The sequence below is a fragment of the Streptomyces sp. SN-593 genome, from assembly GCF_016756395.1.
GTDB lineage: Bacteria > Actinomycetota > Actinomycetes > Streptomycetales > Streptomycetaceae > Actinacidiphila > Actinacidiphila reveromycinica.
Genome location: NZ_AP018365.1, coordinates 4220832 through 4278117 on the forward strand (window position 1 = coordinate 4220832; position 57286 = coordinate 4278117).

49 protein-coding genes and 1 pseudogene (1 of these 50 running past the window's edge) are annotated in these 57286 nt (G+C 71.5%); 29 read left to right on the forward strand and 21 right to left on the reverse strand.

The window, feature by feature from the left end:
- Nucleotides 1–62: 62 nt before the first annotated feature.
- From RVR_RS17665 to RVR_RS17680, 4 genes are all read left to right on the forward strand, one after another.
- Nucleotides 63–1169: a LacI family DNA-binding transcriptional regulator gene (locus RVR_RS17665; protein WP_202234777.1), complete on the forward strand. Its 1107-nt coding sequence runs from the start codon at nt 63–65 to the stop codon at nt 1167–1169.
- A 246-nt stretch (nt 1170–1415) separates the two neighbouring features.
- A complete protein-coding gene (locus RVR_RS17670) occupies nt 1416–2522 on the forward strand; it encodes a metallophosphoesterase (protein ID WP_202234778.1) in 1107 nt (368 codons plus the stop codon).
- Nucleotides 2523–2680: 158 nt separating this feature from the next.
- Entirely contained in the window at nt 2681–3460 is a 780-nt protein-coding gene (locus RVR_RS17675; protein WP_202234779.1) for a hypothetical protein, read from the forward strand.
- A 192-nt stretch (nt 3461–3652) separates the two neighbouring features.
- A complete protein-coding gene (locus RVR_RS17680) occupies nt 3653–4039 on the forward strand; it encodes a hypothetical protein (protein WP_202234780.1) in 387 nt (128 codons plus the stop codon).
- 152 nt (nt 4040–4191) lie between these two features.
- Here RVR_RS17680 and thiC read toward each other — a convergent pair whose 3' ends face one another.
- Nucleotides 4192–5997 carry a phosphomethylpyrimidine synthase ThiC gene (gene thiC, locus RVR_RS17685; RefSeq protein WP_202234781.1) on the reverse strand — a complete coding sequence of 602 codons (1806 nt, stop codon included), beginning with the start codon at nt 5995–5997 and terminating at the stop codon, nt 4192–4194.
- Between the two features lie 182 nt (nt 5998–6179).
- Here thiC and RVR_RS17690 point away from each other — a divergent pair, with 182 nt between their 5' ends.
- On the forward strand, nt 6180–7682 hold the full coding sequence (locus tag RVR_RS17690) for a YibE/F family protein (protein WP_202234782.1): 1503 nt from the start codon (nt 6180–6182) through the stop codon (nt 7680–7682).
- Between the two features lie 77 nt (nt 7683–7759).
- On the opposite strand, the gene RVR_RS17695 is transcribed toward RVR_RS17690, so the two are convergent.
- Both RVR_RS17695 and RVR_RS17700 read right to left on the reverse strand, forming a co-directional pair.
- Entirely contained in the window at nt 7760–7975 is a 216-nt protein-coding gene (locus tag RVR_RS17695; RefSeq protein WP_202234783.1) for a DUF5326 family protein, read from the reverse strand.
- Nucleotides 7976–8116: 141 nt separating this feature from the next.
- On the reverse strand, nt 8117–8434 hold the full coding sequence (locus tag RVR_RS17700; RefSeq protein ID WP_202238736.1) for a cupin domain-containing protein: 318 nt from the start codon (nt 8432–8434) through the stop codon (nt 8117–8119).
- An 80-nt stretch (nt 8435–8514) separates the two neighbouring features.
- On the opposite strand from RVR_RS17700, the gene RVR_RS17705 reads away from it, so the two are divergent.
- The 4 genes from RVR_RS17705 to RVR_RS17720 all read left to right on the forward strand — a co-directional run bounded on the left by RVR_RS17705 (nt 8515) and on the right by RVR_RS17720 (nt 11951).
- On the forward strand, nt 8515–8895 hold the full coding sequence (locus RVR_RS17705) for a phage holin family protein (RefSeq protein ID WP_202234784.1): 381 nt from the start codon (nt 8515–8517) through the stop codon (nt 8893–8895).
- Nucleotides 8896–8992: 97 nt separating this feature from the next.
- Entirely contained in the window at nt 8993–10168 is a 1176-nt protein-coding gene (locus RVR_RS17710; RefSeq protein WP_202234785.1) for a cystathionine gamma-lyase, read from the forward strand.
- Between the two features lie 30 nt (nt 10169–10198).
- Nucleotides 10199–11380 carry a serine hydrolase domain-containing protein gene (locus RVR_RS17715; protein WP_202234786.1) on the forward strand — a complete coding sequence of 394 codons (1182 nt, stop codon included), beginning with the start codon at nt 10199–10201 and terminating at the stop codon, nt 11378–11380.
- Between the two features lie 67 nt (nt 11381–11447).
- A complete protein-coding gene (locus RVR_RS17720; RefSeq protein ID WP_202234787.1) occupies nt 11448–11951 on the forward strand; it encodes an NUDIX domain-containing protein in 504 nt (167 codons plus the stop codon).
- A 67-nt stretch (nt 11952–12018) separates the two neighbouring features.
- Here the strand turns inward: RVR_RS17720 and RVR_RS17725 are convergent.
- Nucleotides 12019–12655: pseudogene (locus RVR_RS17725) on the reverse strand (HAD family hydrolase).
- Between the two features lie 122 nt (nt 12656–12777).
- Between RVR_RS17725 and RVR_RS17730 the strand changes: the two are divergent.
- Entirely contained in the window at nt 12778–13281 is a 504-nt protein-coding gene (locus RVR_RS17730) for a MarR family winged helix-turn-helix transcriptional regulator (RefSeq protein WP_202234788.1), read from the forward strand.
- Between the two features lie 39 nt (nt 13282–13320).
- On the opposite strand, the gene RVR_RS17735 is transcribed toward RVR_RS17730, so the two are convergent.
- Nucleotides 13321–14637, reverse strand: coding sequence for a serine hydrolase domain-containing protein (locus RVR_RS17735; RefSeq protein WP_202238737.1), 1317 nt, complete (start codon nt 14635–14637; stop codon nt 13321–13323).
- Nucleotides 14638–14742: 105 nt separating this feature from the next.
- The gene (locus RVR_RS17740; protein WP_202234789.1) at nt 14743–15780 is read right to left on the reverse strand and encodes a class I SAM-dependent methyltransferase; all 1038 of its coding nucleotides are present in this window, start codon (nt 15778–15780) and stop codon (nt 14743–14745) included.
- A gap of 218 nt (nt 15781–15998) precedes the next feature.
- On the opposite strand from RVR_RS17740, the gene RVR_RS17745 reads away from it, so the two are divergent.
- The gene (locus RVR_RS17745) at nt 15999–19304 is read left to right on the forward strand and encodes a discoidin domain-containing protein (RefSeq protein ID WP_202234790.1); all 3306 of its coding nucleotides are present in this window, start codon (nt 15999–16001) and stop codon (nt 19302–19304) included.
- Nucleotides 19305–19542: 238 nt separating this feature from the next.
- On the opposite strand, the gene RVR_RS17750 is transcribed toward RVR_RS17745, so the two are convergent.
- Nucleotides 19543–20205, reverse strand: a complete 663-nt coding sequence (locus RVR_RS17750; RefSeq protein ID WP_202234791.1) for a MarR family winged helix-turn-helix transcriptional regulator — start codon at nt 20203–20205, stop codon at nt 19543–19545.
- A gap of 113 nt (nt 20206–20318) precedes the next feature.
- On the opposite strand from RVR_RS17750, the gene RVR_RS17755 reads away from it, so the two are divergent.
- Nucleotides 20319–21035 (forward strand): SDR family NAD(P)-dependent oxidoreductase, encoded by a 717-nt coding sequence (locus RVR_RS17755; RefSeq protein ID WP_202234792.1) that lies wholly within the window; start codon nt 20319–20321, stop codon nt 21033–21035.
- Nucleotides 21036–21642: 607 nt separating this feature from the next.
- On the opposite strand, the gene RVR_RS17760 is transcribed toward RVR_RS17755, so the two are convergent.
- Complete coding sequence (locus tag RVR_RS17760) at nt 21643–21987, reverse strand: hypothetical protein (RefSeq protein ID WP_202234793.1); 345 nt, start codon at nt 21985–21987, stop codon at nt 21643–21645.
- A gap of 130 nt (nt 21988–22117) precedes the next feature.
- On the opposite strand from RVR_RS17760, the gene RVR_RS17765 reads away from it, so the two are divergent.
- The 3 genes from RVR_RS17765 to RVR_RS17775 all read left to right on the forward strand — a co-directional run bounded on the left by RVR_RS17765 (nt 22118) and on the right by RVR_RS17775 (nt 24026).
- A complete protein-coding gene (locus RVR_RS17765) occupies nt 22118–23176 on the forward strand; it encodes an acyl-CoA thioester hydrolase/BAAT C-terminal domain-containing protein (RefSeq protein WP_237404809.1) in 1059 nt (352 codons plus the stop codon).
- A 353-nt stretch (nt 23177–23529) separates the two neighbouring features.
- A complete protein-coding gene (locus tag RVR_RS17770; RefSeq protein WP_202234794.1) occupies nt 23530–23784 on the forward strand; it encodes a hypothetical protein in 255 nt (84 codons plus the stop codon).
- Nucleotides 23781–24026 carry a hypothetical protein gene (locus RVR_RS17775; protein ID WP_202234795.1) on the forward strand — a complete coding sequence of 82 codons (246 nt, stop codon included), beginning with the start codon at nt 23781–23783 and terminating at the stop codon, nt 24024–24026. The genes RVR_RS17770 and RVR_RS17775 overlap by 4 nt, the downstream gene beginning before the upstream one ends.
- A gap of 515 nt (nt 24027–24541) precedes the next feature.
- Here RVR_RS17775 and dnaB read toward each other — a convergent pair.
- Nucleotides 24542–25996, reverse strand: a complete 1455-nt coding sequence (dnaB, locus tag RVR_RS17780) for a replicative DNA helicase (RefSeq protein ID WP_202234796.1) — start codon at nt 25994–25996, stop codon at nt 24542–24544.
- Nucleotides 25997–26460: 464 nt separating this feature from the next.
- On the opposite strand from dnaB, the gene RVR_RS17785 reads away from it, so the two are divergent.
- Complete coding sequence (locus RVR_RS17785; protein WP_430393237.1) at nt 26461–27840, forward strand: MATE family efflux transporter; 1380 nt, start codon at nt 26461–26463, stop codon at nt 27838–27840.
- A 317-nt stretch (nt 27841–28157) separates the two neighbouring features.
- On the opposite strand, the gene rplI is transcribed toward RVR_RS17785, so the two are convergent.
- The 4 genes from rplI to rpsF form a co-directional block, all read right to left on the reverse strand.
- Complete coding sequence (rplI, locus tag RVR_RS17790; protein WP_202234797.1) at nt 28158–28607, reverse strand: 50S ribosomal protein L9; 450 nt, start codon at nt 28605–28607, stop codon at nt 28158–28160.
- A gap of 16 nt (nt 28608–28623) precedes the next feature.
- Nucleotides 28624–28860, reverse strand: a complete 237-nt coding sequence (gene rpsR / locus RVR_RS17795) for a 30S ribosomal protein S18 (protein ID WP_031512678.1) — start codon at nt 28858–28860, stop codon at nt 28624–28626.
- Between the two features lie 44 nt (nt 28861–28904).
- Entirely contained in the window at nt 28905–29498 is a 594-nt protein-coding gene (locus RVR_RS17800) for a single-stranded DNA-binding protein (RefSeq protein ID WP_202234798.1), read from the reverse strand.
- 225 nt (nt 29499–29723) lie between these two features.
- Complete coding sequence (gene rpsF / locus RVR_RS17805) at nt 29724–30014, reverse strand: 30S ribosomal protein S6 (RefSeq protein WP_202234799.1); 291 nt, start codon at nt 30012–30014, stop codon at nt 29724–29726.
- 256 nt (nt 30015–30270) lie between these two features.
- Between rpsF and RVR_RS17810 the strand changes: the two genes are divergently transcribed.
- The 3 genes from RVR_RS17810 to RVR_RS17820 all read left to right on the forward strand — a co-directional run bounded on the left by RVR_RS17810 (nt 30271) and on the right by RVR_RS17820 (nt 32892).
- Nucleotides 30271–30585 carry a hypothetical protein gene (locus tag RVR_RS17810; RefSeq protein ID WP_202234800.1) on the forward strand — a complete coding sequence of 105 codons (315 nt, stop codon included), beginning with the start codon at nt 30271–30273 and terminating at the stop codon, nt 30583–30585.
- A gap of 81 nt (nt 30586–30666) precedes the next feature.
- Nucleotides 30667–31788 carry a lipid II:glycine glycyltransferase FemX gene (locus RVR_RS17815; RefSeq protein ID WP_202234801.1) on the forward strand — a complete coding sequence of 374 codons (1122 nt, stop codon included), beginning with the start codon at nt 30667–30669 and terminating at the stop codon, nt 31786–31788.
- Nucleotides 31789–31851: 63 nt separating this feature from the next.
- Nucleotides 31852–32892, forward strand: a complete 1041-nt coding sequence (locus RVR_RS17820; protein WP_202234802.1) for an alanine racemase — start codon at nt 31852–31854, stop codon at nt 32890–32892.
- Nucleotides 32893–33009: 117 nt separating this feature from the next.
- Here the strand turns inward: RVR_RS17820 and RVR_RS17825 are convergent, their stop codons facing one another.
- Nucleotides 33010–34536: a glycosyltransferase family 87 protein gene (locus RVR_RS17825; protein ID WP_202234803.1), complete on the reverse strand. Its 1527-nt coding sequence runs from the start codon at nt 34534–34536 to the stop codon at nt 33010–33012.
- A 143-nt stretch (nt 34537–34679) separates the two neighbouring features.
- On the reverse strand, nt 34680–37418 hold the full coding sequence (locus RVR_RS17830; protein WP_202234804.1) for a transglycosylase domain-containing protein: 2739 nt from the start codon (nt 37416–37418) through the stop codon (nt 34680–34682).
- Nucleotides 37419–37777: 359 nt separating this feature from the next.
- Between RVR_RS17830 and RVR_RS17835 the strand changes: the two genes are divergently transcribed.
- The 3 genes from RVR_RS17835 to RVR_RS17845 all read left to right on the forward strand — a co-directional run bounded on the left by RVR_RS17835 (nt 37778) and on the right by RVR_RS17845 (nt 41005).
- Nucleotides 37778–38368: a PadR family transcriptional regulator gene (locus tag RVR_RS17835; protein ID WP_202234805.1), complete on the forward strand. Its 591-nt coding sequence runs from the start codon at nt 37778–37780 to the stop codon at nt 38366–38368.
- Nucleotides 38369–38440: 72 nt separating this feature from the next.
- Complete coding sequence (locus tag RVR_RS17840) at nt 38441–39523, forward strand: inositol-3-phosphate synthase (protein WP_202234806.1); 1083 nt, start codon at nt 38441–38443, stop codon at nt 39521–39523.
- Between the two features lie 168 nt (nt 39524–39691).
- Nucleotides 39692–41005 carry an MFS transporter gene (locus tag RVR_RS17845; protein WP_237404810.1) on the forward strand — a complete coding sequence of 438 codons (1314 nt, stop codon included), beginning with the start codon at nt 39692–39694 and terminating at the stop codon, nt 41003–41005.
- A 63-nt stretch (nt 41006–41068) separates the two neighbouring features.
- Here RVR_RS17845 and RVR_RS17850 read toward each other — a convergent pair whose 3' ends face one another.
- On the reverse strand, nt 41069–42514 hold the full coding sequence (locus RVR_RS17850; protein ID WP_237404811.1) for a CCA tRNA nucleotidyltransferase: 1446 nt from the start codon (nt 42512–42514) through the stop codon (nt 41069–41071).
- Nucleotides 42515–42717: 203 nt separating this feature from the next.
- Between RVR_RS17850 and RVR_RS17855 the strand changes: the two genes are divergently transcribed.
- The 7 genes from RVR_RS17855 to trxA all read left to right on the forward strand — a co-directional run bounded on the left by RVR_RS17855 (nt 42718) and on the right by trxA (nt 53031).
- Nucleotides 42718–45075 (forward strand): DUF6049 family protein, encoded by a 2358-nt coding sequence (locus RVR_RS17855; RefSeq protein ID WP_237404812.1) that lies wholly within the window; start codon nt 42718–42720, stop codon nt 45073–45075.
- Between the two features lie 26 nt (nt 45076–45101).
- Entirely contained in the window at nt 45102–47627 is a 2526-nt protein-coding gene (gene murJ, locus RVR_RS17860; protein ID WP_202234808.1) for a murein biosynthesis integral membrane protein MurJ, read from the forward strand.
- Between the two features lie 139 nt (nt 47628–47766).
- The gene (locus tag RVR_RS17865) at nt 47767–49794 is read left to right on the forward strand and encodes a protein kinase family protein (RefSeq protein ID WP_202234809.1); all 2028 of its coding nucleotides are present in this window, start codon (nt 47767–47769) and stop codon (nt 49792–49794) included.
- A gap of 34 nt (nt 49795–49828) precedes the next feature.
- A complete protein-coding gene (gene sigM / locus RVR_RS17870; protein WP_202234810.1) occupies nt 49829–50596 on the forward strand; it encodes an RNA polymerase sigma factor SigM in 768 nt (255 codons plus the stop codon).
- Nucleotides 50593–51546: an anti-sigma factor family protein gene (locus tag RVR_RS17875; RefSeq protein ID WP_202234811.1), complete on the forward strand. Its 954-nt coding sequence runs from the start codon at nt 50593–50595 to the stop codon at nt 51544–51546. The genes sigM and RVR_RS17875 overlap by 4 nt, the downstream gene beginning before the upstream one ends.
- A 136-nt stretch (nt 51547–51682) precedes the next feature.
- Entirely contained in the window at nt 51683–52633 is a 951-nt protein-coding gene (gene trxB, locus RVR_RS17880) for a thioredoxin-disulfide reductase (protein WP_202234812.1), read from the forward strand.
- 50 nt (nt 52634–52683) lie between these two features.
- Nucleotides 52684–53031, forward strand: a complete 348-nt coding sequence (gene trxA / locus RVR_RS17885) for a thioredoxin (RefSeq protein ID WP_430393145.1) — start codon at nt 52684–52686, stop codon at nt 53029–53031.
- Between the two features lie 106 nt (nt 53032–53137).
- On the opposite strand, the gene RVR_RS17890 is transcribed toward trxA, so the two are convergent.
- The 5 genes from RVR_RS17890 to RVR_RS17910 form a co-directional block, all read right to left on the reverse strand.
- Nucleotides 53138–53755 carry a GNAT family N-acetyltransferase gene (locus RVR_RS17890; protein WP_202234813.1) on the reverse strand — a complete coding sequence of 206 codons (618 nt, stop codon included), beginning with the start codon at nt 53753–53755 and terminating at the stop codon, nt 53138–53140.
- 77 nt (nt 53756–53832) lie between these two features.
- Complete coding sequence (locus tag RVR_RS17895; protein ID WP_202234814.1) at nt 53833–54975, reverse strand: ParB/RepB/Spo0J family partition protein; 1143 nt, start codon at nt 54973–54975, stop codon at nt 53833–53835.
- Nucleotides 54972–56093, reverse strand: coding sequence for a ParA family protein (locus RVR_RS17900; protein ID WP_202234815.1), 1122 nt, complete (start codon nt 56091–56093; stop codon nt 54972–54974). Before RVR_RS17900 ends, RVR_RS17895 begins: the two co-directional genes overlap by 4 nt.
- Nucleotides 56094–56353: 260 nt before the next feature.
- On the reverse strand, nt 56354–57094 hold the full coding sequence (gene rsmG, locus RVR_RS17905) for a 16S rRNA (guanine(527)-N(7))-methyltransferase RsmG (protein WP_202234816.1): 741 nt from the start codon (nt 57092–57094) through the stop codon (nt 56354–56356).
- A gap of 156 nt (nt 57095–57250) precedes the next feature.
- Nucleotides 57251–57286, reverse strand: the end of a protein-coding gene (locus RVR_RS17910; protein WP_202234817.1) for a Jag family protein. 483 nt of this gene lie beyond the right edge of the window; 36 of the gene's 519 nt are visible here — the last part of the coding sequence; the start codon falls outside the window, past its right edge; it ends in the stop codon at nt 57251–57253.

Below are 57286 nucleotides of genomic sequence, written 5' to 3' on the forward strand. Positions count from 1 at the left end.
TTCAGTAGGGGCGCATCGCTGGCAGCCGGACGGACCAGTGCCGCCCTACTATCGGGCTCGCCATGACAGCAGCAGGGAACCACCAGGCGAGCCGACCCGTCGGACGCCGGCTGGAGCGCGCGGGGATCCGAGACGTCGCCGCCGCCGCCGGCGTCTCGATCACGACTGTCTCCGACGCGCTCAACGGCAAGGGCCGACTGCCCGACTCCACCAGACGCCACGTCCGCGAGGTCGCGGACCGGCTGGGCTACCGCCCGTCGGCCGCCGCGCGCACGCTGCGCACCGGGAGATCGGGCCTGATCGGCCTGACGGTGACGACTTACGGCGAAGAACCGTTCACCTTCACCGAGTTCGCGTACTTCGCCGAGATGGCCAGAGCCGCCACCTCCGCGGCGCTGGCCCGCGGCTACGCCCTGGTCATCCTGCCCGCCTCCTCCCGGCACGACGTCTGGGGCAACGTGGCGCTGGACGGCACCGTGGTCATCGACCCGTCCGACCAGGACCCGCTGGTCGGCGAACTCGTCCGGCAGGGCGTGCCGGTGGTCAGCGACGGCCGGCCGGCCGGCAGCCTGCCGGTCCACGCCTGGGTCGACAACGACCACGAGGAGGCGGTGCTCGGCATCCTCGACCACCTCTCCGCGGCCGGCGCCCGCAGGATCGGCCTGCTCACCGGCACCAGCACCGACACCTACACCCGGCTGTCCACCACCGCCTACCTGGAGTGGTGCGAGCGCGTCGGCCAGGAGCCGGTGTACGAGGCGTACCCCGCGCACGACCCGTGCGCGGGAGCCGTCGCCGCGGACCGGTTACTCGCCCGTCCGGACCGCCCGGACGCCGTGCACGGGCTCTTCGATCCGAACGGCACCGACCTGCTCGCCGCCGCCCGCCGCTACGGCCTGCGCGTCCCCGACGACCTGCTGCTGGTCTGCTGCAGCGAGAGCGGCGGCTACGCGGGCACCGACCCGCCGATCACCACGTTGTCGCTGCAACCGCGGCGGATCGGCACCGCCGTCGTCCAGTTGCTGATCGACGCGATCGAGGGGATCGGGCCCAGCCACCCCGTGCAGCAGGTGATGCCGACCGAGTTGATCGTGCGGGCGTCCTCGCAACGGCGGGCGCACCGCACCACCGTCAGTCCGCCGCGCGGTCCGGCCCGCGGGGAGGCGTGAACCGCGGGCCCGACGCGCGCGGTCCGCGGGCGTCGGACGCCGACCGCGCCGCCGTGCACCGCCGCTTCCCCCACGCCACGGGAGTGCGCGGCGACACCGACCCGCCGGACGCCGAAGGACCGGCCCGACCGGGTGACTACGTGGCGGTTTGTCCAGGGCCCGTGAAAACGAGGTGCCTGGGTATGTCACAACGCGCCAGCCGCATTCCTATGATGGGCGGATGGCGGCGCGAGCGTGGAGGGGTCGATGACTCAGGGGGCAGGTCAGGGGCACGAGCCCGACACCGGGTACGAAGCCGCGCCCGGCTACGGGACGGCACCCGACTTCCAGCCGGCCGCCGGGTACGAACAGGGCTACCCGCCACCGGCCGTCTCCGGCTACGAGGGCGCCCCGCCACCGGCGGCCGCCCCGGCCGCCGTACCGCCCGGCTACGAGCCGACCCGCCCCGACACGCCGCTGGTTCCGCCGGGTTACACCCCCACCGCCCACGACCTGCCGGTGATCACCGACGCGTCCCTGCCGGGCGAGCGCCCCGGTCCGCTCTACGTGGTCGGTGACGTGCACGGCTACCTCCACGAACTCCTCGCCGCGCTGCACGAGTCGGGGCTGGTCGACGAGGACGGCCACTGGTCGGCGGGCAGCGCCCGGCTGTGGTTCCTCGGGGACTTCACCGACCGCGGTCCGGACGGCATCGGCGTGATCGAGCTGGTGATGCAGTTGTCCGCCGAGGCAGCCGCCGCCGGCGGCTACTGCCGCGCGCTGATGGGCAACCACGAACTGCTGCTGCTGGGCGCCCACCGCTTCGGCGACACCCCCGTCAACTCCACCGGCGGCACCGCCTCGTTCCTCGCCGCCTGGCGGCTCAACGGCGGGCAGCCGTCCGACATGGAGCGGCTGGAGGACCGGCACCTGACCTGGATCTCCCGGCTGGACGCCGCCCACCTCACCGACGGCCACCTGCTGGTGCACTCCGACACCACCGCCTACCTCGACTACGGCAGCAGCATCGAGGAGATGAACGACGCCGTCACCGGAGTGTTGCAGCGCGCCGACGCCGACGAGTGCTGGGACCTGTTCCGCAAGTTCACCAAGCGGTTCGCCTTCCGCGGCGACGGCGGTCCCGACGCCGCCCGCGAGATGCTGGGCACCTTCGGCGGCGAGCGGGTCGTGCACGGCCACAGCCCGATCCCGTACCTGCTCGGCGAGGGCGGTGAACCGCAGGTGGACGGCGAGGCGGCCGCGCCCGTGATCCACGGCCCGATGGTCTACGCGGACAACCTCGCGGTGGCGATGGACGGCGGCGTCACGATGGAAGGGCGCCTCTTGGTTGCCCAACTCCCGCTGGTGGGATAGCTTCCACATTTCCTGGTCGCGACCTGTCAAGGCCCCCCGTACAGCCCTACCATCGGCTGTATCCGTAGTCCCACCGCTCTCCGGGCATCCGGCAGGCAGCGACTGTTCCACGTGGAACACCGGCCGCACGCGGAGAGTCGGAGCATCGGGGGATGCACATGACCAGCGCTCCACATCTGCTCACCGAGGACCGCCCGGACTTCGAGCACGTCCTCGACGAGGCGCTGCACATCGCGTTGGGCGGCACCGGCGACGGCGCGGCCGGTTCCCCGCTGAACGCCGAGCAGTTGCGCACGATGGCGCTGGCCGCCGCCGAGTCGATCGGGGCACGGGCCGCCGAGGAGTACGAGGTGTACCGCCGGGTCCGCGCCGACAGCCGGGAGGCGGTACGCGAGTCCGCCCGGGTCCGTGACAGCCGGGCGTTCAGCTATGCCGCGATGGGCGTCGCGGACCGCGCCGGGTCCGGCCCCGGCCTCCTTGCGGTGATGGCCGTGCTGACGCCGCTGCTCGCCGGCGCCGCGGCACTGATCTTCCTGCTGATCGGCTACGCGCTCGAGGCGGTGTCCCCGGAGCCGGGGATCGCCTCGCCGCTGCGCACGGCCGGCTGGTTCTTCGCCGCCGTGACCGCCGCCGCGATCGTGCTCGGCGGAATCGGCCTGCTGCTCACCGCGCTGCGCGACGGCTCCTCCGCGATCCGGGACACGCCCGACGCCCTGCCGTCGGAGGTCGCCCAGGCGCGGGAGGCGTGGCGGCGCGCGCTGCTCGACCGGGGGCTGCTGCCCTTCCTCGACGACGCGCTGGCCGGACGGGCAGGGGTGCCGCCACCCGCCGCGCCCGCCTCCGTGCCGCGCATGCCGCGCCTGGGCTACACCCGGCCGGACTTCTCCTCCCCGCAGGACCCGCACCACGGGACGGTCAACCGCCGGCCCTACCAGTGAGCACGGCCGGCGTCCCCGCGACACGGACGGTCCGGCCGAGGCCCCCGGCAGCGCGGAACCGCAGCAGCAGCAGCCGCTGCGACTGCCACCGCCACTGCCACTGGCTCTGCCGCACGGATGGACTCCCCGGGTCGCGGCGGCCGTCCACCGTTGCTTGACTGCTCCCGTACCTGGTCAGAACGGGAGAGGCCCATGCGCGTCCGCCACCGTACGCTCGCTGCTCTGCTCACGACCGTCCCGCTCGCCTTCGCGATGACGGCCTGCTCCGACTCCTCGGCCGGCCAGGTGACGGGCACCCGCGGCCTCGGCTTCAGCCAGACCATCGCCAACCCCACCCAGGGTGACGGCGCCTGTCACCGCTTCGCCCCGCGTGGTGTCGACCACGTCACCAACAACACCGGGGTCGACATCTGGCTGCACAAGGGCCTGGACTGCAAGGACCCGGCCGGACGCCCCAGCACCTACCTGCCCACCACGTTCAGCGCGGGCGTCGCCGAGACCCCGGGGCTGTGGCACAGCTTCTCCACCGTCGGCTGGCCGCCACCGGTCCCGCCCAACGTCGGCCGGAACCTCGACTAGGGAATCACTCAATCGCGGTGGGAGGGCCCGGCGGCACACCAGTGCCTCCGGGCCCTCCGTGGAAGCGGTCCTCCCGGGAAGCGCGGCCCCTCCCGGGGGGGCGAGGCTCCTTCGGGGTCCTCCAGGGGTACTTCCGCTGATCCCCTCCGGACTCAGTCCGCGATCGGCAGGTACACGCGGTTGCCGGCGGCGGCGAACTCCGCCGACTTGGCGGCCATTCCGGCCCGGATCTCCTCCTCACTGCCTTCCGCGGCACCGGGCGCGCCGTCCTGGTCCACGCCGTCCTGGTCCGCGCCGCCGTGGGCGCGCCGGATGTCGTGCGAGATCCGCATCGAGCAGAACTTCGGGCCGCACATGGAGCAGAAGTGCGCGGTCTTGGCCGGTTCGGCGGGAAGCGTCTCGTCGTGGAAGGCACGGGCGGTGTCGGGGTCGAGGGCCAGGTTGAACTGGTCCTCCCAGCGGAACTCGAAGCGCGCGTCGGACAGCGCGTCGTCCCATTCCTGGGCACCGGGGTGCCCCTTGGCGAGGTCGGCGGCGTGCGCGGCGATCTTGTAGGTGATCACCCCGGTCTTGACGTCGTCGCGGTCCGGCAGTCCGAGGTGCTCCTTCGGGGTGACGTAGCAGAGCATCGCGGTGCCCCACCAGGCGATCATCGCGGCGCCGATGCCCGAGGTGATGTGGTCGTAGGCGGGGGCGATGTCGGTGGTGAGCGGGCCGAGCGTGTAGAACGGGGCCTCCTCGCAGATCTCCTGCTGGAGGTCGATGTTCTCCTTGATCTTGTGCATGGGCACGTGACCCGGGCCCTCGATCATGGTCTGCACGTGGTGCCGCTTCGCCACGGTGTTGAGCTCGCCGAGCGTACGCAGCTCCGCGAACTGCGCCTCGTCGTTGGCGTCGGCGATCGAGCCGGGCCGCAGCCCGTCGCCGAGCGAGAACGTGACGTCGTAGGCGGCGAGGATGTCGCACAGCTCCTCGAAGTTCTCGTAGAGGAAGCTCTCGCGGTGGTGGGCCAGGCACCAGGCGGCCATGATCGAGCCGCCGCGCGAGACGATGCCGGTCTTGCGGCGGGCGGTCAGCGGGACGTGGCGCAGCAGCACCCCGGCGTGCACCGTCATGTAGTCCACGCCCTGCTCGGCCTGCTCGACGACGGTGTCCCGGTAGACGTCCCAGCTCAGTTCCTCGGCCCGGCCGTCGACCTTCTCCAGCGCCTGGTAGAGCGGCACCGTGCCGATGGGGACGGGGGAGTTGCGCAGCACCCACTCGCGGGTGGTGTGGATGTTCCGCCCGGTGGACAGGTCCATCACGGTGTCGGCGCCCCAGCGGGTCGCCCAGGTCATCTTCTCGACCTCCTCCTCGATGGAGGAGGCGACTGCGGAGTTGCCGATGTTGGCGTTGACCTTCACCAGGAACCGCTTGCCGATGATCATCGGCTCGATCTCGGGATGGTTGACGTTGGCCGGCAGGACGGCCCGGCCCGCGGCGATCTCCTCGCGCACGGTCTCGACCGGGACGTTCTCGCGCAGCGCGACGAACTCCATCTCCGGGGTGGTCTCGCCCCTCCTGGCGTAGGCGAGTTGGGTGACCGGACGACCGGGCCGGCCGCGCCGGGGGAGCCGGGGCCGGCCGGGGAAGACCGCGTCGAGGTTGCGCAGGCCGCCGCGCGGCGCGGTGTGCCTGAGCCCGTCGTCCTCCGGCCGGACCGGTCGACCCGGGTACTCCTCGGTGTCGCCGCGGGCGATGATCCAGTTCTCCCGGAGGGGCGCCAGGCCCCGCCGGACGTCGGTGTCGACCGACGGGTCGGTGTACGGGCCGGACGTGTCGTACAGCGTCACGTCACGGCCGTCGGTGAGATGCACCTGGCGGACCGGCACCCGCAGGTCCGGCCGGGATCCGGTGGGACCGGTGACGTACGACTTGTGCCAACCGGTTCCACGCGTGTGCGCATCCTGCATGGTCATGTGAGACCCACTCCCTACGCCGGCATTACCCGGTAACAGGTTCAGCGGTCGGCGCAGCGCTCGCCCTCGGCGATGTCAGCGCCCTCTCAGCCCGGTGCTCCGAGCTCCCGCGTTTGCAAAGGTGCTGCCAACCGTAGCGTCTGGGTACGGACATTCACCAGGGGCCTTGCGATGATCGGGCCGTGGACTCCCCCCAGGCCGGCGAGCACGGCCCGCACCCCGCCGCGTCGCCCGAGCCAGGCCACGACGCCGGCCACGCCCCCGGCCACGGCCACGCGAACGGGCACGCGCACGCGCACGCGCACGGGCACAGCCATGGACACGCGCACGGGCCGGTGCCGCCGGCCTCCCGGCACCTGCGGAAGGTAATCGCGGCCGTCCTCGTGCCGTTCGCGGCCGCGGTGGTCGCCGGCATGGTGCTGCTGTGGCCGGGGGGCGCGCCGGCGCACGCGCGCAGCGGGGTCGGGTTCGACCAGCAGACCCGGCCGGGAAAGGTGGTCCAGCTCGTGCACGTGTCCTGCAAGCAGGTCGGCGCGCTGCCCAACACCGACGGGACCGGGGACGGTTCGGGCAGCACGGGCGGGACGTCGGGCACGGCGTCGGGCTCGGCGTCGGGCGGCTCGTCCACCGCGGGGACCGCCACCGGCGACGACTGCCAGAAGGCGACGATCGAGGTGGAGTCCGGGCCGGACAAGGGCACGAAGTTCACCGAGATCGTGCAGCCCGACCAGACCCGCCGTTACACGAAGGGCGAGGGCGTGGTCCTCGCGTACGCCCCTGACGCGCCCAAGAGCCTGCGCTACTCGGTCACCGACGTGGACCGGGGGCTGCCGATCGCGCTCCTCGCGTTGGCGTTCGCGCTGGTCGTGGTCCTGGTCGGGCGGCTGCGCGGGATCATGGCGCTGGTCGCGCTGGCGATCTCGTTCGCGATCCTGACCCTCTTCATCCTCCCGGCGATCCTGCGGGGCGACGATCCGCTGCTGGTCGCGGTGGTCGGCGGCAGCGCGATCATGCTCATGGCGCTGTACCTGTGCCACGGCGTCAGCGCCCGGACGTCCGTGGCGGTGCTCGGCACGCTCTGCTCGCTGTTCCTGATCGGGGCGCTCGGCTCGGTCTTCATCGCGTGGGCCCGGCTGACCGGCAACACCTCCGACGAGACCGGGCTGATCCACACCCTCTACCCGGACATCGAGATCAAGGGGGTGCTGCTGGCCGGGGTGATCATCGGCTCGCTGGGGGTGCTCGACGACGTGACCGTCACCCAGGTCGCGGCTGTCTGGGAGCTGAAGGACGCCGACCCGACCGCGAACTGGCGCAAGCTCTACGGGGCCGGCATGCGGATCGGCCGCGACCACATCGCCTCGGTCGTCAACACCCTGGTGATGGCCTACGCGGGCGCCGCCCTCCCGCTGCTGCTGCTCTTCTCGATCGCCCGCAGCGGGGTGTTCCAGGTGGCGAGCAGCGAACTGGTGGCCGAGGAGATCGTCCGGACGCTGGTCGGCAGCATCGGCCTGGTGGCGTCGGTGCCGCTGACGACGGCGCTGGCCGCGCTGGTGGTCAGCGCGGACCGCGGCGGCCGGGGCGCCGCGGAAGGACCTGGGCACGGTCCGGACGGCGGTGCCCCGTCGGCGGCGCTTCCCGGGCCGTCCCGCCCGGCCGGGCGCAGCCACCGCCGGGTGAAATGAGACGGACCGGCGGACGGCCCGAGCCGTTCACCGGTCCGCGCGACGCCGCCCCGGCCTCGACCGCCGGGACGCCCGCGTCACCAGTCGCGCTTCTTGCCGGACCCTCCCGAGGTGACGCGCTTCACCACGAAGACCAGCGCTGCGACCAGGACCACGAAGACGAACACCTTGAAGAGCAGGCCGATCACGAAGCTCACCAGGCTCGCGATCAGCGTGCCGAACACGACCAGCGCGATGACCGGGATGCCGATCCACTTGACCCACCAGGGCAGGCTCTTCAGCAGATTCTCCATAACGCTCTTTCGCTCCTAGGTCGCTGTGCGGGGCGCACTCGGGACTCTGCGGTACCGCGGCTCCGTGCCGTACTTCGACTGTAGGTCCACCCGGGGGCCGGACGAAGGCCGGGCAGGCCCCATCCGACCCTGATCCTCCCCTTAGGGTTCCGGCGGCGAGAAGACCACCATGACCCTGAGGTCCTCGGTGACGTGGTGGAAGCGGTGCGGGGTGCCGGCCGGCACGTAGACCACGCTGCCGCGCGCGACGGTGGTCGTCTCGTCCCCGACGGTGATCGCGGCCCGCCCGCTGACCACGAGGTAGATCTCGTCCTGCGCGTGCGGCTGCTGCGGGTCGCTCTCGCCGGCCCCGACCGCGTACAAGCCGGCCGACATGGTGCGCTCCCGCAGGAAACGGAGGTACGCGCCCTGGTTCGCGGCACGCTCCGCGTCCAGGTCGTCCAGCCGGAACACCTTCATCATTTCGCTCCTCCGCTGCGGTACGGCCACGGTTCTGTCGCGTCTCTTGTCCCGATGATCGGACCTGCGACGATCTCACCATGAAGAATTTCGTCGTCAAGACCCTGGCGAACGCCGCCGCCCTGGGCGTCGCCGTCTGGCTGCTCAAGGGCATCACGCTCACCGGGAACTCGGTGTGGCGCGAAGCACTGACGCTCATACTCGTCGCCCTCGTCTTCGGCGTGGTGAACTGGCTGGTGAAACCGGTCGTCAAGGTGCTGTCGTTTCCGCTGTTCATCCTCACCCTGGGCCTGATCACCCTCGTGGTGAACGCGCTGATGCTGCTGCTGACGTCGTGGCTGGCCGGTCACCTCAGTCTGAAGTTCCACGTGCACGGCTTCTGGACGGCGGTGCTCGGCGGGCTGATCGTCAGCATCGTGGCGTGGGCGATGCACGTCGTCCTCCCGGACGAGGACGACTGAGGGCGACTGAGGGCGACTGAGGACAGCCCGGGGACGGCCGGGAACGGCCGAGGACGCCGGGATCACCGCCGGGGACCGCTGGGAGGATGAGGGCCGGATGACGCAGGACCGCAGGGCGCAGGACACGGCGGGGGACCCGGCCGGCGACGTCGGCGACAGCACGCGGAGCGTGCACGCCGGCCGTCCCGAGGCTAGGCCGTACGAGCCCTCGCTGCCCGGCCCGGTGTTCGTCTCGCACTACCACCTGCCCGGCGAGCCGACCGGCCCCTACGCCTACGGCCGGGACGACAACCCCACCTGGGATCTGCTGGAGCGGGCGATCGCGGAACTGGAGGCGCCCGGCGACCCGGACGCGACCACACTCTCCTTCGCCTCCGGCATGGGCGCGGTCTCCGCGGTGCTGCTGTCCCAGGTGCGCTCCGGCGACGCGGTCGTCCTCCCGTCGGACTGCTACCAGACCACGCGCGCGCTGGTCGAACGCCTGGAGTCGTACGGTGTCGAGGTGCGGATGGCGCCGACCGCCGGCGACGCGCAGCTCCCATTGCTCGACGGCGCCCGGCTGGTCTGGCTGGAGACCCCCTCCAACCCGCAGTTGGACGTGTGCGACGTCCGGCGGCTTGCGGCCGCCGCCCACGCGGCGGGCGCGCTGGTCGCGGTGGACAACACGCTGGCCACACCGCTGGGGCAGCGGCCGCTCGACCTGGGCGCGGACTTCTCCGTGTCCAGCGGCACCAAGGCGCTGGCCGGGCACGGCGACCTGCTGATGGGATACGTCACCACACGCGACGCCGCACTGGCCGGCTCGGTGCGGACGTGGCGCAAGACCGTGGGTGCCATCCCGGGGCCCATGGAGGCGTGGCTGGCGCACCGCTCGCTCGCCACGCTGGCGCTGCGGGTGGACCGCCAGGCGGCCAACGCGCTGGCGCTGGCCCGCGCCCTGCTGGAGCGGCCCGAGGTCTCGGGGGTACGGCACCCGGGGCTGCCCGGCGACCCGTCGCACGCGGTCGCCCTGACCCAGATGCGCCGCTTCGGCAGCGTGGTCTCCTTCACGCTGCCGGACCGGGAGCACGCCGAGCGCTTCCTCGCCGCGCTGCGGATGACCTCGGAGGCGACGAGCTTCGGCAGCGTGCAGTGCACCGCTGAGCGCCGGGCCCGCTGGGGCGGCGACGCGGTGGCGCCGGGCTTCGTCCGCTTCTCGGTGGGCGTCGAGGACCCGGACGACATCGTGGCCGATGTGCGCCGCGCCCTCGACGAGGCCGCGCGCCGCCGGTAGCCGGTCGCACCGCGCGGCTAGCGTACGGCCATGACCAACTCTGCGAGCGGGTCCGGCGCCCCGGACCTGGCCGGCGTCCTGCGTCCGTACGTGGCCGACGGCACGCTGCCCGGGGCGGTGGGCCTGGTGGCGCGGGGCGGCGACGTGGAGGTCGCGGTGGTCGGGTCGGCGGACGCCGAGGGCCGCACGCCGATGGACAGGGAGTCGATCTTCCGGATCGCCTCGATCACCAAGCCGATCACGGCCGCCGCGGTGATGGTGCTGGTCGACGACGACCGGATCGACCTCGCGGACCCGGTGCGGCGCTGGCTCCCGGAGCTGGCCGAGCCCCGCGTCGTCCGCACCCCGCGCGGCCCGCTGGACGACGTGGTGCCCGCCGTCCGCCCGATCACGGTGGAGGACCTGCTCAGCTCGCGTACCGGGTACGGCTTCCCGGCCGACTTCGAACTGCCCGCCGTGCGAGCGCTGATGGCCGAGGGCGTGCAGTCCGACGGCCGCGAGCCGCAGCGCTTCCTGCCCACCGACGCGTGGCTGCGGGTGCTGGCGGGCATCCCGATGCTGCACCAGCCGGGCGATGCCTGGCTCTACAACACCTCCTCCGACCTGCAGGGCGTCCTGGTCGAACGGGTGAGCGGCCAGTCGCTGCCCGATTTCCTGGCCGAGCGGATCTTCGAGCGGCTGGGCATGCGGGACACCGGCTTCGTCGTCCCCGCCGCGAAGCGCGACCGTCTCACCGGCTACTACCGGGCCGCTGCATCGGGCGGCCTGGAACTGCTCGACGGTCCGGACGGCCAGTGGAGCAGGCTGCCGCCCCTGGCGTCCGGTGCCGGCGGGCTGGTGTCGACCGTCGACGACTGGCTGGCGTTCGGCAGGATGCTGCTCGCCGAGGGGGCCACCGCGGACGGCCGGCGGCTGCTGTCGGCGCGCTCGGTGCGGCTCATGACGACCGACCACCTCACCGGGGCGCAGCGGGCGGCGTGCCCGCTCTTCCTGGAGGGCCAGGGCTGGGGCTTCGGCGGCGCCGTGGACGTCGAGGCCGTCAGCCCCTGGAACGTCCCCGGACGGTACGGCTGGGTCGGCGGCACCGGCACGTCGGCGCACGTGGTGCCCGCGACCGGCGCCGTCCACGTCCTGCTGACCCAGCTCGCGGCGACCGGCCCGGTGCACGCGCGGCAGCAGCGGGACTTCTGGCGCTACGCGGCGGCCGGGTGACGGGTCGGGCGGGATTTCCCGGTTCCCCGCACGTTTGCCCGGCGCCCGGTCGCGGCAGATCTCAGGCATGCCTCCGGACTCGCTTCCCCTCCCCTCCACCCGGCCGGTGGTCAAGCGCACGGCCCGCGCAATCATCCTCGACGGCGACCGGCTGGTGCTGATCAAACGCACCAAGCCCGGCCTCGCGCCGTACTGGCTGACGCCCGGCGGCGGCGTCGAGGACGAGGACGCCGGGGTGCTCTCCGCGCTGCACCGCGAGATCGACGAGGAGCTGGGCGGCAAGATCGTCGACCCGGTGCCCGCCTTCGTCGACACCGTCGAGCACATCGCGGAGGACGGGTCGCACGGGGTGAAGGTGCAGTACTTCTTCGTCTGCCGGCTGGCGTCGATGGATCTGGACCGGCGGCACGGCCCGGAGATCGACGAGCCGTGCGGCAGCTACGAGGTCGTACGGGTGCCGTTCACCAGGATGGGGCTCGCGTCCGTGGAGATCGTCCCGCTGACCCTGCGGCACTACCTGGACGCGAACATCGAAGGGGTGCTCGGGCTGCTCGGGCCCGACCTGGGCTGAGCCGGGGCCGGCCCGGTCCAGGCTCCGCCCGGGTGCGGCCCCGGCCGAGGCCGCACCGGGCCGCCGGTCAGCCACCCGCGACGAGGTCGTACGCCTCCCGCAGGTCGCCACCGGTGTACGCGTGCGTGGCCATGCCGCTGACGTGGTCGTCCCCGTTGACCGCGACCGAGACCGGGACCACGCCGAACAAGGCGGTGTCCGACAACGAGTCGCCGTAGGCCACGCAGTCGGCGCGGCTCACTCCGTAGGCGGGCGCACAGCTCGTCGGCGATGACCACCTTCGACTCGGGCAGCAGGATGCCCGTCAGGTCGAACGCGGCGTCCGGGGCGAAGGGGAACGCGGGGAAGACCGAGGCACGGGCGTCGTGGACGCCCCAGGCACGCAGCCGGGTCACGAAGAAGTCGGGGGAGAGCGAGATCACCGCACAGTGCTCGCCGCGGGCGGTGATGTCGGCCCAGACCTCGCGTATGCCGGCCAGCCACGGCGCCCCCGCGAACGCGCCGGCCACGTGGTGCTCGGTGAGCGCGGACCACATCCGGTAGGCGCGTTGGGCGTACCCGGGAGAATCGATCGCACCGCTGGACAGCGCGTGCTCCAGCTCCCGGAACTCGGCGGTCATCCCGATCTGCCGGGAGATCTCCATGCCGGCGGACGTGCCGGACATCAGCGTGCCGTCCATGTCGAAGATGTGCAGTCGAGTCATTCCGCCCCCTTGGTCGTCCCCGCCAGTGTTCCACGTGGAACACGCCGCGTGACCGTCGGCGCCGCGATATAGGTCCGCGAGCGAATAGTCCCGTAGCGGAACTCTTTCACTACTCTCGACCCATGACCGGCCAGACCACCCCCACACCCGCGACGACCACCGATGTCTCCTTCCTGCTCCATCACACGGCGCACGTGCTGGCCACCCGCATGACGGCCGCCCTCGCGGAGATCGGCACGTCACCCCGCGCACACTGCGTGCTCGCCCACGCCTCGCAGACCGAGCGGACCCAGGCGCAACTCGCCGAACTCTCCGACCTGGACAAGACCACCATGGTCGTGACCGTCGACCAACTGGAGCGCGACGGACTGGCCGAGCGGGTGCCCTCCGCACAGGACCGACGGGCCCGGATCATCAAGGTCACCCCGAAGGGCGCGCAGGTCGTGGCGACCGGACAGGCCATCGTCGACCGGGTGCACGGCGACGTGCTCGACGCCCTGCCCGACGAGGAGAGGGCCGCCTTCGTCTCCGCGCTCACCCGGCTCGCCACGGGACACCTGTCCACGCCCGTCGAGTCCGCGGAGGGCGGCCAAGGGGTACGCCGCCCCCGGCAGTCGCGCACGTGACCGCCGGGATCCAGCCGAAGCGCCCCGGAACCCCCCGCGTCAGCTCCAGCCCGGAAACCCGCCCGGTACCGGCGCCTGCGGATCGTAGGGCGTGCGCGTGAACACGAAGGACCCCACGTCGAGGTGGCTGAGCGTGCCGTCGTCACGGCGGACCGCCCGCAACGTCTCGCCCGCGTAGTACCCGTCGCGCCCGGTCCAGGTGCCGTCGTGTTCCACGTGGAACCGCGTTCCGCGGCCCTGGCCGGACAGCGGCCGCAACTCCACGTCACCCGACGCGAGCACGAGCAGGCCGAACGGATGGGTGCCCCAGTACCAGGCACCGGCCAGGTCGAGCAGCGCGGCGTCGAGGGAGTCGGCGGGCCGCCACGGTGCGGGGAAGGCGGGTTCGGCGTCGGCGGTGATCGTCAGCAGGTCGGCCGCGAGACCACCCACCGCAGGCCCGGACGTGGAGTTGGCCAGCGCCACCGCGCCGAGCCGGTCCTCGACACTCACCCACACCGCCGCCAGGAACCCGGGCATCGAACCGGTGTGACCGGCGAGGGTGCGGCCGTGGTGCCGCAAGATCTGTATCCCGAGGCCGTAGCCCGCGCCCGGCGTGCTCGCCTCGGGCGGCGCCGCCGGTTCGCGCATGTGCGCCACGGTCGCCTCGTCGAGCACCCCGTCGTGGCCCCCGGCCAGGAACGCCGCCCACCGGGCGAGGTCGTCGACGGTGGACCACAGCTCCCCGGCGGGCGCCATCACGCCGGTCCGCTGGACCGCCTCGGGCACCATCACGTCGGCCCAGGGGTGCACCGCGAAGCCGCCCGCCGCGGGCGGGCGCGGCAGCAGGCCGGTGCGGCCCATGCCCAGCGGGTCCAGCACCTCCTGCTGGAGCGCGTCGCCCCACGGAACGCCCCGCAGCCGGGCCACCACCGCGCCCAGCAGCGCGAAGCCGGGGTTGGAGTAATGGTGCCGCCGCCCCGCCGGATGCTTGACGGGCGCCGCGCCGAGCACGTCCGCCAGCTCGGGCCGCACGTCACCGGGGGTACGCTCCCACCATGGCCCCGGCGTCTCGGAGGCGATGCCCGACGTGTGTGCCAGTAGCTGACCGATCGTCACCTCGCCCACCCGCGTACCCGGCAGGTGCCGCTCCAGCGGATCGGTGAGCGCCAGCCGGCCTTCGTCACGCAGCCTCATCACCAGCACCGCGACGAAGCTCTTGGTCAACGACCCGATCCGGTACTGCGTGTCGGTGTCCGGCGCGTGCCCCTCGATCATGCTGCGCGAGCCGCTCCACACCAGCTCCCCGTCCCGCACCACCCCGCCGATCAGCGACGGTGTCCGGCCCCTGGCCTGCTCCACCGCGACCCGGTGCATCAGCGCCCGGGTCGCGGTGGACAGCAGCTCGCCGCCGTACGCCGAAGGAGAGTCGTTCGTGGTCACGCGCCCCCTGCCCTTCTGCCGGGCACCGGCCCGGCGCCGCTACTCGCCCGTGTCCCGCGCGAGTGGGTCGGCCGCGCCGAAGCGCACCGAGATGATCGACATCCGCATCGACCGTACCCCCGGGATGCGGTGCGAGAGGGGCGCGAGCGCGTACAGGCCGCGGCCGCGCCGGAACGGGAGGCTGCGCACCCGCGTGATCAGCGGGGACGCCGACGCGACCTTGGGGTACTCCCGGTAGTCCATCCCCCACTCCCAGCGCGGCGCCCGGTACCCCCCGCGCCGCCCGTCCGCCGGGGTCTTCCGGCTCTGCGCGACCTGCGCACGCGGCAGCGTGTCGAAGAGGAACCACCCGCCGGGGAACCGTCGCGCGCACGCGGCGATCAGCCCCTTGGCGTCGCGCTCCGGCAGGTACATCAGCAGGCCCTGCGCGGTGACCAGGACGCCTTTCGCCGCGTCGGCCGCCGAGATCTCGTCCATCCACGCGAGGTCGAGTGCGGAGCGGGCCACCGTACGGCGCCGCGGCGGGTCGTCGGGCAGCAGCGCGGCACGGACCGCGACCGTCTCCGGCAGGTCGACGGTCAGCCAGCGCAGCCGGCCGTCGTCCACCCGCCAGAACTGCGTCTCCAGGCCCTCGCCGAGCGCGACGACGGTGCCGCCGGGATGTTCGGCGGCGAACCGGCGGACCTCGTCGTCGAAGGCCCGCACCCTCAACGCGTGCCACTGCGCCATCACCGGGGCGCCGAAGCGGTCGAAGGGGTAGTCGATCCGGTCCACCAGGTCCACCGCGAGCGGATCGTCCAGCAGTCGTTTCCCGGGCGGCCGTCCCGCCTCGGCCGCGCGGTGGACGAGGTTCCACAGCAGGGTCTCCGGCACACCGTCCAACTCGACCCTGAGCCGGCCGGCCCCGCGCGCGAGCGCACCATCCGCCGAACGGGTCGGGTCCCCGCCCGACACCCCACCCGCCTCGGCCGGCCCACCACCCGTCGGCCCGGCACCCGTCGGCCCGCCACCCGCCGCGCCGCCTCCGGCTCCGCTTCCGGTCGTGTCCCCGCCCTGTGCCCGGTCCCCGTCACTCATGGCGCCAGCCTCTCACCCTCGTGCGCGCCGCCCCGTCAACTGCCGTGTACGGCAGGCGGCTTCCTCCGGTCGTCCCTGTCAGAAAGGTTGACACCCCCCACGGCCCGGCGTGACCATCACGTCGGCCAGAGAGCGCTCTCACTGCAACGTGCCCGCCCTCCGCGCCGTCTGTCGGTCCCCCAACACGCGAGCCGCAACCCGACACCCCAGGAGTTGACATGAGGGTCACCCCACACGGGCTCTCCCAACCGGTCCGTAAACGTTTCCGACGATCTCCCCAGGGCATCGTGCTGCTCGCCCTGGTGCTCATCGCCTCGGCGTACCTCTCGCTGAGCCCGACCTCCTCACAGGCCGCCGCGCCGCAACTGCTGTCCCAGGGCAAGCCCGCCACCGCCTCCTCGGTCCAGGACGCCTTCGGCGCCGCCGCGGCGGTGGACGGGAACACCGGAACCCGCTGGTCCAGCGCCGCGTCCGACCCCCAGTGGCTCCAGGTGGACCTCGGCTCCAGCCAGTCCATCACCCAGGTGGTGCTCAACTGGGAGACGGCCTACGGCAAGGCGTTCACGATCCAGACCTCGGCGAACGGCACGAGCTGGACCGACATCTACTCCACCACCACCGGCACCGGAGGCGTCCAGACCCTGGCCGTCACCGGCACCGGCCGCTACGTGCGGATGTACGGCACCCAGCGCGCCACCCAGTGGGGCTACTCGCTCTGGGAGTTCCAGGTCTACGGCGGCTCGGGCAGCGGCAACCCACCCGCGACGTGCGGCGACGGCAACGCGGCACTCGGCAAGCCGTCCAGCGCCTCGTCCACCGAGAACGCCGGCACCCCCGCGTCAGCGGCCTTCGACGGCAACGCGGGCACCCGGTGGTCGAGCGCGGCCTCCGACCCGCAGTGGGTCCAGGTCGACCTGGGCTCCGCCCAGAGCGTCTGCGGTGCCCAACTGACCTGGGAGACGGCATACGCGACGGCGTACCAGATCCAGCTTTCGACCGACGGTTCCACGTGGAACACGGTGTACTCGACCACGACCGGCGGCGGTGGAACCGAGAACCTCTCCTTCACCGGCACCGGCCGCTACGTGCGGATGTACGGCACCCAGCGCGCCACCCAGTACGGCTACTCGCTCTGGGAGTTCACCGTCCTCACCCCGGGCGGCACAGGCACCCCGCCGACCGGCGGCAACGGCGACTGCCCGTGGGTCGGTTCGACCGCGCCCGTCGCGGACCGGGTGGCGCAGGTGATGGCGCAGATGACGAACGCCGAGAAGGTGTCGATCCTGCACGGCAACAACAACGCCTCGCCGTACATCGGCAACATCAACGGCATCCCGTCGCTGTGCATCCCCGCGCTCGGGCTGCAGGACGGGCCGCACGGCGTGGGCGACGGGCTCGGCGGCGTCACCCAGATGCCGTCGGCGAACGCGTCGGCGGCCACCTGGGACACTGCGCTGGAGCAGCAGTACGGTGCCGCTATCGGTGCCGAGTTCGCCGGCAAGGGTGCGCAGGTGGCCCTCGGCCCGACGCTGAACATCGTCCGCGACCCGCGCTGGGGCCGCGCGTTCGAGACGTTCGGCGAGGACCCGTACCTCAACGGGCAGATGGCCGCCGCCGACATCAAGGGCATCCAGAGCCAGGGCGTGATGGCCGAGATGAAGCACGTGGCCGTCTACAACATCGAGAACCCGGCCGGCACCGTGATCGTCGACAACCGCACTCTCCAGGAGCTGTACCTCCCGGCCTTCCAGGCGGCGGTCGCGCAGGGCTCGCCGGCGGCCGCGATGTGCGCCTACAGCGTGGTCAACAACGTGCCGGCCTGCCAGAACCCGGCGCTGATGAACGTCGGCCTCTACCAGCAGGCGAACTTCGGCGGCTTCATCACCAGCGACTGGGGCGGCACGCACTCGACGCAGGAATCCGCCAACGCCGGACTGACGGTGGAGATGCCCAACGGGTACTTCTACGCCGACTTCCTCGCCCAGGCGGTGGCGAGCGGCACCGTCAGCCAGGCGACGCTGGACACCATGACCAGCCGGCTGCTGACCCAGTACTTCGCCTTCGGCCTGTTCGACAAGGCGCCCAGCGGCTCGACCGGCGCGACCGTCACCACCAGCGCCCACCAGCAGGTCGCCCTCCAGGGGGCCGAGGAGGGCGCGGTGCTGCTGAAGAACAACGGCATCCTGCCGCTGTCCACCGCCACCACCAAGTCGATCGCGGTGATCGGCTGGGACGGCGGCGCCGGAGTGCAGACCATCGGCGGCGGCAGCGCGACCACCACCAGTTCCGGTACGGTCTGGCCGATCACGGGCATGCAGAACCGGGTGGCGGGCACCGGCACCACGGTGCAGTACAACGACGCGACCAACCTCGACTCCGCGGTCGCCCTGGCCCGCGCCTCGGACGTGGCGATCGTCTACGCGTCGGACAACTACGGCAACGAGGAGCACGACACCACCACGCTCGACCTGCCGAACAACGGCGGCGGGTCGGTCAGCGACAACGACATGATCGCCGAGGTCGCCGCGGCGAACCCGCACACGATCGTGGTGCTCAACAACAACTCGGCGATCAACATGCCGTGGCTGGGCCAGGTCGCGGGCGTCTTCGAGGGCTTCTACCCGGGCCAGGAGATCGGCACGGCGATGGCGGCGCTGATCTTCGGCGACGTCAACCCCTCCGGCAAGCTGCCGGTGACCTTCCCGAAGTCGCTCGCCGACGTGCCCGCCAACACGGCGGCGCAGTGGCCGGGCACCAACGGACAGGTCCAGTACAGCGAGGGCCTGGACGTCGGGTACCGGTGGTACGACGCGAAGAACATCGCCCCGCTCTTCCCGTTCGGCTACGGCCTGTCCTACACCACCTTCGGGTTCAGCAACCTGCAGGTGGGGGCCTTGAGCGGCGGCACGGCGACCGTGCATGCCACGGTGACCAACACCGGGTCGCGGGCGGGCACGGAGGTCGCGCAGCTCTACGTCGGGGACCCGGCGTCCACCGGCGAGCCCGTGCACCAGTTGCGCGGGTACCAGCGCGTCACGCTCTCCCCGGGCCAGTCGCAGACGGTGGCCTTCACCGTCAGCACGCACGACCTGGCCTACTGGAACACCGCGAACAGCAACTGGACCACCGCGGCCGGCAACTACGGCATCCTCGTGGGCGACTCCTCGCGGAACCTGCCGCTGACCGGCACGCTCACCGTGCCGGCCACTGTCAACGGCAACCTGGCCGCGGCCGTGACCCCGAAGGCCGCCGCCTCCGGCCCGGCCGCGACCGCCGCGCCGCTGTCCGTGCCCAACCCGTACGGCATGAGCAGCCCGGTGCACAAGCGGGTCGACTGGGCGTACGGCGGCACCACCACGGGCGTCAGCTACACCGCGACCGGGCTGCCGCCGGGCATCTCGCTCTCGGCCGACGGGACCTTCAGCGGCGCGGCCGACACGGCGGGCACCTGGACGGTGACGGTCACCGGCCGGAACGCGGCGGGCTCCCAGGGTTCCGCGACGTTCGTCTGGACGGCGACCTGACGGCGGATCGGAGCCGCTGACACGGCACCCCCGCGGCCGGCCCGGGTCGCGGGGGTGCCCCGTATCCGGGTGCGCGCCCTGCCCTCGCCTCGGCCCGACCGCCGCCGGGGCCGTCGGAGGCTGCCCTGGCCACGGCAGTCCACCCGGGTCCGGGTCCGGGCGAACGGCTCCCCACGGGTTTGAGCGGGGCGGCTCGCCGCGGGTCTGGGGTTCGGGCTGGACAGCTCCCCGGGCCGCTTCACCCCGTCCGCGCCCGCACATCCGCGAAGAGCTTGTCCAGCAGCCCGACCAGCACCTCCCGCTCGGACGCGGACAGGCCCGCCACGAGGGTCGCCTCCCGCCCGAGCACCGCGTCGACCGACCGCTCGATCAAGGCGTGGCCGTCGTCGGTCAGCGTGACCAGGACCGTCCGTCCGCCGGTCGGCGCGGGGCCGCGGCGGACCAAACCGCCGTCCTCCGCGCGGGCCACCCGCTGCGAGACGGCACCTGCCGTGACCAGCGTGCGGCGCACGATCTCACGGGTGGAGAGGGTGTACGGCGGCCCGGCGCGCCGGAGCACCGAGAGGAGGTCGAGGGTGGCCGCGTCGATGCCGGCGGCGCGCAGCACCCGACCACGGTCGTCGGCGAAGAGCTTGGCGAGCCGCCAGATGGGCGTGACGACCTCGATCGACGAGGTCGGGGTGCCGGGGCGCTCCCGCTGCCAGGCAGCCGCGATGTCGGCGGCGGGGTAGGGCGGGGGTGTCCCCGGCGGCGCGCCGGGCGGGGCGTCGCCCGAGACGTAGGCGTCGGAGTGGACCGGGACCGGGGGGCCGGGCGCGCCCGATGCCTCCGGTGCCTCCGGTGCCTCCGGTGCCTCCCCGATGTTCGCCGCGTCCGCGGTGTCCGCCTCGCGGTCGGTCATGCCTGGGCTCCGCTCCTGCCGGGCGGCTCTCTTGCCGGTGCCGCGCGATCTGTGTTTAGCTCTAAACTTACCAGTTCGGAGAGCCGACACCGGCACCCATGAGGAGCGAAGCGTTGACCCGTACCGTGCTCGTCACCGGCGGAAGCGGCGGAATCGGCCGTGCCGTCGCCGCGCGCTTCGCCGCCGACCGTGCCCAGGTCGTGCTGACGGGGCGGCACGGCAACACCGTGGCGCGTGCCGCGGCGGAACTCGGCGTGCGCGGGGTGGTCTGCGACGCGACCGACCCGGCGCAGACCGCGGCGCTCGCGGGGCAACTGGCCACGGTGGACGTGCTGGTCAACGCCGCCGGCGGCCTGCCCGTCCCGGCGCCCGCTGGCACGCCCCCGCTGGAGGCCCTGCTCGCCGAGTGGAGTTCGAGCCTCGGCGCCAACCTGCTCAGTGCGGTGCTGACCACAGCGGCCGTCCGCGACACGCTCGCCGACGGCGGCACCGTGATCAGCGTCGGATCCATCGGCGCCGAGCGGCGCGGCGGGTCGTACGGCGCGGCCAAGGCGGCGCTCGGCGCGTGGAGCACGTCGCTGTCCGCGGAACTCGCCCCGCGCGGCGTGACCAGCAACGTGATCTCGCCCGGGTACGTCACGGGAACGGACTTCTTCCGCGGCGGTATGACCGGGGCCCGCCACACCGCCCTGGTCCAGGAGACGCACAACCAGCGCCCGGGCACCCCCGAGGACATCGCCGAGACCGCGTTCTTCCTCGCCTCCCCGGGCGCCCGGCACATCACCGGCCAGACCCTGCACGTCAACGGCGGCGCCTTCACGACGCGTTGACGCGGGCACCACCCGCGAAGTCCCGTCGGCGAGGGGGTAGAAGCGGGGGCCAACGGCTTCCGGCGCCGCGCCGTGCCGACGCGCTCGCCGAACTCGGCCACGTGACACCGGCCTTCGACATCAACGCGCGGCGCTGGTTCGGCAACCCGCAGGAGGTACCGGCGCAGTCGCCCGGCCGCCCCGGAGCTCGCGGATCCGGACCGGATGCGGACCGGATGCGGGAGATCGGCCGAGCACTGATCCCACACCGCACCACGCTGTAGAGGCTCACCACCGTGACCTGGGCCGTCCCGCTGCTGTGCGCCAGGCTCGGCCTGGTCGAATTCCAGGAAACGGCTGCGCTTCCACAGCCGGCGACGCCGGACCAGCGCCCCGCAGCGGTGTAGGTTCTCGCTACTCGTGTCCTACGGCGGTGCCGTGACCTGCGGCTTTTCACAGCGTCTCACACCATGTCCGTCCGCTGATTCCCACGGCCTGTGGCCATTTCCTCGGGCGCTGTCGCTCGGAGTTGGGCTCTGTGTCGCTTGCTAGATCACCTAGCCGTCGTCGACCAGTTCTCAGTGCAATAAGACGGCTTCCTCGTCCCAGAAGCAGCGAGCCCAAGTCGTCACGGATTTGCCGCGTCGAAGGGCTCGTCGTGCCAGCGCCAGCCAGCGGTGCCGTCGTCGTGAATGTGCAGCAGGAACTCGGCGACCCGGCCGCCGTCAGGAAACGTCAGGGTGAGCGCACCGCGTATCTGGGTGTAGCAGGCGTCGGCCCGTTCCCAGTCCTCCTCGCCGGCAGCTCGATCTTGCTCGCTGAAGAGGGAACGGAACTCCTCGAACCCGGGAAGCCTCTCGACTTCTCCGTGCACCCAGGGCATGTCGGTGCCGGTCACGGTCAGCCGGGCGATCTCTTGGTCGCCATGGTGGAGCCGCCAGATGCTGCCTGAGGCCAGGTTCGGATTGGTCATGCCTCCCATGATGACAATCGACACTGAGCGACGCTGTCGGAGATCTTGGAAAGGCCCTGACCTGTTGTCAGGAACCTGTGCTCGATAGGCTTGTGACACGGCGTGGGCGGTCAGGAGTCTGGGGTATGTCATGGCCGGTGAGATCGTCGAGTACGAGCTGGCCGCTCCCTGGGAGGGCTTCCTTGCTACGCCGGCCGCTGGCCCCGCCGAGGTGGGCGTCGTGGTGCTGTCCGGATCGAGCGGACGGATCGAGCGCGAGCGGTGTCGGCTCTTCGCCCGTGCCGGGGTGACCGCGGCGTCAATCCGATGGTTCGGCCGACATGGACAGCCGCCGGGTATCTGCGAAGTCGCGCTGGAGACTTTCGTTGCCGCGACCGAGTTGCTCCGCGAGCGCGGCGCCGAACGCGTCAGCATTCTCGGTGTGTCCAAGGGCGCCGAGGCTGCGCTTTTGGTGTCCACCTTGTCGGATTGCGCCGACGCCGTGATTGCGCTTGCGCCGACATCGGTCGTCTGGGCCAACGTCGGTCCTGGCCGCGACGGCCGGGAGCGTCCCTGTAGCTCCAGCTGGACCTGGCAGGAGCAGCCCCTGCCCTTCGTTCCCTACGACGACTCCTGGATGCCGACGGAGCCGGAAGGCACTCCGATTTCCGTGCTCGGTTCGTACGAACGCAGCCTCGCGACATACGCGGACCTGCTCCCTGCCGCAGCTATTCCTGTGGAGAGGTCCGCTGCCGAACTGGTGCTCATCGCTGGCGGCGCGGACCGGATGTGGCCCTCCTTGCGTTTCGCTCACGAGCTCGCGGACCGGTACGCCGCGACTGGGCGCGAGCTGGCTATGATCTCCCGGCCGGATGCGGGCCACCGAAGCGTCTTTCCCGGTGAAGTGGCCCGCCCCCCTCCGTCCGGTTCGACCACGGCGGTACCTCCGAAGCGGATGCGATACTCGGCGCGGCTGCCTGGCCGACCGTGCTGGCGACGGTCCTCGGTACCTGAGAGCCATGCAGATAACGACCAGCTCATCCTGCGGCGTGGGTGGCGGCGCGCCAGGACCGGGGCCGAAACGTCCTCGACGCACCAGTCACGACAGCGACTCCAACACCAGAGAGCACGAACGATGCGTTCGCCGAACGGTCACCAGCCCGCGGCCGAGCTCTCCATCGAGCCGTCGGCCTGTTCGCTGGGTCCCTGAACAGCGGTAATGGATTGCTCGCCCGGCATCTTCGTCATGATCGACAACTCGGAAACCAAGATCCCCGACAGCGTCGCTCACTGACAGGCCGGGAGTTGGATCACCCCCCACCTCCCTCTCACTCAAACCTGTCTCGACCCTCGCCTCGCAAGGTCGACACACAATACGGTGCGGCGGAACACGCTGTTGCTTTCTCCCGCGGGGGTGTGCTCGCTTCACGAATAGCCTTGGACTTCACAACTGGAGGCTCAGGGACGATCGCCGACAACGTCTCCGCTTGATCCGGGAACAGCACGACGCGAGGGTTCAAGTGAAGCGAGGAAGAGGGGCCAGAACCGCTGAGGGGCGCCCGGATGCAGATTCAGCCCACAAACGTTCGGTTCCTAGCCGGCTACCGCCGCGCGGGGCTGTTCGACTCGGACCTGGTGGCCGCTTTGCGGGCCGCTGATCTGGACGGGATGTCGCTGGGCGATGCTTTCCGGCTGCTGCCGAAGTGGCCCCGGCCTCTGGTGAAGTCGGCGGTGCTGCACCTGGTGTGGTCCGGGCATGTGACGACTGCGTTGGACCGGCCGCTGAGCGAGGGGCACGTGCTGCGGAGGGCCGCATGAACGGGGCGGGGACGAGGCTGGGGGTCGGGACGTACTTCCGACTGGGCGGCGAGACGGTCGAGGTCGTGGAGTTCGTCAGCCTGGCCACTGGCATGGAGGTCGTCCTCAAGGACGGGCGTGACCGGCTGGCCCGGATGTCGCTGCGCGAGTTACTGACCTCCGATCGCGCCGAGCTGATCCACGACAGGTCAGGCCCGTCGTCCACCGACGACGAGGGTCTCGTGGCCCCTTGCCATCGATAACGGCCTTGAGCAGAAAAGGCTGGGCAACGATGTGCCGCACGTCCGGAGCGAAGTCGGCGGACAACAGCCGCCCAGCTCCAGCCGCGACTCGTAGATCACGTGATCGCCCACGGTGGCCGACCAGTACATGCCCGAGTAGTACTGCTGCCCCTTGAACCAGCGGAACGTCCTCCACGGCCGGGCCTCGCCCAGCAGCGTGAGCGGCACCAACGGCCACTCCAGGTCCTCCACCACGACCTCGTCACCACGCCGGACACTCAGCCGTACCGGCGCGGCCACCGCTGTACCCATCGGACCACCAACCCCGCGATTCCCCAGGCAGCCCCACTGGCCGCCGAAACGCTGAGGTCCTGCCCCGGCCACGCACTCAGACGACGGCCGGGGCGGTCCTGTACACGAAGAGGGGAACTACTGGTCCACGGAGCATGATTTCCATCCCCGTGGCCAATTGGCCATGGAGTGGCCATCGCCGGTGGAAAGTGGCCACGGGATCTGGAAACCCGCAGCGGGCGGGATCAGGTGTGGGCCATGTCCACGAAGCGGGAGTAGTGGCCCTGGAAGGCGACCGTGATGGTCGCGGTGGGGCCGTTGCGGTGCTTGGCCACGATCAGGTCGGCCTCGCCGGCGCGGGGGGACTCCTTCTCGTAGGCGTCCTCACGGTGGAGGAGGATCACCATGTCGGCGTCCTGCTCGATGGAGCCGGACTCGCGCAGGTCGGAGACCATCGGCTTCTTGTCGGTGCGCTGTTCGGGCCCGCGGTTGAGCTGGGAAAGGGCGATCACGGGGACCTCCAGCTCCTTGGCGAGGAGCTTGAGGTTACGGGACATGTCCGAGACCTCCTGCTGGCGGCTCTCGGGGCGCCGGGAGCCGCCGGACTGCATGAGCTGGAGGTAGTCGATGACGACCAGCCGCAGGTCGTTGCGCTGCTTGAGCCGGCGGCACTTGGCGCGGATCTCCATCATCGACAGGTTCGGCGAGTCGTCGATGTACAGGGGCGCCTCGGTGACGTCGGACATCCGGCGGGCGACCTTCGTCCAGTCGTCGTCGGTCATGGTGCCGGAGCGCATGTGGTGCAGGGCGACCCGCGCCTCGGCGGACAGCAACCGCATCGCGATCTCGTTGCGCCCCATCTCCAGGGAGAAGATGACGCTGGGCATCTTGTGCGCGATGGAGCATGCCCGGGCGAAGTCCAGCGCGAGCGTCGACTTGCCCATGGCCGGCCGGGCGGCGATCACGATCATCTGGCCGGGGTGCAGCCCGTTGGTGAGGGAGTCGAGGTCGGTGAAGCCGGTGGGCACCCCGGACATCTGCCCGCTGCGGGAGCCGATCGCCTCGATCTCGTCGAGCGCGCCCTCCATGATGTCGCCGAGCGGCAGGTAGTCCTCGGAGGTGCGCTGCTCGGTGACGGCGTAGATCTCGGCCTGGGCGCTGTTGACGATCTCGTCGACGTCCCCGTCTGCGGCGTACCCCATCTGCGTGATGCGGGTGCCGGCCTCCACCAGGCGGCGCAGCACGGCGCGTTCGTGCACGATCTCGGCGTAGAACTCGGCGTTCGCCGCCGTGGGCACCGCGTTGACGAGGGTGTGCAGGTAGGGAGAGCCGCCGATCCGGGCGATCTCGCCGCGCTTGGTGAGTTCGGCGGCGGTGGTGATGGGGTCGGCGGGCTCGCCCCGGGCGTAGAGGTCGAGGATCGCGGTGTAGATCGTCTCGTGGGCGGGCCGGTAGAAGTCGGCGCCCTTGAGCACCTCCACGACGTCGGCGATCGCGTCCTTCGACAGCAGCATGCCGCCGAGCACGGACTGCTCGGCGTCCAGGTCCTGCGGCGGAACGCGCTCGAAGCCGCCGCCCCCCTCGGAGAAGCGGCCCTCGTCGGAGCCGCCGGCGCCGCGCTTGCGGAACTGGCTGACGGCGGGGCGCTCGTCGGGAGGGTGGTCGGCCCAGTGGTCGTCGGCGGTTTCGGGCTGGCTCATTCCCGCCACCTCCTCCTGTCCGGCCGGTTCCGCCGGACCCCGCGTGCGTGCCACTCTTTCACGGCGGTGCTCCGGTTTTCACGGCGGCACAGCCGACCAACGAGCCACCCGGCGCACGCGCTTCGCGGAGTCGGGGACGGTCCACGCTAGGCCCCCGGACCGCCCACACCAAGCCGGTTATCCACAGGGGGTGTGGATGACGGCGGCATACCTGTGGAGAACTGGCCCCAACCTGTGCACGACCCTTGGGACAGCGCTGTGGACAAGCGCGCGACCGTTCGACGGAAACAGCCCTGACCTGCACGTTCTTCGTCCATAGCCTGTGCAGGAGAAAAACTTCCGCCCCCGGCGCAAGATCATGACAAACAACGCGGAGGAGATCACGCTGCGCAGTCGGTCGTAATGATCGGAATCGCACTTCACCTCTTACTTGTGGACGGTTAGGATATCCGCCTGTGAGTCCTGTGCCCCCGACCACCGACGTGCCGGCGCCGCGCGAACCCGCCCGGCCGCCCGCGTCCGCGCGCCGCCGCCACGACCGGGAGATCGTGGCCCTCGCGCTGCCCGCCTTCGGCGCCCTGGTCGCCGAACCGCTCTTCGTCATGGTGGACAGCGCGGTTGTCGGCCACCTCGGTACGGCGCAGCTCGCCGGCCTCGGCGTCGCCGCCGCCCTGCTCACCACCGCCGTCAACGTCTTCGTCTTCCTCGCCTACGCCACCACCGCCGCCGTCGCGCGCCGGGTCGGCGCCGGCGACCTGCCCGCGGCCCTGCGGCAGGGCATGGACGGCATCTGGCTCGCCCTCCTGATCGGCGCACTCGTCATCGCCGCCGTGCTGCCGGCCGCCCCGGGCCTGGCCGACCTCTTCGGCGCCTCGCCCACCGCCGCCCCGTACGCGAGCGATTACCTGCGGATCAGCTCGCTCGGCATTCCGGCGATGCTCGTGGTGCTCGCCGCGACCGGGGTGCTGCGCGGCCTGCAGGACACCCGCACCCCGCTCTACGTGGCGGTGGCCGGCTTCACGGCCAACGCCCTCCTCAACGCGACGCTCGTCTACGGCGCGGGGCTCGGCATCGCGGGCTCCGCCTGGGGCACCGTCATCGCACAGAACGGCATGGCCGCGGTCTACCTCGCCATGGTGGTCCGAGGCGCCCGCGCGCAGGCCCCCGGCACATGGCGGTCGATGCTGCGCCCGGACGCCGCCGGAATCCGCGCCTGCGCGCGCGCCGGTGTGCCGCTGCTGGTCCGGACGATCAGCCTGCGGGCCGTCCTGATGATCGCCACCGCCGTCGCCGCCCGGCTGGGCGACACCGAGATCGCCGCCCACCAGATCACCCTCACCGTCTGGTCGCTGCTCGCCTTCGCGCTGGACGCCATCGCGATCGCCGGCCAGGCCATCATCGGCCGCTGTCTGGGCGCCGGCGACGCCGCCGGGGCGCGGGCGGCCTGCACCCGGATGATGCAGTGGGGCCTGATGTGCGGCGCCGCGCTCGGGCTGCTGGTGGTCCTGGCCCGGCCGCTGGTCGGGCCGCTCTTCAGCTCCGACCCGGCGGTGCGCCACGCGCTCGGCGCGGCCCTGCTCGTGGTGGCGGTGGCGCAACCGGTGTGCGGAGTGGTCTTCGTGCTGGACGGCGTCCTCATGGGGGCGGGCGACGGACCGTACCTGGCCGGGTCGATGCTGGTCACGCTGGCGGTCTTCGCGCCGGTCGCGTGCGCGGTCCCGGCCGCAGGAGGCGGTCTGACCGCGCTGTGGTGGGCGATGGGGCTGATGATGCTCACCCGGTTGGCGGCCCTGTGGCTGCGGTCGCGGTCCGGCCGCTGGGTGGTGACGGGCGCGAGCCGCTGAGGCCCGCGACGGTCGCACGGCAGCGCGTTCCCGGCGGCACGACGCGACCGGCCCACGTACGGGGCAGCACGTGTCCAGCAGCGCACGCCCCGCCGCACCCACCGGCCGCGCAACCCGTCCGCACGCACCGGCCGCGCAACCCGTCCGCACCCGCTGACCGCGCATACCGGCCGCACGCACGCGCCGCACGCATCGGCGGCGGACACGACGAAAGGGCCGGCTCCCTCAGGAGCCGGCCCGTTCCCGGTCCGCCCGGCCGACACGCTCCCCGTGTGTTCCACGTGGAACATGCCGGCCATGCCGCACCAAATGCCGCGTTACGCGGCCACGACCTCCAGGTCGAGGACGGCCTCGACCTCGGGGTGCAGTCGCACCGAGATCTTGTGCGCGCCGAGCGTCTTGATGGGCGAGGCCACCTCGACACGACGCTTGTCGACCTGCGGGCCACCCGCGTTCTTGATCGCCGCGGCGATGTCGGCCGGGGTGATCGACCCGAAGAGGCGACCGGTGTCGCCCGCGCGGGTGCTCAGCGTGACCTTGACGGCCTGGAGCTGGGCCTTGACGGTGTTCGCGTCCTCGAGCGAGTGGATCTCGCGGATGCGCCGGGCCCGGCGGATCTGCTCGACGTCCTTCTCGCCACCCTTGGTCCACGCGATGGCGAAGCCCCGCGGGATCAGGTAGTTGCGGGCGTAGCCCGGCTTGACGTCCACGATGTCGCCGGCGGCACCGAGGCCGCTGACCTCGTTGGTGAGGATGATCTTCGACATGCTGGTCACCCTCTCCTTATCGAGCCGTCGAGGTGTACGGCAGCAGCGCCATCTCGCGGCTGTTCTTCACCGCGGTGGCGACGTCACGCTGGTGCTGCGTGCAGTTGCCGGTGACGCGGCGGGCACGGATCTTGCCGCGGTCGGAGATGAACTTCCGCAGCATGTTCGTGTCCTTGTAGTCCACGTACACGGTCTTGTCCTTGCAGAACGCGCAGACCTTCTTCTTCGGCTTGCGCGGGGGCGGCTTCGCCATGGTGTCTCTCCTGTGAGCTCAAGAAGTGTGTGAGGGTCCGCCCTCTAGAAGGGCGGCTCGTCCGAGTAGCCGCCGCCGGAGGAGGAACCGGAGCCGCCGCCCCAGCCGCCTCCGCCGCCACCCTGGCCGCCGGCCGGTGCGCTGGTCGCCCAGGGGTCGTCGGCGGGAGCCCCGCCGCCGCCCTGCTGGCCGCCCCAGCCGCCTCCGCCGCCGGCCTGGCCACCGCCACCACCGCCGCCGTAGCCGCCCTGCTGGCCGCCGCGCCCGCCGCCGCCGCTGGTCTTGGTGACCTTGGCGGTGGCACTGCGCAGGCTGGCGCCGACCTCGTCGACGTCCAGCTCGTAGACCGTCCGCTTGACGCCTTCACGATCCTCGTACGACCGCTGCTTCAGCCGGCCCTGCACGATGACGCGCATACCGCGCTGGAGCGACTCGGCGACGTTCTCCGCCGCCTGGCGCCAGACCGAGCAGGTGAGGAAGAGGCTCTCGCCGTCCTTCCACTCGTTGGTCTGCCGGTCGAAGGTGCGGGGGGTGGACGCGACGCGGAACTTCGCGACCGCCGCACCGGAGGGGGTGAAGCGCAGCTCGGGGTCGTCGACGAGATTGCCGACGACCGTGATGACGGTCTCGCCTGCCATTGGGATGACCTCTCGACTGGCTTGGTGGGCGGTGCAGTGGTGGTGGCTGCTACTCGGTGGTCCGGTCCGGGCGAACCCGGTACTCGGTGGTCCGGTCCGGGCGAACCCGGTACTCGGTGGTCCGGTCCGGGCGAACCCGGTACTCGGTGGTCCGGTCCGGGCGAACCCGGTACTCGGTGGTCCGGTCCGGGCGAACCCGGTACTCGGTGGTCCGGAGGAACCGGATCAGTGGAGTTCCGGACGCAGGACCTTGGTCCGCAGCACCGACTCGTTCAGGTTGAGCTGGCGGTCCAGCTCCTTGACGACCTCGGGCGTGGCCTTGAGGTCGACGACCGAGTAGATGCCCTCGGGCTTCTTGTTGATCTCGTAGGCGAGACGACGACGGCCCCAGGTGTCGACCTTCTCCACACTGCCGCCGCCACTGCGGACGACGGCGAGGAAGGACTCGATCAGCGGGGAGACAGCGCGCTCCTCCAGATCGGGGTCGAGAATGAGCATGAGCTCGTAGTGACGCATAGGGGAACCCACCTCCTTTGGACTCAGCGGCCACGGCGTTTCCGTGGCAGGAGGGTTTGGCTTGCGTCGCAACGGTAACGCCGGGCACCGACAGCGCTTCCCGCGCCGCCGTCGCCCGGCGGAAGGCCGGTGCAGACCGCCCAGCGTACCCGGGTCGGTCCCCCGGGTTGAAATCCGCCCGGTTATGCCCCCAATCTGTATACATCGGGTGTGGCCGGCGCTACCTTGCGCCACCTCTCCATCACGGAGGTGCCCCATGGCACAGCAGCACACAGCCCAGGGGTCCGCGGCCCGGACCCACCGCCTCACCTTCAACACCGACGGCAGGCGCCATCCCCTGGAGAACTCGCTCCTGGCGGTCACCGTCGTCCTCGGCATCGTCGCGGTCACCACGGCCGGGTTCCACAGCCTGCACCTGGTCAGCTCCGTGACCGGGCTGGTGGGCATCCTCACCGGTGCCTGGGGCCAGTACATCTCGGTGACCACCGCCGAGCGGTTCGCCCTGATCATCGGCCTCGGGATGTCGGCGCTCGGCTTCTACCTCGGCGTCGCTCACGGCGGCTTCTCCTAGAGCAGTAGCGGCGGCGCTCCCCCCTCGCAGTAGGCTTCGGGCCAGCAAAAGCCCGCAGTCGGAGCATGGGGAGCGCCCCGTATGAGCCTGTCCCTGAGGACCATCAGTCGCGAGCAGCACCTGGCGTACATCCAGAGCCTGCCCTCGGCGAGCCACTGCCAGGTCCCGGCATGGGCCGATGTGAAGAACGAGTGGCGCTCGGAGAACCTCGGCTGGTTCGACGACGGCACCGGGCAGTTGGTCGGTGTCGGCCTGGTGCTCTACCGCCAGCTTCCCAAGGTCAAGAGGTACCTGGCGTACCTGCCCGAGGGCCCGGTGATCAACTGGTACGCGCCGAACCTCGACGAGTGGCTCCAGCCCATGCTCAAGCACTTGAAGCAGCAGGGCGCGTTCACCGTGAAGATGGGCCCCCCGGTGATCATCCGCCGCTGGGACGCCGGCGCGGTCAAGGCCGGCATCGCCGACCCGAACGTCCTGCGGCTGCGCGACGTCGAGGCCACGTACGTCGAACCGCGCGCCTTCGAGGTCGCCGACCGGCTGCGCCGGATGGGCTGGCAGCAGGGCGAGGACGGCGGCGCGGGCTTCGGCGACGTCCAGCCGCGCTACGTCTACCAGGTGCCGCTGGAGAACCGCTCGCTGGACGACATCCTCAAGGGCTTCAACCAGCTCTGGCGCCGCAACATCAAGAAGGCCGAGAAGGCCGGCGTCCAGGTGATCCAGGGCGGCTACGACGATCTGCCGGTGTGGCAGCACCTGTACGAGATCACCGCCACCCGCGACCACTTCCGGCCCCGCCCGCTGTCGTACTTCCAGCGGATGTGGACCACGCTCAACGGCGAGGACCCCAACCGGATGCGGCTCTACCTCGCCATGCACGAGGGCGAGGCGGTCGCCGCGGCCACCATGCTGACCGTCGGACAGCACGTGTGGTACTCCTACGGAGCCTCCGCCAACCACAAGCGCGAGGTGCGCCCGTCGAACGCCATGCAGTGGCGCATGCTGCGTGACGCGTACGCGATGGGCGCCAGCGTCTACGACCTGCGCGGCATCAGCGACTCCCTGGACGACAAGGACCATCTGTTCGGCCTGATCCAGTTCAAGGTGGGCACCGGCGGCCAGGCTGCCGAATACTTGGGCGAGTGGGACTTCCCGCTCAACAAGCTGCTCCACAAGGCACTCGACATCTACATGTCGCGCCGCTGACCGGCCGACTCTCCGCCCGGACGACGTCCGGACGGAGCCCCCGAGAAAGGTCCTGACCACGCGATGGCGCTCACCCTCTACGTCGACACCACGCGCTGGCGTGCGCACCAGCAGTCCGTGGTCGACCAGTTCCCCGGCATCGTGCCCGTCTGCAAGGGGAACGGCTACGGCTTCGGCCACGAACGGCTCGCCGACGAGGCGACCCGCCTGCGCTCCGACATGCTCGCGGTCGGCACCACCTACGAGGCCGCCAAGATCAAGGACTTCTTCGGCGGGGACCTGCTGGTGCTCACGCCGTACCGGCTCGGTGAGGAGCCGGTGCCGCTGCCGGACCGCGCGATCCGCTCGGTCTCCTCGGTGGAGGGGGTGCGCGGCCTGGTCGGCGCGCGGGTGGTGATCGAGGTGATGAGCTCGATGCGGCGGCACGGCGTCTCCGAGGACGACCTGGTCAAGCTGCACAGCGCGATCGACGACGTGCGCCTGGAGGGCTTCGCCATCCACCTGCCGCTGGACCGCACCGACGGCACCGACGCGGTGGAGGAGGTCTTCGGCTGGATGGAGCGGCTGCGGGCGGCCAGGCTGCCGCTGCACACGATGTTCGTCAGCCACCTCACCGCGACCGAGTTGTCCGCCCTCCGGCAGCAGTTCCCGCAGACCCGGTTCCGGGCCCGGATCGGCACGCTGATGTGGCTGGGCGACCACGACGCCACCGAGTACCGCGGCGCGGTCCTCGACGTCACCCGGATCGCCAAGGGTGAGCGCTACGGCTACCGGCAGGAGAAGGCCGCGGCCGACGGGCACCTGGTGGTGGTGGCCGGCGGTACCTCGCACGGCGTGGGCTTGGAGGCGCCGAAGGCGGTGCACGGTCTGATGCCGCGCGCGAAGGGCGTGGCCCGGGCCGGCCTGGCCACCGTCAACCGCAACCTGTCCCCCTTCGTGTGGGCGGGCAAGCAGCGGTGGTTCGCCGAGCCGCCCCACATGCAGGTGTCGATCCTCTACCTGCCCAGCGACGTGGCCCCGCCCGCGGTCGGCGACGAGCTGGTGGCGCACCTGCGGCACACCACCACCCAGTTCGACCGCATCGTGGACCGCCAGTCCGCGTAGCGGGCGACCCGGCCCGCCCCGGACCGCTCGCGCCCGCCCGGCGGAGCCCACGGGGGCCCGCCGGAGCCCAGCGGGCCCCTCACGCCCGGCGCCCCGCCCGGCGCCGCCGCGCGCCGCTCAGCCGCCGTACGGACCACCCTCGGGACGGGCCTCGGGACGGGGCCCGCCGTCGGCGTACGGCACCGGCGGCGCCGACGCGTGCTTGGGCGCGTGCACGGGCGCGCCGAGGACGAACGCGTCCTCGGCGCCGTCCAGGACCCCGCCGGCCGGGTCGTCCGCACCGCCCCGCCGCAGCACGTCGTGCTCCGGCAGCAGGATGTCGCGCACCACCAGCGCGCACAGGTACAGCACGCCGAGCAGGTGCACGCCGATCGCCAGGTGGTAGGCGTCGGCCGTCAGACCGTGGTGCTTGGTGCTGTTGAGGTACGCCAGCCGGTACCAGATGCCGAGGAAGTACAGCACCTCCGCGCCCTGCCAGATGGCCAGGTCGCGCCAGCGCGGCCGGGCCAGCACCGCCAGCGGCAGCAGCCACAGCACGTACTGCGGCGAGTAGACCTTGTTGCTGATCAGCAGCGCGGCCACCACCAGGAAGCTCAACTGGCCCAGCCGCGGCCGGCGCGGCGCGTACAGGGCGAGCGCGGCGATGCCCACACCCAGCACCAGCATCAGGGCGATGCCGTACTCGTTGACGCCGTCGAGCGCGTCGCCCGAGCGGTCGCTGACGATCATCCACAGGGAGCCGTAGTCCGTGCCCCGGTCCTTGCTGAAGGTGTAGAACTGCGCCCAGCCGTGCGGTGCGAAGGCCATCACCGGCAGGTTCACCACCACCCAGGCGACGACCGCGGCCAGCGCGGTCCGGCCGAAGTCCCGAAGGCGGCCGGCCCGCAGGCACAGCAGGAACAGCGCGCCGAGCAGCAGCACCGGGTAGAGCTTCGCGGCGGCGGCCAGGCCGATCAGCACGCCGGCCCAGCCCGTGCGGCCGCGCGACCACGCCAGCAGCCCGCCGGCCGCCAACGCGACCGCGAACAGGTCCCAGTTGATGGTGGCGGTCAGGGCGAGCGCGGGGGACAGGGCGACGAACAGGCCGTCCCACGGGCGCAGCCGGTTGGTGCGCGCCACGCACACGACCAGCGCGACCGCGCAGACCATCAGCATCCCGGAGTTGGCGATCCAGAACACCTGCGCGCTGTGCTGCCCCGATCCGGGCGGGGTCAGCCAGGACGCCACCTCCATGAACAGCCCGGTCAGCACCGGGTACTCGAGGTAGTGGATGTCGGCCGAGCCGCTGAGCGACTCGGGGATGCGGTCGAAGTACGGCACCAGGTCGGCGCCGAAGCCGCGCTGGGTGTACATGTGCGGGATGTCGGAGTAGCAGGCGTGGGCGTACTGGAGGTCGCCGGGCGGCGGCTGGAACCAGCCGCCGGAGTAGCAGGACGCCTTCTGCGCCATGCCGAGCGCGAACATGCCGATCACGACGAGCACCATGACCCGCAGCGGGTTCCACCAGCGGTGGCCGGACAGCGCCCAGCGGCCGGCCGGGCCGCCGATGAACTCGCTGCCCGCCGCGGCCACCGGGTCCTCGTCCGTGGGGCGGACGGGGGTCTGCCGCCGGTCGTCGTCTGCTCGGTAGCGCACGCTCGTCATGGCGCCATCCTGCCGTACCGGACTGTGTACGCGAGAGCCCCCGGCACCGTCACGGTGCCGGGGGCTCTCACATGCCGCTGCGCCGGCTGTACGGCGCCCGGCTCACGGCCGGGCGGTCGGCGCGGGCAGCGCGGTCAGCGCGGTCATTGCTGTCTGCTCGTGGTCTCCTCCCGGCCGGTACCGCCGTTGCCGCCGTTGCTACCGCCGTTGCTCGTCCCCGCGTTGCCGTTGCCGGCGTCGTCACCGGTGGTGGGTGACGTGGTGGGCGACGTCGGGCAGCCGAAGATCGAGGTGCACGGCGGGGTCGTGGTCTCCGTCGGCGGCGTCGTGGTCGGCGTGGTGGGCGGAGTGGTCGGGGGAGTCGTCGGCGGCGTGGTCATCGTCGTCGTCGGCGGGGTGGTCATCGTCGGCGTGGGCGTCGGGCTGGGCACGTTGCCGTAGATGACCTTGCCGATCTCCTCGGTGGGCTTCTCGAAGGTCTTCTTCGGCTGCCCGGACATCGCCGAGGTCATGTAGTCCTTCCAGATCTGCGCCGGGAAGGAGTCACCGTGCACCTTCTCCGCACCACCGGTGCCGTACATCGCGAGGAAGGGGTTGGTCTTGCCGTCGTGCACCTGGTCGTCGCGGCGGAACATGACGATCGAGGTGGAAAGCTGCGGGGTGTACCCGTCGAACCAGGCCGACTTGTTGTCGTCGGTGGTACCGGTCTTGCCCGCGGCGGGCCGCCCGCCGGGAAGCTGCGCGGGGGTACCGGTGCCCTCCTTGACCACGTCGGTGAGCATGCCGGTGATGGTGTCCGAGACCGTCGGGGAGAAGGCGACCTTGGTCTTGAGCTGGTGCTTGTAGATCTGCTTGCCGTTGTGGACGACCGTGGAGACCGAGTACGGGTCGTTCTGCCGGCCGTGGTTGTCGAAGGTGGCGTAGCCGTCGGCCATCCGGATCGCGCTGGGCGAGGAGGTGCCGATGGAGTACGTGACGCTGTTCTTGTAGTCGTCGAGGCCGTTCGAGGCGTCGGCGACCAGGCCGGCGGAGATCGCGGCGTCGTGCACCTTGTCCGTGCCGACGTCCTGGCCGAGCTGGACGTACGGCGAGTTCAGCGACTTGTCCAGCGCCACGCGCAGGGTGACCCGGTCGTAGTTGTCGCCGTCGTCGTTGGGCTGGCGCCACTGGAACGGCTTGTTGTCCTTGTCGTACCCGACCCAGGGCTTGCCGGTGTAGTCGTCGATGAGCTGGTTGTCCTTACCGCTGAACTCGCTGTCCGGCGAGACCAGGGTCCGTTCGCTCTCGCTCTGGGTGGCCGGCCCGTCGGGATCCCGGGCACCGTAGGTCATCGCCGCGGCGAGCACGTACGGCTTGAAGGTCGAACCGACCTGGGCGCCGGTCTCGTCGGCGTTGTTGGTGAAGTGCTTGGTCGCGTCGGTGCCGCCGTAGATGGCCACGATCGCCCCGTCGGACGGGTTCACCGAGGCGCCGCCGAACTGGACGTACTTGTCCATGTCCTCGCCCTTGACCACGTGGGTGCCGGGCTTGATGTACTGCTTCTGCACCTTCTTGACCGCGGCTTCCATCGCCTCCACCTTCGGCTTCTGGAAGGTGGTGTGGATCTGGTAGCCGCCCTGGTTGAGCTGGTCGGCGGTGAGGACCTTGTTGTTGATCACGTAGCTCTTGGCGAGGTTGACCATGTAGCCGATCTGGCCGGCCATCTGCGCGTTCTGCTTGACCGGGTCGGGCATCGGGTAGGTCGTGTACTTCGCCCGATCGGTGGCGGACAGCAGCTTGTCCTTGACCTCCAGGTCGAGGATGTCCTTCCACCGGATCATCGAGTTCTTCTTGTTGCTCGCCGCCGTGGCGATCGGGTCGATGCTGGTGTTGCCCGCCGGGTCGTAGTACGTCGGGCCCTTGAGCAGCGCGGCGAGGAAGGCGCACTGGCTCGGGTTCAGCTTGATCGCGTCGACGCCGTAGTACGTGCGGGCCGCCGCCTGGATGCCGTAGGCGCCGCGGCCGAAGTAGGAGGTGTTGAGGTAGCCCTCCATGATCTCGGACTTCTTCATCGTGGCCCCGACCTTGATCGAGATGAAGAGTTCCTTGAACTTCCGGCTGAACGTCTGCTGCTGGTCGAGCCGGGTGTTCTTCACGTACTGCTGGGTGATGGTCGAGCCGCCCTGGGTCTCGCCGCCCCTGGCCATGTTCAGCAGCGCGCGGGCGATGCCCTTGGGGTCGATGCCGCGGTCGGTCTCGAAGGTCTTGTTCTCGCCGGCGATCACCGCGTTCTGCATCGCCTGGGGGATCTCGTCGATCGTGATGTTCTGGCGGTTGATCTCGCCGCCGGTCGCGATCATCTGGCTGCCGTCGGCCCAGTAGTAGACGTTGTTCTGCGCCTGGGCGGCGAGGTTCTCGTTGGGAACGCTCACCATCGCGTACGCGATGCCGATCAGCCCGACCAGCCCGCCGACGAAGCCGACGCACAGGGCCGTGACCTGGCGCCAGGACGGCATCCAGTGGCGCCAGCCCACCTTCCCGTAGCGGGGGTAGTCGATGAGGCGCTTCTTGCCGGGGCGGCGGCCGCCCCGTCCGGCCGGACCGCCCGCGGCACCGCCACCGGCCGCCGCGCGGCGCCTGCCGCCCTTGCCCCGTCCCTGAGCGGCCCGCCGGGCGGCCGCGCGGCCCTCGTACGGTTGCTGCCGCTCGTCGCCTCCACCCGGGCCGCCGGACGGTGACTCCGCCGCGTACGCGCCGCCGGCCGGCGGGGTGTCTCCGGGAGGGGTCCCGCCCGCGGCGCGCCCGCCACCGGAGGGAGGGGGCGTCGGCTGCTGTCCCCCGCGCCGGGCGGCAGCACGGCCGCCTGAGGGCGACTGCGGCGGCTTGCGACGGTGCTCGCTCATTGAACAGCTACTCCTCGACAGGCGGGATCGCCTGAAGGCATCGGTGACATTCCGGTCGGGTCCCCCTGCGTGCGGCTGGATCGGGCCGCACTGCACCAAGGATCATGACGCGTCTTGACGCCACGGGGTTCCCGGTGCTCCGCATGGCGAACAGAGTACGCACGGTCAAATGCCGCTCGGCACGAACGTTCGTCACATATCGGGCAGTTGGCTGCTCACAGGTTTGCCGATGTGACGCCGGTCACCGTGCCTCGCCTTGCATGACGTCTCGGCCCGTTCTATCGTCACGATGTATCGACTCGATACATCGGGTCGACACACACGCGGCACTTCCGATCGAGAACCGAGGGGACGAGGGATTGAGCAAGCGCTCCGGAATCCTCGAGTTCGCGGTTCTCGGTCTGCTGCGTGAGTCCCCGATGCACGGCTACGAGCTGCGCAAGCGGCTCAACACATCGCTCGGGGTGTTCCGCGCCTTCAGCTACGGGACGTTGTACCCGTGCCTGAAGATGCTGGTCGCCCAGGGGTGGCTGATCGAGGAATCCGCGCTGGACGGCGACCCGCTGGCCACGCCCCTCGCCGGTCGCCGGGCGAAGATCGTCTACCGGTTGACGGCCGCGGGCAAGGAGCACTTCGAGGAGCTGCTCGCCAACTCCGGCCCCGATGCCTGGGAGGACGAGCACTTCGCCGCCCGGTTCGCCTTCTTCGGCCAGACGTCGAAGGACGTCCGGATGAGGGTGCTCGAAGGGCGGCGCAGCCGCCTGGAAGAACGCCTGGAGAGGATGCGCGGGTCGCTGGCCCGCACCCGGGAGCGGCTCGACGACTACACGCTCGAGCTGCAGCGGCACGGCATGGAGTCGGTGGAGCGCGAGGTCCGGTGGCTCAACGAGCTGATCGAGACCGAGCGGGCCGGACGCGTGGAGCGTCCGCTCTCCGAGCGGGACGACTAGACAACAACCAAGAGAACGGCGGCCGACCCGGGATCGGGGAACCGCGTGACTATTTCACAAGGAGCAACCGGTATGGGTTCGGTCCGCGTAGCCATTGTCGGCGTGGGCAACTGCGCCACCTCGCTGGTGCAGGGTGTCGAGTACTACAAGGACGCCGAACCGGACAGCAAGGTGCCTGGTCTCATGCACGTGCAGTTCGGTGAGTACCACGTGCGTGACGTGGAGTTCGTCGCCGCCTTCGACGTGGACGCGAAGAAGGTCGGCCTCGACCTCGCCGACGCCATCGGCGCCAGCGAGAACAACACCATCAAGATCACCGACGTCCCGCAGACCGGCGTGACGGTCGAGCGCGGCCACACCCTCGACGGCCTCGGCAAGTACTACCGCGAGACCATCGAGGAGTCCGACGAGGCTCCGGTCGACATCGTCAAGATCCTCAAGGACCGCAACGTCGACGTCCTGGTCTGCTACCTGCCGGTCGGCTCCGAGGACGCGGCGAAGTTCTACGCCCAGTGCGCCATCGACGCCAAGGTCGCCTTCGTGAACGCCCTCCCGGTGTTCATCGCCGGCACCAAGGAGTGGGCGGACAAGTTCACCGAGGCCGGCGTGCCGATCGTCGGTGACGACATCAAGTCCCAGGTGGGCGCGACCATCACGCACCGCGTGCTGGCGAAGCTCTTCGAGGACCGCGGTGTGGTGCTGGAGCGCACCATGCAGCTGAACGTCGGCGGCAACATGGACTTCAAGAACATGCTGGAGCGCGAGCGCCTGGAGTCCAAGAAGATCTCCAAGACGCAGGCCGTCACCTCGCAGATCCCGGACCGCGACCTCGGCGCCAAGAACGTGCACATCGGCCCGTCCGACTACGTGCAGTGGCTCGACGACCGCAAGTGGGCGTACGTCCGCCTCGAGGGCCGCGCGTTCGGCGACGTCCCGCTGAACCTGGAGTACAAGCTGGAGGTCTGGGACTCCCCGAACTCCGCCGGCGTCATCATCGACGCGCTGCGCGCCGCGAAGATCGCCAAGGACCGCGGCATCGGCGGCCCGATCCTGTCGGCGTCCTCGTACTTCATGAAGTCCCCGCCGGTGCAGTACTTCGACGACCAGGCGCGCGAGAACGTCGAGAAGTTCATCCGCGGCGACGTCGAGCGCTGACCCGTCCGCACCGGCGGCCACCGCGGCAGCGTCCGACGCTGGAACGGTGGCCGGCGGAAGCACGAGGTGACGGTCGGTGGGCCTGACGGCCGGCGGACCGACCGGATCGACCGAGCAGGGCCCCGGGGTGCGTCCCCGGGGCCCTGTCCGTCGTGTGAAGGTGTGCACATGGGTGTTCTGCGTGACCTCCGGGTGCTGCTGCGGCTGCCGGACTTCCGGCGGCTGCTGGCGGTACGGCTGCTGTCGCAGCTCTCCGACGGCGTGTTCCAGGTCGCGCTGGCCGCGTACGTGGTGTTCTCACCGGAGAAGCAGGCGTCCCCGGGGGCGGTCGCCTCCGCGATGGCGGTGCTGCTGCTGCCGTACTCCCTGCTCGGCCCGTTCACCGGCGTGCTCCTCGACCGCTGGCGGCGGCGCCAGGTGCTCCTGTACTGCAACGCGCTACGGGCCGTACTGTGCTGCGGCACCGCCGCGCTGATCCTCGTCCACGTGCCGGACTGGCTCTTCTACCTGTCCGCGCTGTCGGTCACCGGCGTCAACCGGTTCGTGCTCGCGGGGCTGTCGGCCGCCCTGCCGCGCGTGGTGGACGGCGCGCACCTGGTGACGGCGAACTCGCTGTCGCCCACGGCGGGCACGCTCGCCGCCACGGTGGGCGGTGGCGCCGCGTTCGTGGTGCACCTCTTCCACACCGCCGGCTCGGGCGCCGACGCCGCCACCGTGCTGCTGGCCGCCGCGCTGTACCTGTGCGCGGGCCTGTCCGCGCTCACCCTCGGCCGCGACCTGCTCGGCCCGGACATCCGCGGCGGCCGCACCCGGGTGGTCGCCGAACTCGTCGGCACCGCGCGCGGCCTCGCCGCAGGGCTGGGGCACCTGCGGCAGCGGCCGGCCGCCCGCCAGGCGCTCTCGGCGATGACCGCGATGCGCTTCTGCTACGGCGCCCTGACGGTCACCCTGCTGATGCTCTGCCGGTACGCCTGGTCCGACCCGTCCGACAGCGACGCCGGACTGGCGCTGCTCGGGGTCGCCCTCGGCCTGTCCGCCGCCGGCTTCCTCGCCGCCGCGGTCATCACCCGGTGGACGACCGCGCGGTTCGGCACCAGCGGATGGATCACCATCTGCTCGGCCGCCTCCGCCGTCCTGCTGCCGCCGCTGGCACTGCCGTTCTCCGAGGCGCCGATGATGGTGGCGGCCTTCGCGCTCGGTGTCACCACACAGGGGGCGAAGATCGCCACGGACACCGTCGTGCAGACCCACGTCGACGACACCTACCGCGGCCGGGTCTTCTCGCTGTACGACGTGGCGTTCAACGTCTCCTTCGTCGGTGCCGCCGCGCTCGCCGCCCTGGTTCTGCCCGCGGACGGCCGTTCCTCGTCGCTGGTGGTCGCGCTGGCACTGATCTACGCGGTGGTCGGATACGCGATGTTCCACGTGGAACATCGGCCCGCCATGTTCCACGTGGAACAGGGAGCGGAGGAGAACGGCTGAGGTCGAGCAGCCGGCGGGGCCGCGGGATGTTCCACGTGGAACATGGCGCGGCCCCGCCCAGGGTCAGTCCTGCGCCGCCCACCACTCCTTGAGCGCCGCCACGGCCGCGTCCTCACCGAGCGGGCCGTTCTCCAGCCGCAGCTCCAGCAGGTGCTGGTACGCCTTGCCGACCACCGGCCCCGGCGGGACGCCGAGGATACCCATGATCTGGTTGCCGTCCAGATCCGGACGGATCGCGTCCAGTTCCTCCTGCTCCTGGAGCTCGGCGATGCGCGCCTCCAGCCCGTCGTAGGTACGCGACAGCGCGGCGGCCTTGCGCTTGTTGCGGGTCGTGCAGTCGGAACGGGTCAGCTTGTGCAGCCGCTCCAGCAGCGGACCGGCGTCGCGTACGTACCGGCGGACGGCCGAGTCCGTCCACTCGCCGCTGCCGTAGCCGTGGAAACGCAGGTGCAGCTCGACGAGCCGGGAGACGTCCTTCACCAGCTCGTTGGGGTACTTCAGTTTCGTCATGCGGGACTTGGTCATCTTGGCGCCCACCACTTCGTGGTGGTGGAAGGAGACCCGGCCGTCCGGCTCGAACCGCCGGGTGCGGGGCTTGCCGATGTCGTGCAGCAACGCGGCCAGCCGCAGCACCAGGTCGGGGCCGTCGGTCTCCAGGTCGATGGCCTGTTCCAGCACGGTCAGGGTGTGCTCGTAGACGTCCTTGTGGCGGAAGTGCTCGTCGCGCTCCAGCCGCAGCGCCGACAGCTCGGGCAGCACCTGGTCGGCGAGCCCGGTCTCCACCAGCAGCCGCAGGCCCTTGCGGGGGTGGTCGGAGAGCAGCAGCTTGTTCAGCTCGTCCCGGACCCGCTCCGCGGACACGATCGTGATCCGGTCGGCCATCGCCGTCATCGCGGCGACGACCTCGGGGGCCACCTCGAAGTCGAGCTGCGCGGCGAACCGGGCGGCCCGCATCATCCGCAGCGGGTCGTCGGAGAACGACGACTCCGGGGTCCCCGGCGTGCGCAGCACCCGCGCGGCCAGGTCGTCCAGACCGTGGTGGGGGTCCACGAACTCGGTCTCGGGCAGCGCCACGGCCATCGCGTTCACCGTGAAGTCCCGGCGGACCAGGTCCTCCTCGATGGTGTCGCCGTAGGACACCTCCGGCTTGCGCGAGGTCCGGTCGTACACCTCCGAGCGGTAGGTGGTGACCTCGACCTGGAAGCTCCTGGGCCCCTCGCCCCCGCCGGCGGGCACGTCCTTGCGCGCACCGACCGTGCCGAAGGCGATGCCGACCTCCCACACCGCGTCCGCCCACGGCCGCAGGATCCTCAGCACCTGCTCGGGCCGGGCGTCGGTGGTGAAGTCCAGGTCGTTGCCGAGCCGGCCGAGCAGGGTGTCCCGGACCGATCCGCCGACCAGGGCGAGCCGGAAGCCGGCGGCGCTGAACAGCCGGCCGAGGTCTTCGGCCACCGGCTCGACGCGGTGGTGGGCCTGCGGGGTCTGGGCGGCGTTGCTGACGTTCGGCACAACGTCAAAGGGTACGGGGCGCGGGCGGGCCCTGGCGCCCCGCTTTCCCAGGAGCTGTGGCCCGGCTGTGGCGGACGCACGGCACTGGGACACCGCCGCGCTCGTTAACATGCCACCACGCACTTCCGCAGGACGCACAACACACACGAACGACCGACCGGTGGCAGCCACCGGCAGACGACGAACAAGGGACGGGCGAGCGCGTGGGCGAGGCGGCACAGGCAGCCGGTAGGGCTCCGACGGGACCGCGCCGACGGCTGCTGCGGGGCACAGCACTGCTCGCGGGCGCGGCGCTCCTCACGGGCCTGCTGCAGGCCGCGGGAGCCACCGCCTCGCACGCCGCCCCCCGACTCGCCGCCACGGCCGCCACCGGCTCGCGTGCGGCCACGGTGAGCGTCAACGGACTCGACCCGCAGATCCCGACCCCGGGCGGTTCGATCACGGTGAGCGGGACCGTGGTGAACAACGGCAAGTCGAAGATCACCGACGCGCGGATGGCCGCCCACGTGGCGCCCGGCGGGGCGCTGCACACCCGCAGCGCGCTGGAGAGCGAGGAGGCCAGGACCGGCTTCGACGTCTCCCTGGACGGCAAGGACATCAACGGCCACCAGGTCACGATGCCGGACCTCGCGCCCGGGCAGAGCGCGCCGTTCTCCATGAAGATCCCGGTCAGCGCCCTCTACTTCGGCGACTCCGGAGGCGTGTACGTCGTCGGCATCGCCCTGGACGGCCTGAACGCCGAGGTGCCCGCCGACCACGTCCTCGGCATCAAGCGGATCTTCCTGCCCTGGTACGGCGACAGCAGCGGCGCGGAGCCGACCAAGATCACCAACCTGTGGCCGCTGACCGACCGGCCGCACATCGACCCGCGCGGCGACAGCGACTCCCAGCAGAGCCCGATCTTCACCGACGACGACCTGGTCAAGGAGCTCAAGCCGAACGGCCGGCTCGGCGAGATGGTCAAGCTCGGCGGCAGCCTGCCGGTCACCTGGGTCGTCGACCCGGACCTGCTGGCCACCGTCGAGGCGATGACGAAGCCCTACCGGGTGGCCGGCTCCGGCGGCGACGTCACCAACCCCACCCAGGGCACCGGCTCGGCGGTCGCCAAGCAGTGGCTGAACTCGCTCAAGACGGCCGTCGCCGGCCACGAGGTGGTGGCGCTGCCGTTCGGCGACCCGGACATCGCCTCGCTCGCCCACCACGCCAAGGGCACGACCGGCGACCTCGACCTGGTGAAGACCGGCACCGCCCTCGGCAAGACCACCGTCGACCTCATCCTCGGCGTGCAGTCCGTCACCGACGTGGCCTGGCCGGTGGACGGCGCGATCGACTCCTCCGTGGTGTCGGTGGCCCGCTCCTCGGGCGCCGACCAGATCATCACCCGCAACGACTCCCTGCGGGAGCACAGCACCCTCGACTACACCCCGACCTCGGCCCGCTCCATCGGCGACGGCACCACGGCGGTGAACACGGACGCCGCCCTTTCCACCGCCTTCGACGGCACCACGAGCGCCCCGCAGAGCGCGACCCTCGCCGTCCAGGACTACCTCGCCCAGAGCCTGCTGATCACCCTTGAGGCGCCGGACAAGCAGCGCAGCATCGTGGTGGCGCCGCAGCGCATGCCGAGCATCGCGCAGGCGAAGGCGATGGCGACCGCGATCGACGCGACGGACGACAGCCAGTGGGCGGACTCGGCCGGCTACGGCAGCGCGGTGAAGGCGAAGGCCGACCCGCAGGCCAACCGCAAGGTGCCCTCCTCCAGCGCCTACCCGAAGGCGCTGCGGGCCGGGGAACTGCCCACCGAAGCGTTCCAGCAGCTCCACGAGGTGCAGCTCAACCTCGACGACTTCGTGGTGATTCTCACCATCAAGGACCGCGTGACCGTGCCGTTCCGCAACGCGATGCTGCGGGCGATCTCCACCGGCTGGCGCGGGGACGACAGCGCCGAGCGGACCTACCGCGACTCGGTCGGCACCTACCTCACCGACCTGATCGGCTCCGTCCACATCCTCCAGAAGTCCGACCTGACCCTCTCCGGTCGCAGCGGCACCATCCCGGTCACCGTGAAGAACGAGCTCGGACAGCCGATCAACGGCCTCGTGCTGCGGCTCGGCTCCAACTCCAACATCCGGCTCAAGATCAAGGACCCCCAGCAGCCGATCGCCATCGACGGCGGCCATACCCGTACCCTGAAGTTCCAGACCACGGCGAGCGCCAACGGTCCGGCACAGATCACCGCACACCTCTACACCCGAAGCGGCGCGCTGTACGGCGGTGCCGTGGACTTCAAGGTGCAGCTCACCAACGTCACCGACCTGGTGATGCTGATCATCGCGGCCGGTCTGCTGCTCCTGGTGCTCGCCGGGGTACGGATCTATCGTCAGCGCAAGCGCCACGCGGCCGCCGAAGGCGGCGCGAACGGCGGCACCGGCGGCGGCGTGGACGGCGACGACGGTGGTGACACCGGCGGCACCGGCCCCGAGCACCCGGGTGACCCTGCGGTTGACACCGGCCAGGACAGCACCGAGCCGTCCCCGGCAGGTGAGAAAGTGGACGGATAGCCAGCGGACAATAAGGTGGGGCACTGATGAACGCGCCGTACGACGGTGATCGCGACGCTGCGGGCCAGATGCCTCACCCGCCCGAGCAGCACCCCGCGCCACCCGACCCCTATGCGCAGGACGGTTACGCCTACCAGCAGCCGTACCCGCAGCAGTACTCCCAGCCGGGCCCAGCAGGGCCCGGCCCGTCCGGCGACCAGTTCTACGACCAGTACGGACAGTACGGCCAGCAGGCGCAACCGCCGCAGCACCAGCAGCCGCAGCAGTACGCCCCGCAGGCGCAGCAGTACGGCGGCCAGGGGTACGGCGGCCAGCAGTGGCAGCAGCCGCCGGCGAGCTACCAGCAGATGACCTACGGCGACAACCCGGCCTCGCTCTACGTCGACGACCTCGGGCAGACCGGCGCGCTGCCCGTCTTCGACGCGTACGAGCACCTCTTCCGCGACCAGCAGCAGGGCGGCTACGCCCCGCCGCAGCAGGACCCGCACCAGCAGGGCCAGGGCTACCAGCAGGCGTACCAGCAGCCGCAGGACCCGCGGCAGGGCTACTTCCAGCAGCCCCAGCAGCCCGGCTACGAGCAGTCCTACGGCTACCCGCAGGCGCCCGGAGCCGCCGGCTACGCCCAGCCCGCGTACGAGGAGCAGCCGTACGGGCAGCCGACCACGTACCAGGGCGACCACCCGTACCCGGAGCAGGGCTACGCCGACCCCCGGCAGTACGGCCAGGGCGCCGGCGCCGGGTATGCGGACCCGCGGCAGGCCGATCCCCGGTACCCCGCCGCGTACCAGCCGCAGGCCGGCCAGCCGGTCCCGGCCGGGGTCCCGGCGGGCGGGGATCCCGGCGAGGGCACCGGGCAACTGCCGCCGCGCGACGCCACCGGCCCCATCCCGGTCGTCGCGCCCGCCCCCACCGGGGGCAAGGGCGGCAACATCCTCAAGTCCAGCGCGCTCATGGCCGCGGGCACCCTCGTCTCCCGGGTGACCGGCTTCGTGCGCACCCTGGTCATCGCCGCCGCGATCGGCGTGGCCACCCTCGGCGACTCCTACGCGGTCGCCAACGTGCTGCCGACGATGATCTACATCCTCACCATCGGCGGCGGGCTCAACTCGGTCTTCGTCCCGCAGCTCGCCCGGGCGATGAAGAACGACGAGGACGGCGGCGCCGCCTACGCCAACCGGCTGCTGACCGTGGTCATGGTGGTGCTGGGCGGCATCGTGGCGGTCACCGTCGCCGGAGCGCCGCTGCTGGTCAAGATGATGTCCCCGAAGCTCGCGCAGAACCCGGACTCGTACGACGTGGCGATCTCCTTCGCCCGCTACTGCCTGCCGACGATCTTCTTCATGGGCGTGCACGTCGTGATGGGCCAGGTGCTCAACGCCCGCGGGCGGTTCGGCGCCATGATGTGGACGCCGGTGCTCAACAACATCGTGGTGATCTTCACCTTCCTGATGTTCATCTGGGTCTACGGCCCCTTCAGCAGCACCCGGATGGACGCCACCACGATCACCCCGCAGGGCGCCCGGCTGCTGGGCATGGGCACCCTGCTCGGCCTGGTGGTGCAGTCGCTGTCGATGCTGCCGTACCTGCGGGACGCGGGCTTCAAGTTCCGGCCGCGCTTCGACTGGCGGGGCCACGGCCTGGGCCACACCGCCAAGCTGGCCAAGTGGACGTTCTTCTTCGTGCTCGCCAACCAGGCCGGCCTGATCGTCGTCACCCAGCTCGCCACCTGGGCGGGCGCCGACGCCGACAAGAGCGGCTACCAGGGCACCGGCATCACCGCCTACAACAACGCGCTGCTGATCTGGCAGATGCCGCAGGCCATCATCACCGTCTCGGTGATGGCGGCGGTGCTGCCCCGGATCTCCCGGGCGGCCGCCGACGGCGACATCGCCTCGGTCCGCGACGACATCTCCTACGGCCTGCGGACGTCGGCGGTGGCGATCGTGCCCGCCGGGTTCGCGTTCCTGGCGCTGGGCGTCCCGATGTGCGGCCTGCTGTACGCCAGCACCGGCGCGGAGTCCGCCCGCAACATCGGCTTCATCGTGATGGCCTTCGGCGTCGGGCTGATCCCGTTCTCCGCCCAGTACGTCATCCTGCGCGGCTTCTACGCCTTCGAGGACACCCGCACCCCCTTCTACAACACGGTGGTGGTCGCCGCGGTCAACGCGCTCGCCTCCGTCATCTCCTTCCTGGTGCTGCCCACCCGCTGGGCCGTGGTCGGCATGGCCTTCTCCTACGGCCTGGCGTACGCGGTCGGGGTCGGGGTGGCCGCCAAGCGGCTGCGCGCGCGGCTGCAGGGCGACCTGGACGGCAAGCGGGTCATGCGCACCTACGCCCGGCTGGCCGGCGCCTGCGTGCCCGCGGCGGTCCTCGCCGGGATCGCCGTGATCGTCGTCCTCAAGGCGCTCGGCAGTGGCGCGGTCGGCTCGATGGCCGCCCTCGTCGTCGGCGGCGGCCTGCTGATGGGAGTGTTCGTGATCGCGGCGAAGCGGATGAGAATCGAGGAGATGACCGCCATGATCGGGATGGTGCGCGGGCGCCTGGGCCGCTGACGGGCCCGAGCGGACGTTCCTGTTCCGTACCGCACAACCATCGCGGTGGGCTGTGTGTCGTGCAGAGAGCCGGAGTGCGGGCACAATTGTCATCGGCGTGACGTGAGAACGTGCAATGGATGGGGAGGCAGGAACGACGGTGGCGGATCGGAGCACGGCCGCCGTCGGAGTGGCCAACGAGGGCGGCGAGGGTTCGTCCTCCGCCCGGCAGGGCGGCGCCACTCCCGACGGCACCACGACGGACGAGCAGACCGGCGGCACCGCCGAGGACACCACAGCCCAGGAGCAGCCCGACACCAAGCCGGCCGCCGAGGCGATCGCCGAGCCGTCGACCGAGAGCACGGGGCAGGACACCGTGCAGTTCGACGCCGCGACCGACGAGGACCCCGACACCGCCGAGCCGACCCAGCCCATCGACGCCGTGTCACCTGCCGGGACCGCGCGCGCGTCCGCCGGCGCCGCGACCAAGCCCGCCCCGACGTCGGGCAGGGAATCCGGCGCGAGGCCCGCTGCGAAGTCCGGTGCGAAGCCCGGTGCCGGGGCCGGCGGCGGAACGGCGACCACGACGGCCACCAAGGCGGCCGCCCCAGCCACCCCGGCGCCCGCGCCCGCGGCTGCCGCGGCCGGCGCCAAGCCCAAGCCCAAGCCACGGATCGCCGCTCCCGACCTGCACAGCGGCCACAAGCTCGCCCGCCGCTACCAGCTCGCCGAGTGCGTGACCCGGGTCGACGGCTTCAGTAGCTGGCGCGCGGTGGACGAGAAGCTGCGCCGGGCCGTCGGCGTGCATGTGCTCCCCGCCGACCACCCGCAGGCCCGCCCGGTGATGGCCGCGGCCCGCTCCGCCGCGCTGCTCGGCGACCCCCGCTTCGTCCAGGTCCTCGACGCGGTCGAGGACAGCGACCTCGTCTACGTCATCCACGAATGGCTGCCCGACGCCACCTCGCTGGCGGACCTGCTCCGGACCGGCCCCCTGGAACCGCACGAGGCGTACCAGATGGTCAGCCAGGTCTCCCAGGGCATGGCGGCCGCCCACCGGGAGGGCCTGGCACACCTGAGGCTCGACCCCGGTGCGGTGCTGCGCACGGTCTCCGGCCAGTACCGCATCCGCGGGCTCGCCGTCGCGGCGGCGCTGCGCGGCCTCACCTCGGAGCAGCCGCGCCGGGAGGACACCGAGGCGATCGGCGCGCTGCTGTATGCCGCCCTGACCCAGCGCTGGCCGTACGAGGAGGACGCCCACGGTCTGACCGGCCTGCCCAAGGGTGTCGGTCTGATCGCCCCGGACCAGGTCCGGGCCGGCGTCCACCGCGGGCTGTCCGAGATCGCGATGCGCGCCCTCGCCAACGACGGGGCCACCGCCTCCCGCGAGGAGCCCCCCTGCACCACCCCCGAGGAACTGGCCAAGGTCGTCGCGGGCATCCCGCGCGTCCGGCCGCCGGAGCAGCCCTCGCCCGCCTACGGTGTGGCGGCGCTCCAGCGTCCTCCCGCGCCGCCGGGCGCCGGCGCCACCCGCCAGCCGACCGTGCTGGCCGGACCGCCGCCCGCGCTGCCGGGCCGCACCGGTCAGGCTCTCAAGTGGGCCGTGGCAGCGCTGCTGATCGTCGCCATCGGCCTGGGCAGCTGGCAGCTCGCCGACACCCTCCAGTCCCGCGAGGGCCGCTCCGCCACGCCCACGCCCACGAGCCAGAAGGGCGGCCAGGCGCAGACGCACCCGTCCGCCGGACCGATCCCCATCGTCACGGTCAAGGACTACGACCCGTTCGGGTCCGACGGGGACGAGAACCCGACCAAGGTCAAGCTCGCCTACGACGGCAACGCGTCCACCGCCTGGGAGACCAGCTGGTACGCGGACGCCCGGTTCGGGAACCTCAAGTCCGGTGTCGGGCTGATCCTCGACCTGGGCAGCGCCAAGACCGTCAGCGACGTGAAGGTGGACTTCGTCGGGCAGACGTCGGTCGACCTGATGGCCGCGCCCGCGGGGACGACCACCATGCCGACCGACTTCAGCACCTTCACCAAGGTCGCCAACGGTTCCGGCACGGAGGTCACGCTGACCCCGAGCAGCAAGGTGTCCTCGCGCTTCCTCCTGGTCTGGCTCACCTCCCTGCCGCCCATTTCGGACGGCCACTTCCGTGGAGAGGTGTCCGAGGTCCACGTCACGGGCAGCTGACCGCGCCGGCGGCCGGCGGAGGAGGGGGCCTGCTGTGGAAGGAAGCACGCTCGGTGACGCCGAGCTCCTCGCCCGCCATGTCGCGGGCGATCCCGACGCCTTCGGCGAGCTGGTACGCCGGCACCGGGACCGGCTGTGGGCGGTCGCGCTGCGCACCCTGGGGGACCGGGAGGAAGCCGCTGACGCGGTCCAGGACGCCCTGGTGTCCGCCTTCCGCTCCGCCCACACCTTCCGCGGCCAGTCGGCCGTCACCACCTGGCTGCACCGCATCACCGTGAACGCCTGCCTGGACCGGGTGCGCCGGGCCTCCTCCCGGCGCACGTCACCGGTCGCGGACGAGCAGCACCTCGACGCGCTGATCGAGCCGCACGAGTCCGCGGAGGCGCCGGCGGAGCGCGACGAGCTGCACCGGGAGCTGCTGGCGGCGCTCGCCACGCTTCCCGTCGAGCAGCGGGCCGCGCTGGTCCTCGTCGACATGCAGGGCTATCCGGTCGCCGAGGCCGCCGCGGTCCTGGACGTGCCGACCGGCACCGTGAAGAGCCGCTGCGCGCGCGGCCGGGCCCGGCTGCTTCCGCTGCTGCGCCATCTGCGGGCCGGGGCGGCAGAGGCGGCAGAGGCGGCGGAGGCAAAGGCCGCGGCGGACGGACCGTCCTCCTTGCCGGCGGCGGGACCCTCCGCGGACGGGCCCTCCGCCCAACGGCCACCAGGGCAGCGACCTGTCGCCGGGAGCAGAAGGAACCGGACGGAGGGGACATCCGTCCCACCGACAGGATCGACGCAGGACGGAGGTGGACACCGATGACGTCGGCACCCGACAGCACGCAGCACCCCGAGGTCGCGGAGATCTCCGACCTGTCCGAGGACCTGCTCGCCCCGGAGCGGGCCGCCCAGGTCCGTCGGCACCTCGCACAGTGCCCGCTCTGCGCCGACGTACTGGCCTCCCTCACGGAGATCGGTGCCCTGCTCGGTGAACTACCGACAGCGGAGCCCATGCCCGCGGACGTGGCCACGCGGATCGACGCGGCGCTCGCCGCCGAGGCGACGGCAGCCCGTGAAGAAGCCGACGTTCCACGGCGGGATGTTCCACGTGGAACATCGCCGGGTGGGGCCAGCCGTGTTCCACGTGGAACATCGACCGCACCCGGGGGCCCCGACGGCCGGTCCTCCGCCGGTACCGGACCGGGCCGCTCCCAGCGGGTAGGCCGCGGACGGCGCCGGAGCATCGTCCTGGCGGCCGGTTGGGCGGCCGGCGTCCTGGTGCTCGGCGGCGTGGTCTACGGAGTGGTGTCGGCCGGAGGGAACCCGTCGGGCGGTGGCAGCAATCCCTCGGCCAGCCGGCAGGTGGACTCCGCCCAGGCGTCGGGGGCGATCGAGGACCAAGTGCAGCAGTTGCTCGCGGAGCCCTACGCGCCCGACCAGGACGACGGCGGTTCCACCGCGGCGCCCGAGCACGGCAACACCCCGATGCTCAACGGGACCGGCACGGGTCCCGGATCGACGCCGAGTCGGGACGCGAACCAGGGCCAGGGGAGCGATGCCGTCGAGGCTCCCTCCTGCGTGCTCAAGGCGACCCACCGGACCGAGACGCCCCTGGCGGTCGGCGAGGACCGGTTCCAGGGCACCGCGTCCTACCTCGTGGTGCTGCCGCACCCCGCCGACAGCGCTCAGGTCGACGCGTACGTCGTCGATGCCTCATGTTCGGGCGACAGCCCGGGCACCGTGCTCTTCCAGAGCACCTTCCCACGTCGTTAGGGACGGCCGTGCCGGGCCCCGGACGCGCGCGCGGGCGGCGTACCGACAGGGGAATGCGGGGCCCGTAGTATCCGTTAGGCAGGACGAGAGTCCAGCCAGGGCCCCGCAGTAGTTCGCAGAGACGAGGAAAACATCCGTGACCGACGTCCGTAACGTGATCATCATCGGCTCAGGGCCTGCGGGCTACACCGCGGCGCTCTACACGGCGCGTGCCTCTCTCAACCCGCTGGTCTTCGAAGGCTCCGTGACCGCGGGCGGTGCGCTGATGAACACCACCGAGGTGGAGAACTTCCCCGGGTTCCGGGAGGGCATCCTGGGCCCGGATCTGATGGACAACATGCGGGCGCAGGCCGAGCGCTTCGGCGCGGAGCTGGTTCCGGACGACGTCGTCGCGGTCGACTTCAGCGGTGACGTCAAGACCGTCACCGACTCGGCGGGCACGGTCCACCAGGCGCGGGCGGTCATCGTCACCACCGGCTCGCAGCACCGCAAGCTGAACCTGCCCAACGAGGACCAGCTCTCGGGTCGCGGTGTCTCCTGGTGCGCCACCTGTGACGGCTTCTTCTTCCGGGACCAGGAGATCGCCGTCATCGGCGGTGGCGACACCGCGATGGAGGAGGCGACCTTCCTCTCCCGGTTCGCCAAGTCGGTGAAGATCGTGCACCGCCGGGACAGCCTGCGGGCGTCCAAGGCGATGCAGGAGCGGGCGTTCGCCGACCCGAAGATCTCCTTCGTCTGGGACAGTGAGGTGGCGGAGATCAAGGGCGAGGGCAAGCTCGCCAGCCTGACCCTGCGGAACACGAAGACCGGCGAGACCTCCGACCTGCCGGTCACCGGGCTGTTCATCGCGATCGGCCACGACCCGCGGACCGAGTTGTTCAAGGGCGTGCTCGACCTGGACGCCGAGGGCTACCTCACCGTCCAGGCACCGAGCACCCGAACCAACGTCCCCGGGGTGTTCGCCGCCGGTGACGTGGTGGACCACACCTACCGGCAGGCGATCACCGCGGCCGGCACCGGCTGTTCGGCCGCGCTGGACGCCGAGCGCTACCTCGCGGCGCTCGCCGACGCCGAGAAGACCGCCTGACCTCACGTCAGCACTCCTCCCATTCGCAGCAACCCTCAAGGAGGCCCGCCGTGGCCGAGAACACTACGGGCAGCACCAAGCCCAAGCCCGTGACCGACGACACCTTCGCGCAGGAAGTCCTCGCCAGCGACAAGCCCGTGCTGGTCGACTTCTGGGCCGAGTGGTGCGGCCCGTGCCGCCAGATCGCCCCGTCGCTCGAGGCGATCGCCGCCGAGCACGCGGACGAGATCACCATCGTGAAGCTCAACATCGACGAGAACCCGGTGACCGCGGCCAAGTACGGCGTCATGTCGATCCCGACGCTCAACGTCTACAAGGGCGGCGAGGTCGTGAAGACCATCGTCGGCGCGAAGCCGAAGGGCGCGCTCGTGAAGGACCTGGCGGACTTCATCAGCTGACCTGCCCCGGCTCCACCGGGTCGTACGAGACGGCGGTGGTCGTGTTCCACGTGGAACACGACCACCGCCGTTTTCTCTCTCGTCTTCCCCCGTCACCCCGCCGATGTCACAGCGGCCGCAGGGCGGGCTCCTTCTGCACGGCTCCCAGCAGCCGGTCGATGGCCATCTCGACGTCCTCCCGCCAGGAGAGGGCGGTCCGCAGCTCCAGCCGCAGCCGGGGAAAGCGCGGGTGCGGCCGCACCGTCTTGAAGCCGACCGCGGTCAGGTGGTCCGCCGGCAGCACGCAGTCCGGGGATTCCCACTGCGCATCTCCGAACGCCTCGATGGCCCGGAAGCCGCGGCGCACCAGATCCTTGGCGACCGTCTGGACGAGCACCCGGCCGAGGCCCTGCCCCTGGAATCCCGGCAGGACCCTGGAGGTCATGAGCTGGACGGCGTCACCGGACACCGGACTGGTGGGGAACGCGGTGGAGCGGGGCACATAGGCGGCGGGAGCGTAGAGCACGAAGCCGGCCGGCATCTCGTCGACGTAGACCAGCCGACCGCAGGAGCCCCACTCCAGCAGCACCGCGGAGATCCAGGACTCCTTCTCCAGCTCGGGTCGGCCCGCCGTGACGGCTGCCTCCCCGCTGACCGGGTCCAGCTCCCAGAAGACACAGCGCCGACACGGCCTCGGCAGGTCGGTGAGATTGTCGAGGGTGAGCGGTGCGAGCCGACGTCCCATCTGGCGAAGACCCCGTTCCTGTCAGCCAACCAACCAGGCGCTCGGCACCCCGGCAGGCCCGCCGGGGTGCCGACGGGTCATTCGGTGCCGGCCTCGGACCCGGTGCCGGCCTCGGTGCTGTCCTCGGCCTCGCCGCCCTCCTCGGGCTCGGCCTCCAGCCGGCTCTCCAGGACCTTGCCCTCACCGGGGGCCATCGATCCCAGGATGCGCTCCAGATCCTCTATCGACGCGAACTCCACGACGATCTTTCCGCGCTTTTGACCGAGGTCGACCTTCACCCGGGTGTCGAAGCGGTCCGAGAGCCGGGTGGCCAGGTGGGTCAGGGCCGGCGAGACCCGACGGCCGGCCCGCGGCGCGGCGGACTTACGAGCGGTCGTGGGCTCGCTGTTCATCAGCGTCACGACCTCCTCGACCGCACGCACCGACAGCCCTTCGGCGACGATCCGGTGGGCCAGGCGGTCCTGTTCCTCGGCGTCGGCCAGGGACAGCAGTGCCCTGGCGTGCCCGAAGGAGATCACTCCGGCGGCGACCCGGCGCTGGACCGGTGCCGAGAGTTTCAGCAGACGCAGCGTGTTGGAGACCTGCGAACGGGAACGACCGATCCGGTCCGCGAGCTGCTCGTGGGTGCAGGCGAAGTCGCGCAGCAACTGGTCGTACGCCGCGGCCTCCTCCAAGGGGTTCAGCTGTGCCCGGTGCAGGTTCTCCAGCAGGGCGTCCAGCAACAGCTTCTCGTCGTCGGTGGCGCGGACGATCGCCGGGATGCGTTCGAGCCCCGCCTCCCGGCAGGCCCGCCACCGACGCTCGCCCATGATCAGCTCATAGCGGCCGGTGTCGATCTGCCGCACCACCACCGGCTGGAGCAGCCCCACCTCCTTGATGGAGGTGATGAGTTCGTTGAGGGCGTCCTCGTCGAAGACCTCGCGCGGCTGCCGCGGGTTCGGGGTGATGGTGTCCAGCGCGAGTTCCGCGAAGTAGGCGCCGGTGACCGGTACCTCCGCCCCGGACGGCTCCGGCTCGGTTCCACGTGAAACAGGGATGTCCACGACCGCCGACACGGCCTCGGCCGCCCGGCGGTCGGTCAGCCCGGCCACCTTCGCCGCGGCGACACCGCGGTCCGGCACCAACGCGGGCTGTCCCACCGGCGTGGACCCGGTCGGCTGCGGCGCCGCCGGGATCAGCGCGCCAAGACCGCGGCCGAGCCCTCTGCGTCGATCACTCACTGGATACCCTCCGACATACTGTGCGGGTTGTGCTCTTGGCGCTGTTCGACGTGTTCCGGGTCGTACTCGACCGCGACGTTGGCGGGCAGACCTCGTAGGGCCATCTCGCGGGCCGCCTCCAGATAGGAGAGGGCACCGCTGGAACCCGGGTCGTAGGTGAGGACGGTCTGGCCGTAGCTGGGTGCCTCCGAGATGCGCACCGACCGCGGGATGCTGGTGCGCAGCACCTCCTTGCCGAAGTGGGTGCGCACCTCCTCGGCGACCTGCGCCGCCAGCCGGGTGCGGCCGTCGTACATCGTCAGCAGGATCGTGGAGACGTGCAGCTGCGGGTTGAGGTGGGCGCGGACCAGGTCGACGTTCTTGAGGAGCTGGCCCAGCCCCTCCAGCGCGTAGTACTCGCACTGGATCGGGATGACCACCTCGGCGCCGGCCACGAGGGCGTTCACCGTCAGCAGGCCGAGGGAGGGCGGGCAGTCGATCAGCACGTAGTCCAAGGGCTGCTCGTAGCCCTCGATCGCCCGCTGCAAGCGGCTCTCGCGCGCGACCAGCGAGACGAGTTCGATCTCCGCGCCCGCCAGGTCGATGGTGGCGGGAGCGCAGAAGAGCCCCTCGACGTCGGCGACCGGCACCACGACATCGGACAGCGGCTTGCTCTCCACCAACACGTCGTAGATGGAGGGGACTTCGGCGTGGTGGTCGATGCCCAGCGCGGTGGACGCGTTGCCCTGGGGGTCGAGGTCGACCACCAGGACCCGGTTGCCGTGCAACGCCAGGGAGGCCGCCAGGTTGACGGTGGTGGTGGTCTTCCCCACGCCGCCCTTCTGGTTGGCGACGACCATCACCCGGGTCTGGGCAGGGCGGGGCAGCCCCTCGCCGGCGCGACCTAGCGCTTCGACGGCCAACTGGGCCGCGCGTCCGATGGGGGTGTCATCCATGGGAGGCAATGTTTCACGTGAAACACCACCCCCGTACCCCGGGGGACCGGACAGGGGTCCTCCGGCGGTTTCGGCTGAGCGGGGACCGGGGACCGGATCGGCCATCGGTCCCGCGATATTGGCGTCGGACCGCAAGGACTCACTCTCCTCGACTTCAGGCTCGCTATGAGAAGAGCCTGCCATGCCTGAGGGGTGCTGAACCAGCGAGCCCCGGTCGCCTGTGGATAAATCCCGAGAACTGTCCACAGCGGGAGCCTTCTTCACGGGTTTGCCGGCGTGCGCTTCGGCCGCGGCGCGGCCACGGTTGAGAACTCCGGGGAGCAGCGAGCGACGTTTCACGTGGAACACGATGCACAGCGCCGCGACACCAACCCCGCAGACACTCCGATTTGTGCGGTTTCGGCCGGTGGGATGGCGTAGAACGCCGACGTCGCAGACCGGCGTCAACGACGGCGGCGGCCGCCTCCACCGTTACGGGAGGCGCGATGGGCACGCGCCGCCTTGGCCCGCCGACTGGCGGCCCTTACCCCACCGGGACTCTCTCCGACCTGGACCCTGACCACCGTGGAGAGCGGATCGACCACGCCTTCGCCGACCTGCACCACGGTCGCGCCCACCGCACCGAGCCGGCCGAGGGCCGCGCGGGCGGTCTTCAGTTCCTCCTCGGCGGTGTCGCCCTTGAGTACGGCCATCTCGCCGTGCGGCCGCAGCAGCGGCAGCCCCCAGCCGGCCAGCCGCTCCAGCGGCGCCACCGCCCGGGCCGTCACCACGTCCACCGGGGGCAGCAGGCCGACCATCTCCTCGGCCCGGCCCCGCACGACGGTGACGTTCTCCAGGCCGAGGACCCGGACCACCTCGTCGAGGAAGGTGGTCCGCCGCAGCAGCGGCTCCAGGAGGGTGATCTCCAGGTCCGGCCGGACCAGCGCCAGCGGGATGCCGGGCAGGCCGGCGCCGGACCCGACGTCGCAGACCGACACGCCCTCCTCGACCGCCTCGGAGAGCACCGCGCAGTTCAGCAGGTGCCGCTCCCAGAGCCGGGGCACCTCGCGCGGGCCGATGAGCCCGCGCTGGACGCCCACGTCGGCGAGCAGCCCGGCATAGCGCAGCGCATCGGCGAACCGGTCTCCGAAGACCTCTTCGGCCTGCTCGGGCGGCGCCGGAAGCTCCGCAGCTGCCTCGGTCACGGGGGCGGTCCTTTCCTCGATGTCCGCGTCTTGGTCGCCCAAGCGCCTGGAAGGCAGACGTACACCATCAGAGTTACAAAGTTGCGGCCCCGCCTGCGAACAGACGGGGCCGACGGGTTGGTCGCGCGCGGATGCGCGCGTGGGTCGGTCGCGGTGCTACGCGGGCAGGACGACCACGCGGCGCTGCGGCTC

Bases quoted from the DNA above. Each gene is read 5' to 3' on its own strand.
- RVR_RS17665 (WP_202234777.1), top strand. From the start codon at position 63: ATGACAGCAGCAGGGAACCACCAGGCGAGCCGACCCGTCGGACGCCGG.
- RVR_RS17670 (WP_202234778.1), top strand. From the start codon at position 1,416: ATGACTCAGGGGGCAGGTCAGGGGCACGAGCCCGACACCGGGTACGAA.
- RVR_RS17675 (WP_202234779.1), top strand. From the start codon at position 2,681: ATGACCAGCGCTCCACATCTGCTCACCGAGGACCGCCCGGACTTCGAG.
- RVR_RS17680 (WP_202234780.1), top strand. From the start codon at position 3,653: ATGCGCGTCCGCCACCGTACGCTCGCTGCTCTGCTCACGACCGTCCCG.
- thiC (WP_202234781.1), bottom strand. From the start codon at position 5,997: ATGACCATGCAGGATGCGCACACGCGTGGAACCGGTTGGCACAAGTCG.
- RVR_RS17695 (WP_202234783.1), bottom strand. From the start codon at position 7,975: ATGGAGAATCTGCTGAAGAGCCTGCCCTGGTGGGTCAAGTGGATCGGC.
- RVR_RS17700 (WP_202238736.1), bottom strand. From the start codon at position 8,434: ATGAAGGTGTTCCGGCTGGACGACCTGGACGCGGAGCGTGCCGCGAAC.
- RVR_RS17705 (WP_202234784.1), top strand. From the start codon at position 8,515: ATGAAGAATTTCGTCGTCAAGACCCTGGCGAACGCCGCCGCCCTGGGC.
- RVR_RS17710 (WP_202234785.1), top strand. From the start codon at position 8,993: ATGACGCAGGACCGCAGGGCGCAGGACACGGCGGGGGACCCGGCCGGC.
- RVR_RS17715 (WP_202234786.1), top strand. From the start codon at position 10,199: ATGACCAACTCTGCGAGCGGGTCCGGCGCCCCGGACCTGGCCGGCGTC.
- RVR_RS17720 (WP_202234787.1), top strand. From the start codon at position 11,448: ATGCCTCCGGACTCGCTTCCCCTCCCCTCCACCCGGCCGGTGGTCAAG.
- RVR_RS17730 (WP_202234788.1), top strand. From the start codon at position 12,778: ATGACCGGCCAGACCACCCCCACACCCGCGACGACCACCGATGTCTCC.
- RVR_RS17735 (WP_202238737.1), bottom strand. From the start codon at position 14,637: ATGCACCGGGTCGCGGTGGAGCAGGCCAGGGGCCGGACACCGTCGCTG.
- RVR_RS17740 (WP_202234789.1), bottom strand. From the start codon at position 15,780: ATGAGTGACGGGGACCGGGCACAGGGCGGGGACACGACCGGAAGCGGA.
- RVR_RS17745 (WP_202234790.1), top strand. From the start codon at position 15,999: ATGAGGGTCACCCCACACGGGCTCTCCCAACCGGTCCGTAAACGTTTC.
- RVR_RS17750 (WP_202234791.1), bottom strand. From the start codon at position 20,205: ATGACCGACCGCGAGGCGGACACCGCGGACGCGGCGAACATCGGGGAG.
- RVR_RS17760 (WP_202234793.1), bottom strand. From the start codon at position 21,987: ATGACCAATCCGAACCTGGCCTCAGGCAGCATCTGGCGGCTCCACCAT.
- RVR_RS17765 (WP_237404809.1), top strand. From the start codon at position 22,118: ATGGCCGGTGAGATCGTCGAGTACGAGCTGGCCGCTCCCTGGGAGGGC.
- RVR_RS17770 (WP_202234794.1), top strand. From the start codon at position 23,530: ATGCAGATTCAGCCCACAAACGTTCGGTTCCTAGCCGGCTACCGCCGC.
- RVR_RS17775 (WP_202234795.1), top strand. From the start codon at position 23,781: ATGAACGGGGCGGGGACGAGGCTGGGGGTCGGGACGTACTTCCGACTG.
- dnaB (WP_202234796.1), bottom strand. From the start codon at position 25,996: ATGAGCCAGCCCGAAACCGCCGACGACCACTGGGCCGACCACCCTCCC.
- rplI (WP_202234797.1), bottom strand. From the start codon at position 28,607: ATGTCGAAGATCATCCTCACCAACGAGGTCAGCGGCCTCGGTGCCGCC.
- rpsR (WP_031512678.1), bottom strand. From the start codon at position 28,860: ATGGCGAAGCCGCCCCCGCGCAAGCCGAAGAAGAAGGTCTGCGCGTTC.
- RVR_RS17800 (WP_202234798.1), bottom strand. From the start codon at position 29,498: ATGGCAGGCGAGACCGTCATCACGGTCGTCGGCAATCTCGTCGACGAC.
- rpsF (WP_202234799.1), bottom strand. From the start codon at position 30,014: ATGCGTCACTACGAGCTCATGCTCATTCTCGACCCCGATCTGGAGGAG.
- RVR_RS17810 (WP_202234800.1), top strand. From the start codon at position 30,271: ATGGCACAGCAGCACACAGCCCAGGGGTCCGCGGCCCGGACCCACCGC.
- RVR_RS17815 (WP_202234801.1), top strand. From the start codon at position 30,667: ATGAGCCTGTCCCTGAGGACCATCAGTCGCGAGCAGCACCTGGCGTAC.
- RVR_RS17820 (WP_202234802.1), top strand. From the start codon at position 31,852: ATGGCGCTCACCCTCTACGTCGACACCACGCGCTGGCGTGCGCACCAG.
- RVR_RS17825 (WP_202234803.1), bottom strand. From the start codon at position 34,536: ATGACGAGCGTGCGCTACCGAGCAGACGACGACCGGCGGCAGACCCCC.
- RVR_RS17830 (WP_202234804.1), bottom strand. From the start codon at position 37,418: ATGAGCGAGCACCGTCGCAAGCCGCCGCAGTCGCCCTCAGGCGGCCGT.
- RVR_RS17840 (WP_202234806.1), top strand. From the start codon at position 38,441: ATGGGTTCGGTCCGCGTAGCCATTGTCGGCGTGGGCAACTGCGCCACC.
- RVR_RS17845 (WP_237404810.1), top strand. From the start codon at position 39,692: ATGGGTGTTCTGCGTGACCTCCGGGTGCTGCTGCGGCTGCCGGACTTC.
- murJ (WP_202234808.1), top strand. From the start codon at position 45,102: ATGAACGCGCCGTACGACGGTGATCGCGACGCTGCGGGCCAGATGCCT.
- RVR_RS17875 (WP_202234811.1), top strand. From the start codon at position 50,593: ATGACGTCGGCACCCGACAGCACGCAGCACCCCGAGGTCGCGGAGATC.
- RVR_RS17890 (WP_202234813.1), bottom strand. From the start codon at position 53,755: ATGGGACGTCGGCTCGCACCGCTCACCCTCGACAATCTCACCGACCTG.
- RVR_RS17900 (WP_202234815.1), bottom strand. From the start codon at position 56,093: ATGGCAGGCTCTTCTCATAGCGAGCCTGAAGTCGAGGAGAGTGAGTCC.